At 72.5% G+C, this 57,671-nt stretch carries 47 protein-coding genes and 1 pseudogene (1 of these 48 running past the window's edge); 25 read left to right on the forward strand and 23 right to left on the reverse strand.

Annotated elements, in window-relative coordinates; all coding sequences use genetic code 11:
- On the forward strand, nt 1-2,126 hold a 2,126-nt coding region (locus tag AC067M_RS41765), incomplete at its 5' end, for an ATP-binding protein (protein WP_478702226.1).
- 27 nt (nt 2,127-2,153) lie between these two features.
- On the opposite strand, the gene AC067M_RS41770 is transcribed toward AC067M_RS41765, so the two are convergent.
- Together AC067M_RS41770 and AC067M_RS41775 are read right to left on the reverse strand one after the other, a co-directional pair.
- Entirely contained in the window at nt 2,154-3,707 is a 1,554-nt protein-coding gene (locus AC067M_RS41770) for an MFS transporter (RefSeq protein WP_478702227.1), read from the reverse strand.
- A gap of 111 nt (nt 3,708-3,818) precedes the next feature.
- Nucleotides 3,819-5,030, reverse strand: a complete 1,212-nt coding sequence (locus AC067M_RS41775; RefSeq protein ID WP_478702228.1) for an acyl-CoA dehydrogenase family protein — start codon at nt 5,028-5,030, stop codon at nt 3,819-3,821.
- 114 nt (nt 5,031-5,144) lie between these two features.
- On the opposite strand from AC067M_RS41775, the gene AC067M_RS41780 reads away from it, so the two are divergent.
- The 7 genes from AC067M_RS41780 (at nt 5,145) to AC067M_RS41810 (ending at nt 12,907) form a co-directional block, all read left to right on the forward strand.
- Entirely contained in the window at nt 5,145-5,981 is an 837-nt protein-coding gene (locus tag AC067M_RS41780; RefSeq protein WP_478702229.1) for an enoyl-CoA hydratase/isomerase family protein, read from the forward strand.
- A 73-nt stretch (nt 5,982-6,054) separates the two neighbouring features.
- Nucleotides 6,055-6,687 (forward strand): hypothetical protein, encoded by a 633-nt coding sequence (locus tag AC067M_RS41785; RefSeq protein ID WP_478702230.1) that lies wholly within the window; start codon nt 6,055-6,057, stop codon nt 6,685-6,687.
- A complete protein-coding gene (locus AC067M_RS41790; RefSeq protein ID WP_478702231.1) occupies nt 6,684-9,482 on the forward strand; it encodes a putative PEP-binding protein in 2,799 nt (932 codons plus the stop codon). The genes AC067M_RS41785 and AC067M_RS41790 overlap by 4 nt, the downstream gene beginning before the upstream one ends.
- A complete protein-coding gene (locus AC067M_RS41795) occupies nt 9,479-10,597 on the forward strand; it encodes an acyl-CoA dehydrogenase family protein (RefSeq protein ID WP_478702232.1) in 1,119 nt (372 codons plus the stop codon). The genes AC067M_RS41790 and AC067M_RS41795 overlap by 4 nt, the downstream gene beginning before the upstream one ends.
- 17 nt (nt 10,598-10,614) lie before the next feature.
- A complete protein-coding gene (locus tag AC067M_RS41800; RefSeq protein ID WP_478702233.1) occupies nt 10,615-11,037 on the forward strand; it encodes a Zn-ribbon domain-containing OB-fold protein in 423 nt (140 codons plus the stop codon).
- Nucleotides 11,034-12,188: a thiolase family protein gene (locus AC067M_RS41805; protein ID WP_478702234.1), complete on the forward strand. Its 1,155-nt coding sequence runs from the start codon at nt 11,034-11,036 to the stop codon at nt 12,186-12,188. The genes AC067M_RS41800 and AC067M_RS41805 overlap by 4 nt, the downstream gene beginning before the upstream one ends.
- Nucleotides 12,189-12,202: 14 nt before the next feature.
- Nucleotides 12,203-12,907 (forward strand): SDR family NAD(P)-dependent oxidoreductase, encoded by a 705-nt coding sequence (locus AC067M_RS41810; protein WP_478702235.1) that lies wholly within the window; start codon nt 12,203-12,205, stop codon nt 12,905-12,907.
- A 75-nt stretch (nt 12,908-12,982) separates the two neighbouring features.
- Here AC067M_RS41810 and AC067M_RS41815 read toward each other — a convergent pair whose 3' ends face one another.
- Complete coding sequence (locus AC067M_RS41815; RefSeq protein WP_478702236.1) at nt 12,983-13,639, reverse strand: TetR/AcrR family transcriptional regulator; 657 nt, start codon at nt 13,637-13,639, stop codon at nt 12,983-12,985.
- Nucleotides 13,640-13,779: 140 nt separating this feature from the next.
- Between AC067M_RS41815 and AC067M_RS41820 the strand changes: the two genes are divergently transcribed.
- Nucleotides 13,780-14,391 carry a TetR/AcrR family transcriptional regulator gene (locus AC067M_RS41820; RefSeq protein ID WP_478702237.1) on the forward strand — a complete coding sequence of 204 codons (612 nt, stop codon included), beginning with the start codon at nt 13,780-13,782 and terminating at the stop codon, nt 14,389-14,391.
- A 10-nt stretch (nt 14,392-14,401) separates the two neighbouring features.
- Here AC067M_RS41820 and AC067M_RS41825 read toward each other — a convergent pair whose 3' ends face one another.
- The 3 genes from AC067M_RS41825 to AC067M_RS41835 are packed head-to-tail and all read right to left on the reverse strand — an operon-like array spanning nt 14,402 to nt 17,930.
- A complete protein-coding gene (locus tag AC067M_RS41825) occupies nt 14,402-15,901 on the reverse strand; it encodes a 2-oxo acid dehydrogenase subunit E2 (RefSeq protein WP_478702238.1) in 1,500 nt (499 codons plus the stop codon).
- A gap of 5 nt (nt 15,902-15,906) precedes the next feature.
- On the reverse strand, nt 15,907-16,932 hold the full coding sequence (locus tag AC067M_RS41830; RefSeq protein ID WP_478702239.1) for an alpha-ketoacid dehydrogenase subunit beta: 1,026 nt from the start codon (nt 16,930-16,932) through the stop codon (nt 15,907-15,909).
- Between the two features lie 5 nt (nt 16,933-16,937).
- Nucleotides 16,938-17,930, reverse strand: coding sequence for a thiamine pyrophosphate-dependent dehydrogenase E1 component subunit alpha (locus tag AC067M_RS41835; protein ID WP_478702240.1), 993 nt, complete (start codon nt 17,928-17,930; stop codon nt 16,938-16,940).
- 325 nt (nt 17,931-18,255) lie between these two features.
- Between AC067M_RS41835 and AC067M_RS41840 the strand changes: the two genes are divergently transcribed.
- The 4 genes from AC067M_RS41840 (at nt 18,256) to AC067M_RS41855 (ending at nt 22,483) form a co-directional block, all read left to right on the forward strand.
- Entirely contained in the window at nt 18,256-19,500 is a 1,245-nt protein-coding gene (locus AC067M_RS41840) for an aromatic ring-hydroxylating oxygenase subunit alpha (RefSeq protein ID WP_478702241.1), read from the forward strand.
- A 29-nt stretch (nt 19,501-19,529) separates the two neighbouring features.
- Complete coding sequence (locus tag AC067M_RS41845; protein WP_478702242.1) at nt 19,530-20,321, forward strand: SDR family NAD(P)-dependent oxidoreductase; 792 nt, start codon at nt 19,530-19,532, stop codon at nt 20,319-20,321.
- Nucleotides 20,322-20,362: 41 nt separating this feature from the next.
- Nucleotides 20,363-22,099, forward strand: a complete 1,737-nt coding sequence (locus AC067M_RS41850) for a PEP-utilizing enzyme (protein ID WP_478702243.1) — start codon at nt 20,363-20,365, stop codon at nt 22,097-22,099.
- A gap of 69 nt (nt 22,100-22,168) precedes the next feature.
- Entirely contained in the window at nt 22,169-22,483 is a 315-nt protein-coding gene (locus AC067M_RS41855) for a putative quinol monooxygenase (RefSeq protein WP_478702244.1), read from the forward strand.
- A gap of 16 nt (nt 22,484-22,499) precedes the next feature.
- Here the strand turns inward: AC067M_RS41855 and AC067M_RS41860 are convergent, their stop codons facing one another.
- Genes AC067M_RS41860 through AC067M_RS41875 form a run of 4 tightly spaced genes read right to left on the reverse strand, consistent with a single transcriptional unit; the run spans nt 22,500 to nt 25,476 of the window.
- A complete protein-coding gene (locus tag AC067M_RS41860; protein ID WP_478702245.1) occupies nt 22,500-23,531 on the reverse strand; it encodes an NADP-dependent oxidoreductase in 1,032 nt (343 codons plus the stop codon).
- 4 nt (nt 23,532-23,535) lie between these two features.
- Nucleotides 23,536-23,751 carry a transposase gene (locus tag AC067M_RS41865; protein WP_478702246.1) on the reverse strand — a complete coding sequence of 72 codons (216 nt, stop codon included), beginning with the start codon at nt 23,749-23,751 and terminating at the stop codon, nt 23,536-23,538.
- A 7-nt stretch (nt 23,752-23,758) separates the two neighbouring features.
- Nucleotides 23,759-24,061 (reverse strand): 2Fe-2S iron-sulfur cluster-binding protein, encoded by a 303-nt coding sequence (locus AC067M_RS41870; protein ID WP_478702247.1) that lies wholly within the window; start codon nt 24,059-24,061, stop codon nt 23,759-23,761.
- 8 nt (nt 24,062-24,069) lie between these two features.
- A complete protein-coding gene (locus AC067M_RS41875) occupies nt 24,070-25,476 on the reverse strand; it encodes an aromatic ring-hydroxylating oxygenase subunit alpha (protein ID WP_478702248.1) in 1,407 nt (468 codons plus the stop codon).
- A 318-nt stretch (nt 25,477-25,794) separates the two neighbouring features.
- On the opposite strand from AC067M_RS41875, the gene AC067M_RS41880 reads away from it, so the two are divergent.
- The 5 genes and pseudogenes from AC067M_RS41880 to AC067M_RS41900 all read left to right on the forward strand — a co-directional run bounded on the left by AC067M_RS41880 (nt 25,795) and on the right by AC067M_RS41900 (nt 30,108).
- Entirely contained in the window at nt 25,795-26,937 is a 1,143-nt protein-coding gene (locus AC067M_RS41880; RefSeq protein WP_478702249.1) for a sugar ABC transporter substrate-binding protein, read from the forward strand.
- Nucleotides 26,922-28,454: a sugar ABC transporter ATP-binding protein gene (locus AC067M_RS41885; protein WP_478702250.1), complete on the forward strand. Its 1,533-nt coding sequence runs from the start codon at nt 26,922-26,924 to the stop codon at nt 28,452-28,454. Before AC067M_RS41880 ends, AC067M_RS41885 begins: the two co-directional genes overlap by 16 nt.
- Complete coding sequence (locus tag AC067M_RS41890) at nt 28,451-29,551, forward strand: ABC transporter permease (RefSeq protein WP_478702251.1); 1,101 nt, start codon at nt 28,451-28,453, stop codon at nt 29,549-29,551. Before AC067M_RS41885 ends, AC067M_RS41890 begins: the two co-directional genes overlap by 4 nt.
- Nucleotides 29,548-29,807: pseudogene (locus tag AC067M_RS41895) on the forward strand (alcohol dehydrogenase catalytic domain-containing protein); the annotation flags it as partial. The gene AC067M_RS41890 and the pseudogene AC067M_RS41895, both read left to right, overlap by 4 nt.
- A 19-nt stretch (nt 29,808-29,826) precedes the next feature.
- Nucleotides 29,827-30,108, forward strand: coding sequence for a hypothetical protein (locus tag AC067M_RS41900; protein ID WP_478702285.1), 282 nt, complete (start codon nt 29,827-29,829; stop codon nt 30,106-30,108).
- Between the two features lie 64 nt (nt 30,109-30,172).
- Here the strand turns inward: AC067M_RS41900 and AC067M_RS41905 are convergent, their stop codons facing one another.
- The 3 genes from AC067M_RS41905 to AC067M_RS41915 form a co-directional block, all read right to left on the reverse strand.
- A complete protein-coding gene (locus tag AC067M_RS41905) occupies nt 30,173-31,006 on the reverse strand; it encodes a ThuA domain-containing protein (protein WP_478702252.1) in 834 nt (277 codons plus the stop codon).
- 3 nt (nt 31,007-31,009) lie between these two features.
- Complete coding sequence (locus tag AC067M_RS41910; RefSeq protein WP_478702253.1) at nt 31,010-31,777, reverse strand: SDR family NAD(P)-dependent oxidoreductase; 768 nt, start codon at nt 31,775-31,777, stop codon at nt 31,010-31,012.
- A 66-nt stretch (nt 31,778-31,843) separates the two neighbouring features.
- Nucleotides 31,844-33,082, reverse strand: a complete 1,239-nt coding sequence (locus tag AC067M_RS41915) for an acyl-CoA dehydrogenase family protein (protein WP_478702254.1) — start codon at nt 33,080-33,082, stop codon at nt 31,844-31,846.
- 216 nt (nt 33,083-33,298) lie between these two features.
- Between AC067M_RS41915 and AC067M_RS41920 the strand changes: the two genes are divergently transcribed.
- The 4 genes from AC067M_RS41920 to AC067M_RS41935 are packed head-to-tail and all read left to right on the forward strand — an operon-like array spanning nt 33,299 to nt 37,702.
- On the forward strand, nt 33,299-34,837 hold the full coding sequence (locus AC067M_RS41920) for an AMP-binding protein (protein WP_478702255.1): 1,539 nt from the start codon (nt 33,299-33,301) through the stop codon (nt 34,835-34,837).
- 41 nt (nt 34,838-34,878) lie between these two features.
- Entirely contained in the window at nt 34,879-35,484 is a 606-nt protein-coding gene (locus AC067M_RS41925) for a histidine phosphatase family protein (RefSeq protein WP_478702256.1), read from the forward strand.
- Between the two features lie 30 nt (nt 35,485-35,514).
- Complete coding sequence (locus AC067M_RS41930) at nt 35,515-36,705, forward strand: acetyl-CoA C-acyltransferase (protein ID WP_478702257.1); 1,191 nt, start codon at nt 35,515-35,517, stop codon at nt 36,703-36,705.
- Between the two features lie 19 nt (nt 36,706-36,724).
- Nucleotides 36,725-37,702 carry a PDR/VanB family oxidoreductase gene (locus AC067M_RS41935; RefSeq protein WP_478702258.1) on the forward strand — a complete coding sequence of 326 codons (978 nt, stop codon included), beginning with the start codon at nt 36,725-36,727 and terminating at the stop codon, nt 37,700-37,702.
- Nucleotides 37,703-38,255: 553 nt separating this feature from the next.
- Here the strand turns inward: AC067M_RS41935 and AC067M_RS41940 are convergent.
- The 6 genes from AC067M_RS41940 to AC067M_RS41965 form a co-directional block, all read right to left on the reverse strand.
- A complete protein-coding gene (locus tag AC067M_RS41940) occupies nt 38,256-41,630 on the reverse strand; it encodes a pyruvate carboxylase (protein ID WP_478702259.1) in 3,375 nt (1,124 codons plus the stop codon).
- 74 nt (nt 41,631-41,704) lie between these two features.
- Nucleotides 41,705-42,757 (reverse strand): Gfo/Idh/MocA family protein, encoded by a 1,053-nt coding sequence (locus AC067M_RS41945; protein ID WP_478702260.1) that lies wholly within the window; start codon nt 42,755-42,757, stop codon nt 41,705-41,707.
- Entirely contained in the window at nt 42,754-43,770 is a 1,017-nt protein-coding gene (locus tag AC067M_RS41950; protein WP_478702261.1) for a Gfo/Idh/MocA family protein, read from the reverse strand. The genes AC067M_RS41945 and AC067M_RS41950 overlap by 4 nt, the downstream gene beginning before the upstream one ends.
- Before the next feature lie 14 nt (nt 43,771-43,784).
- On the reverse strand, nt 43,785-44,609 hold the full coding sequence (locus tag AC067M_RS41955; RefSeq protein WP_478702262.1) for a carbohydrate ABC transporter permease: 825 nt from the start codon (nt 44,607-44,609) through the stop codon (nt 43,785-43,787).
- On the reverse strand, nt 44,606-45,556 hold the full coding sequence (locus AC067M_RS41960) for a carbohydrate ABC transporter permease (RefSeq protein ID WP_478702263.1): 951 nt from the start codon (nt 45,554-45,556) through the stop codon (nt 44,606-44,608). The genes AC067M_RS41955 and AC067M_RS41960 overlap by 4 nt, the downstream gene beginning before the upstream one ends.
- A gap of 23 nt (nt 45,557-45,579) precedes the next feature.
- Nucleotides 45,580-46,917: an ABC transporter substrate-binding protein gene (locus AC067M_RS41965; RefSeq protein ID WP_478702264.1), complete on the reverse strand. Its 1,338-nt coding sequence runs from the start codon at nt 46,915-46,917 to the stop codon at nt 45,580-45,582.
- Between the two features lie 194 nt (nt 46,918-47,111).
- Between AC067M_RS41965 and AC067M_RS41970 the strand changes: the two genes are divergently transcribed.
- The 3 genes from AC067M_RS41970 (at nt 47,112) to AC067M_RS41980 (ending at nt 52,092) form a co-directional block, all read left to right on the forward strand.
- Complete coding sequence (locus AC067M_RS41970) at nt 47,112-48,374, forward strand: ROK family transcriptional regulator (RefSeq protein WP_478702265.1); 1,263 nt, start codon at nt 47,112-47,114, stop codon at nt 48,372-48,374.
- Between the two features lie 203 nt (nt 48,375-48,577).
- Entirely contained in the window at nt 48,578-49,477 is a 900-nt protein-coding gene (locus tag AC067M_RS41975) for an amidohydrolase family protein (protein ID WP_478702266.1), read from the forward strand.
- Between the two features lie 92 nt (nt 49,478-49,569).
- Nucleotides 49,570-52,092 (forward strand): SpoIIE family protein phosphatase, encoded by a 2,523-nt coding sequence (locus AC067M_RS41980; RefSeq protein WP_478702267.1) that lies wholly within the window; start codon nt 49,570-49,572, stop codon nt 52,090-52,092.
- Nucleotides 52,093-52,108: 16 nt separating this feature from the next.
- Here the strand turns inward: AC067M_RS41980 and AC067M_RS41985 are convergent, their stop codons facing one another.
- From AC067M_RS41985 to AC067M_RS42000, 4 genes are all read right to left on the reverse strand, one after another.
- Nucleotides 52,109-53,272 (reverse strand): substrate-binding domain-containing protein, encoded by a 1,164-nt coding sequence (locus tag AC067M_RS41985; protein ID WP_478702268.1) that lies wholly within the window; start codon nt 53,270-53,272, stop codon nt 52,109-52,111.
- Nucleotides 53,273-53,341: 69 nt separating this feature from the next.
- Entirely contained in the window at nt 53,342-54,463 is a 1,122-nt protein-coding gene (locus tag AC067M_RS41990) for an ABC transporter permease (RefSeq protein ID WP_478702269.1), read from the reverse strand.
- Nucleotides 54,460-55,977 (reverse strand): sugar ABC transporter ATP-binding protein, encoded by a 1,518-nt coding sequence (locus AC067M_RS41995; protein WP_478702270.1) that lies wholly within the window; start codon nt 55,975-55,977, stop codon nt 54,460-54,462. Before AC067M_RS41995 ends, AC067M_RS41990 begins: the two co-directional genes overlap by 4 nt.
- Before the next feature lie 57 nt (nt 55,978-56,034).
- Nucleotides 56,035-57,671, reverse strand: the 3' portion of a protein-coding gene (locus tag AC067M_RS42000; RefSeq protein ID WP_478702282.1) for a SpoIIE family protein phosphatase. Its footprint extends 1,309 nt past the window's final position; 1,637 of the gene's 2,946 nt are visible here — the last part of the coding sequence; the start codon falls outside the window, past its right edge — the gene reads right to left on this strand; its stop codon occupies nt 56,035-56,037.

The following is a 57,671-nucleotide window of genomic DNA, read 5'->3' on the forward strand; positions in this document are numbered from 1 at the left end:
TTGAGACGTCAGACATCTCGATCAACTGCCCGGGGGCCTCGCTCGTTGCGCTTCACGGACCGTCACCCGATCGGTGGCCCGCTCGAAGAAGCTCACTGATCGAGCGTCTGAAGCAACTCGGTGGCACCACCCTCCGCTTCGCTTGGGCCGCCGCTGTGCTGGGTGAGTCCATCTCACCGGACCTCGCGGCCAACCTCGCGGTGATCGGCACCGAGGACGCCGCCGAGGCGATCGAGAGCCTGCGGTCCGCGCGGATTCTCACCGACGACAATGGGCCTGCGGGCGGACTGGAGTTCACCCACCCCCTGATCGCCACAACGATCTACCGGAACATCCCCTCGAACCTGCGCGTCGGCATGCACAACGCGGCCGCCGAGGCCATCCGCGCCACAGGGGCCAGCTCCGCCGCCGCCCGGCATCTGCTGGAGGTTCCCTGCGACGGAAGGCCCGAGGCCGTCGCGTGTCTTCGGGCTGCCGCCCATGAGGACCTACGAGCCGGCGCACCGGAAGCCGCCCGACGTGTGCTGACCCGGGCGCTGCGGGAACCTCCCCTGCCGGAGGACCGTGCGGCCATCCTCCACGAACTCGCTTGCTCGACCTTCCTGATCGAACCCACGGCCACGGTCAGCTACCTCCGAGAGGCGCTGGCGGAGCCCGAAGTCGACCCCGACCTGCGCGCCTCCATGGTCTACCGGCTCACCCAGGCACTGGCCCACACCGACCGGTTGGCCGAGGCGGCGACCGTCGCCGCCGTCGAGGCCAAGAAGGCGACCAACCCCCGAACCAAACTGCGCATGCAGGCCGATCAGTTCGTGTGGAGTGCCTTCCGCACGGACGAGCCGGACTCCATCGCCCGCTCCCGCAAACTGGCGCGCCTGTCCGAGAAGCTGGCCGGTCGCAATCTGGAGGAGCGCTACATCCTCGGGTTGCGGGCGTGGGACGCCCTCGTGTGCGGTGAGCCGCGGCAGACCGTCCTCGCGCGTGCCGAGGACGCCCTGCGGGGCGGAATGAGCTGGACCGACGAGAACCGGGGCTTCGAGGTGCCCGTCTCCGTCGCGCTGACCTTCATGTACTGCGACCAGCCGCGGCGGGCCGAGGAACTGTTCACCAAGGGCATGGCCGAGTGTCAGGACAAGGGCTGGCGCGGCTCCCACCTGGCCCTGGGCCAGACGCTCTTCGGCTACATCCGCTACCGGCGGGGTCTGCTGGTGGAGGCGGAGCACTGGGTCAAGGAGGGCCTCGGCACGGCCGACCGCGTCGAGGGCGCCGTCCCCGCCCAGTGGTTCGCCATCGGCATCCTCATCCAGACGCTGCTCGCCCGCGGCCGGGTCGGTGCCGCGCGGCGGCTCGCCGACAAGTACCGGTACGGCGAGGTGGTGCCGAACGCCGTGATCTACCCGGATCCGCGCACGGTGTACGCCGAGCTGCTGCTGGCGGAGGGACGGCACGCGGACGCGGAGTGTCTGTTGTCCGCCGTGGGTGAGCGGCTCGAGGCACGGGCGTGGCGCAACCCCTCCTGGTGCGCCTGGCAGCTGGACCTGGCGTCCGCTCTCGCGCCCACGGACCCGGAGCGGGCGGTGAACCTCGCGCGGGACGCCGCCAAGCGGGCCCGGGACTTCGGGGCGGCCTCCGTGATCGGTCAGGCGCTGCACACCGAGGCCGAGGTGACGGGCGGGCCGGCGGCGCTCGAACTGCACGCGGAGGCCGTAGAACATCTCGAACGGTCGCCGGCGTCGTACGAGCTGGCCCGGGCGCTGGTCGGTCACGGGGCCGCGCTGTCGCGCAACGGCCGGATACAGGAGGCCGCCGACCGGCTTTATCAGGGTCTTGAGAGCGCCGTGCACTGCGGTGCCGAGACCCTGGCCTCGCGGGCCAGGGAGGAGCTCTCGGCGGCGGGGCTGCGGCCGCTGCCCCTGCGGTACGCCCAGACGGACACGCTCTCCGCGCACGAACGCCGTGCAGCCGAGATGACCGCCCAGGGCCAGTCGGTGGCGGTGGTCGCCAAAGGGCTGCGCCTCACCGAGCAGGGGGTACGGCAGCTGCTCTCCGCCGTCTATCGCAAGATCGGCACGGACGCGGCCGGTCTGGCCGACGCCCTGAAGACGTATCCCCGCCCGCTGCCGTGACGCGAGCCCGTCCGCGTCGGTCCGGTCTCAGACCGGGCCGACGCCGGTCCCGCCCTTGAGCCGTTCCAGGTCGGAGGGGCGGACCTGGATGACGACGACGGCCACCAGGGCGGCGAGGGCGGTGAAGATCGCGGCCATGATGAAGGCGGCCGACACCCCGGCCGTGAGGACCTCGTCGCCCCAGGGGGGCGGGAGTTGGCCGGTGCGCTGGAACTGCAGGCGTTCGAGGGGAGTGGCCTGCTCCAGGAAGAGGGGGATCTGTTTCTCCGCCTCGTTGGTGCTGGCCGTGCCGAACATGGTGACCAGGATGGACAGTCCGAGCGAGCCACCGACCTGCTGGGTGGCGTTGAGGAGGCCTGAAGCCGCGCCGGTCTCCTCTGTGGGGACGTTGGAGAGCGCCATCAGGGTGAGCGAGACGAACTCCATGCCCATGCCCAGGCTGAAGACGAGCATCGGGCCGAGGACGCTGCCCACGTACGTGGAGTGGACGTCGGTCAGGGTCAGCCAGGACAGTCCCGCCGCCGCGAGGAGCGCGCCGACCACCATGAAGGGCTTGGGGCCGTACGTCGGCAGGAACCGTGAGGCCAGCCCCGCGCCGACCGCGATGACCGCGCTCACCGGCAGGAACGCGAGCCCGGCCTGCAGCGGGCTGAAGTTCAGGACGTTCTGCACGAAGAGCGTGAGGAAGAAGAACATTCCGAAGATCGCCGCGGCGAGGCACAGCATGATGCCGTACGTGCCCGCTCGGTTGCGGTCGGCGAACATGTGCAGCGGGGTGATCGGCTGGCGGGAACGCCGCTCCACCAGGATGAACACTGCCAGGACCACCACGGCCGCGGCGAACGAGGCCAGTGTCAGGGCGTCCCGCCAACCCTCCTGGGCCGCTCTGATGAAGCCGTAGACCAGGAGCACCATGCCCACGGTGGAGGTCAGTGCGCCGGTGATGTCGAAGCGGCCCGGGTGGCGTTCGGACTCCTTGATGTAGCGGGGTGCGGCGAGGGCGATGAGCAGGCCGATGGGGACGTTGACGAAGAGCACCCACCGCCAGTTCAGCCACTCGACGAGGACGCCGCCCGCGAGCAGGCCGATCGCGCCGCCCCCCGCCGAGACGGCGGCGAAGACCCCGAACGCCCGGTTGCGGTCCGGGCCTTCGCGGAACGTCGTACTGATCAGGGACAGGGCCGTGGGGGACGCGATGGCGCCGCCGACTCCCTGGAGGGCACGGGCGGAGAGGAGTTGGGCCTCGTTCTGGGCGAGCCCGCCGAGGAGTGAGGCGAGCACGAACAGCAGGACGCCGAAGATGAAGACGCGCCGTCGGCCCAGGATGTCGCCGGTCCGGCCGCCGAGCAGCAGGAGACCGCCGAAGGTGAGGGTGTAGGCGTTGACCACCCAGGACAGGCTCGTCGTGGAGAAGTCGAGGGAACGCTGGATGTCCGGCAGTGCGATGTTCACGATGGTGATGTCGAGCACCACCATGAGCTGACACGACGCGATGACCAGCAGCGCCATGGCGTTTCCGCCACCTCCCGGTTCCCGGGTGGTGGTCTGGGGTGAGGAAGTCGGCTTTGGGCTGCTGGTCATCGCGCTCGCACTCTCGGGGGTCCAGCCCTCGCGAGGGGTCGGTGAACGAGTCCGTCCACCGCTGATTCCACCGTTCGACCGTACGCCCGGGTTCCGGTCGTCACCAGTCGATCAGGGCGCCGACGGCGCCGGCCGGCGGTAGGGCCGCACAGCGCGGCGGGCGATGGCGAAGCGGTGTGTCTCGGACGGGCCGTCATAGATACGGAAGGGCCGCACCTCCCTGAGCAGGCGGGCCAGCGGAGCGTCGGCAGCCGAGACGCCGAGCGCTCCGCAGATCTGCACCGCCCGGTCGACGACCCGGTTCACCGCCTCGGCCACGAACGTCTTGGAGACCGACGTGAGCTGGGAGGCGGCGGCGGAACCGGTGTCGAGTTCCCACGCGGTGCGCAGGATGAGGGCACGGCTCGCCTCGATGTCGATCTCGGAGTCGGCCAGCATCTGCTGCACCATGCCGAGGTCGCCGAGGACGGACCCGAACGCCGTCCTGCTTCCGGCCCGCTCGAGGGCGACGTCCTGGGCCCGGCGCGCGGCGCCCAGCCAGCGCATGCAGTGCGTCATCCGGGCGGGGCCGAGCCGGACCTGGGCACCGTCGAAGCCGTGATCCACCGTGCCGAGGACCTGGTCCTCCCCCACCACGCACTCCTCGAAGGCGATCTCGCTGTGCCCTGCGAAGAGCGACTCGTCGAGGGTTTCGATGTTGCGGACGATGCGCATGCCGGGGGTGCCTGCGTCGACCAGGAACATGGTGGCGCCGCCCGGGTCGCCGGGGCTGCCGGAGGTCCGGGCCATGACGATGGTGAAGCCGGCGCCGTCAGCCCCGGTGATGAACCACTTGTGCCCGTCGATGCGCCATCCGCCGGGGACCCGCACCGCGGTGGTCCGCAGGGAGCGAGGGTCGGCGCCGGCGCCCGGTGCCGGTTCCGTCATGGCGAAGCAGGACCTCACCTCACCGGCGGCGAGCGGGCGCAGATAGCGCTCCTTCTGCTCCTCGGTGGCCACCTTGTCGAGCAGGTGCATGTTGCCCTCGTCGGGCGCCGCGCAGTTCAGCGCCAGCGGGCCGAGCAGCGAGTAGCCGGCTGCCTCGAAGACCACCGCCTGCCCACGGAGGTCGAGCCCGTGCCCACCCCACCGCGGTGGCACGTGCGGTGCGAACACCCCGGCCTCACGGGCACCTTTCTGGAGGATCCGCCGCAGGTCCTCGGGGGCGTCGTGCACGGACCCGCCGCACTCGCGCTCGGCCGGTATCACCACGTCGCGTACGAACGCGGTGGTGGCCTCGGCGAGTCGGGCGACGGGCGGATCGACATCGAACTGGATGGGCACGGGTACCTCCCGCCGACGGGCGTACGGGCATCGGCGCCCGTCGCGTCCTAGAAACTGTACAGCGTCTTCAGTATCTTGCTGGGTGGCAATCGGCGGCGACGGGAGAGGAACCCCATGAGCACCCAGCCTGTCCTGGTCGTCCGGCACCCCGACCGGGTGGTCGAGTTGAGGCTCGACGACCCCGGGCGCGGCAACGCGCTCGACCTGCGGACCGCCGAGGCGCTCAGGGACGCGACCGCCCAGGTGGCGGCGGATCCCGGCGGCGCGGTGCTGCTGCGGTCGGCGGGCGCCACCTTCTGTGTGGGCGGTGACCTGCGCGCCTTCGCGGGCCGGGGCGAGGAGACCGGCGCTCATGTGCACGCCGTGGCGACCGCCGCCCATGCCGCGATACAGACCCTGTACGAGCTGCCGGTGCCGGTGGTGACCGCCGTGCGGGGTGCGACCGCGGGTGGCGGAATCGGTCTCGCCCTGGTCGGGGATGTCGTCCTGGCTGCCCGGTCGGCGCGGTTCCGGCTGGCGTACACCGCGATCGGGCTCACCCCGGACTGCGGAGCCTCGTGGCTCCTGCCCCGCCTGGTGGGCCCTCGCCTCGCGGCGGATCTGATCCTGACCAACCGGGTCCTGACCGGCGACGATGCCGAAAGCTGTGGTCTGGTGTCCCGGTCCGTCGACGAGGATGCGCTGGAGGAGGCCGCGCACCGGACCGCCGCCGAACTGGCCGCCGGGCCGGGTGACGCGCTGCGCGCGGCGAAGCGACTTCTGCGTGACGGGAGCGGGGACGCGTGCGGGGACGACCTGCGCCGCCACCTGGCGGAGGAGGCGCGGTCCATCGCCGCGCTGGCGGGGGGTCCGGAGGCGCAGGCGCGCATGGCGTCGTTCCTGTCGGGCCGGGGTCGCGCGGGAGCGGGCGGCGGGCGGGCCGGAGCGAGGGAATCGAAAAGTGTTTCTTGAATCCCTCTTCACTAACAACCCGGCCGAAGCGTAACCTCCGGGCAACACGGAACCGAGGAAAAGGTGTGTGGCGATGCAGTCTGCTGCCGTGGACCCGACGGGCGCCCTCGACGAGGACCTCACCGAAGCCGTTGTCGACCTCGTTCTGCGTGGCATGTGGCGCGGCCGGCCCGAGTCCGAACACCGCCCCCTGGTCGACGCCGGGCTGGCGATGGTGAAGGGCCCGATGGTGCTGCCGACCGAGCGCGCCAAGACGGCTGCCTCGCGGGTACTGCGGGTCACTCCCGGCTCCGTGCAGGAGCAGCGGATCACCGCGGCCTACCACGCCTTCCTGCCGGTCAACCGGCAGGTCCGTGAGGTCTGCACGGCCTGGCAGTGTCGCCCCGACGGCACCGCGAACGACCACTTGGACAGCGCCTACGACGCCGAGGTGCGCGAATCGCTGGAGGACGTGCACGAGGCCATCCAGCCGGTGCTGCGCAGGCTGGAGCCGGTGCTCGCGGGCAGCGGACGGTACGTCGCGGACCTGGAGGACGCCCTCGAGCGCTTCGACGAGGGGGCGGCGGAGTGGCTGGCCTCGCCACTGTGCGACTCGTACCACACGGTGTGGATGCGGTTGCACCAGGAGCTGCTGCTCGTGCTGGGGATCAGCCGGGCCGAGGACGAGGCCCTCGAAGAGGATCTGGTCGCGAGGAGCCGGGGTTGAGCGTCACCGACCGCGAGCCGGGCTCCCTGCCTCGTTCCGAGGCCTCCGCCCCCGGCACCGCCGCACAACCGGCAGCACCCACCCCCGCCCGCGGCGCGCGGGCGGATGCGCCCGCCACCGCGCTCGGCGCACAGCCCGAAGCATCCCGACCCGACCCCGCCCCAGGCGCACGGCCCGAAGCATCACCCCCCAGCCCCGGCGCCCGGCCCGAGGCGCACGTTCCCTCCGTACGCGTTGAGGCCCCCGCCCCCGGCGCGCACCCGGAGGCTCCCGGCCGTGCCCTCGTTCCCTATGGTCAGGGTCTCAGCCGGGGCCTCGACGCCGTCGAACTCGGGGCGCACGGCGCGGCGATGGACCGGCTCGTGGCGCTCGGGCTGCCGGTGGTGCCTGGGCTCACCGTGCCCGCGAGTGCCGCCGCCGCCCTGTGCGAACCCGGCACGGCCCGCACCGCCGTCGACCTGGTCGAACAGCTCTCGGGGCGGCGGATCGGCGACACGGGCCGCCCGCTGCTGCTGCGCCTGTCGGCGAGCGCGCCGACCGAGATCGCGGGACTGCCGCCCGACCTGGCCTGCCTCGGCGTCACCCCGGCCGACGCGAGCGCCCTGTGCGCAGTCATCGGTCGCGAGGAGGCGCTGTACGAGGTGTGGGCCGCCTCGGTGCGAATGATCGCCGAGCACGGACTCGACGTACCCGGTGCGGTGCTCGACGACGCCCTCCTCGATACGCCCGACCCGCGCGCCCGGGTGGAGGCGCTGCTGTCCCTGGCCGCCCGGCACGGCTCGCGGCCGTACCCCGACGACCCCGCGGAACAGCTGGCGCTGGCCGCCCGCGCCCTCCTCGTCCGATGGGACTCGCCGCGCGCGCGACGGTCCCGGCGGTCCCAGCGACTCCCGGCCGATCTGGCCGTCGCCCTGCATGTGCAGGCGCTGCGCATCGGCCCGGCGGACCACTCGGGCTACGGCACCGCGGTGAGCCGCCACCCCGAGACCGGCCGCTTCTCGCCCCACGGCTCCTTCTTCCGAGGCGTGCGCCGCAGTGCCCCGCCGCCGCACACGAGCGAACCGCTGGACCGGCTCGCGGGCGGAACCTCGCTGCTCGAGCACTCGCTGCTCACCCTGGAACGCCATCTGCACGCGCCGGTCTCGGTCGACTTCGAGGTCCGGGACGACGAGATCTCCCTGCTCGCCGCCTCGGCCCAGCCGCGCCCGCCGCTGCGCGCCTCGGTATGTCTCGCCGCCGACCTGGCCCGGGGCGGGACGCTCGGCCGGGAGGAGGCCGTCCGCCGGATCAGCCCCGCGCAGGTGCAGGAACTGCTGCATCCCCAGCTGCGGCTGACCGGCGGCGAGGAACTCCTCGTACGAGGGCTTCCGGCCTCGCCGGGGGCGGCGGCGGGTGTGATCGCCCTGTCCAGCGAACGGGCCCTCGAACTGGCCGCGGACGGCACGCAGGTCGTGCTCGTGGCCCGGGAGACGACTCCCGCCGACGTCCCCGGGATGCTGGCCTCCGCCGCGGTGCTGACCGGCACCGGAGGCATCGCCTCGCACGCCGCCGTGGTGGCGCGGGGTGCCGGGACGCCCGCGGTGTGCGGCGCCGACGGGCTGCGTGTGGACCTGGCCGCCGGGACGGTACGGATCGGCGAGCGGGTGCTGCACGAGGGCGACCCGGTGTCGCTGGACGGCCGTACCGGCGCCGTCTACGCGGGGACGCTGCGGGTCAGTGTCGCCGGACCGCCGCCCGAGCTGTCCACCGTCCTGGAGTGGGCGGACGGGATGCGCCGGCTCGGTGTGCGGGTCAACGCGGACACCGCCGCCGAGGTGGACACCGCCGTCACCCTGGGCGCGGAGGGCGTCGGGCTGTGCCGTACGGAGCACCAGTTCCTCGGCGCTCGCCTGCCGCTGATCCGCCGGGTGATCCTGGCCGCCGACCCCGCGGCCCGTGACGAGGCGCTGGTCGCGCTCGAGCAGGCCCAGCACGAGGACTTCCGGGCGCTGCTGGCCGCGGTCGGGAGCCGCCCGGTGACCGTGCGGCTACTCGACGCCCCGCTGCACGAGTTCCTGCCCGCCCCGGGAGAGGCAGCTCACGCCGCCGAGGAGCAGCGGGCCGCCGCTCTGCGCGAGGCGAACCCGATGCTCGGGCTGCGCGGGGTCCGCCTGGCCCTGCTGCACGAGCGGCTCTACCCGGCGCAGGCCGAGGCGCTCTTCGCCGCCTGGGCCGATGTGGCGGCCACCGGGGTGCGGCCCGAGCTGGAGGTCATGATCCCTCTGGTCAGCCTGCCGGAGGAACTGGCCGCGGCGGCGGCGTTCGTACGCGGAGCTGCCGACGCGGTCGCCGAACGCACCGGCGTCCGGGTTCCGTACCGTCTCGGCACGATGATCGAGACGCCTCGGGCCGCGCTGCTGGCCGGGGAGCTCGCCGAGCACGCCGAGTTCTTCTCGTTCGGCACCAACGACCTCACCCAGCTGACCTACGGCTTCTCCCGGGACGACGTGGAGCGGCAGGTGCTCGCCTCGTACCTGGAGCGCGGGTTCCTGACCGCCAGCCCGTTCGCGCGGCTCGACCCGCACGGCGTGGGCGCCCTCGTCGCCCTGGCGGCGGAGCGGGCCCGCAGCGTGCGTCCCGGGATCAAGCTGGGCGTGTGCGGGGAGCATGGTGGCGATCCGGAGTCGATCGCGTTCTGCGACGGCCTGGGGCTCGACTACGTCTCCTGTTCCGCGCACCGCGTGCCGGTGGCCCGGATGGCGGCCGCGCACAGCGCCCTGCGGGAGCGGCGTGAGGAGAGCGGGAGCGTGCGATGACGACCACCGTGACCGACGGCACGGCCCTGTCCGACGCCGAACTGGACGACCTGCGCGAGACCGTACGGTCGGTGTGCGCGGACGCCGGCGGCACCGCCTCGGTGCGTCGGCTGGACGAGCGCGCCCCCGGCATCGACGCCGGACTGTGGGACACCCTCGGCCGGCAGGTGGGCCTCGCCGCCCTGGGGCTGCCCGAGGCGTCCGGGGGTATCGGCGGCCTCGCCGAGATCGCCGCGGTCTGCGAGGAGTTGGGCAGGACGCTGGCGCCGGTGCCGCTGCTGTCGTCGACCGTGCTGGCCGGTCAGGTGCTGGCCGGCTGCGGCACGGCCGGCGAGGCGCTCGTGGAGCTGGCGGGGGGCACCGTGCATGCCCTGGCGGTGGCGTCGCAGGACGGGACCTGGCGGCCGGACGCCGTGCCGGTGGCCGTCTCCTGGCGGGACGGCGTGCCCTTCCTTGACGGCAGCGCGCCATTCGTCCTCGACGGCGCCGATGCCGAGTGGCTGGTGGTGGCCGCCGCCGGGGCCGACGGCGTCGACCTCTTCCTCGCCGACCCGCGCGACTCGGGGATCACCGTGCGCCGGGTACCCACCCTCGACCTCAGCCGGGGGCAGGCGGTGGTCTCCTTCTCCGGTGCCCGGGCCCGGGAGCTCACCGCCCAGGGCGCGGGGGCGGACGTCGTCGGCCGCGCCCTCGACGTGGGCCTGGTGGCCTTGGCCGCCGAGCAACTCGGGGGTGCGCAGGCCGCGTTGGACCTGACGGTGGCCCATGTGCGCGACCGTACCCAGTTCGGCCGGGCGATCGGCGGCTTCCAGGCGGTCAAGCACACCTGCGCCGACATGCTCCTCCAGGTCGAGGCTGCGCGATCGGCGGTGGTGCGCGCGGTCCTGGCGGCCGGTTCGCCCGAGGCGCTGGCCGAGGCGGCGGCGGTGGCGCAGGCCTGGTGCGGTGAGGCGTTCGTGTCGGTCGCCGCCGAGTGCGTGCACCTGCACGGCGGCATGGGCTTCACCTGGGAGCACGACGCCCACCTGTACTTCCGGCGCGCCCAGTCCGACGCGGCCCTGTTCGGCGGCGCCGCACACCACCGCGAACGACTCGCCGGGCTGCTGGGCTGGTGACAGGGAAGGCGGCACGCATGAAGACCACCCGACTCATCGACGACGGCCTGTTCGACAGCGTGGATCCACCACGTCTCGCGGGGGCGCGCTGCTCCGGCTGCGGCACCGTCGTCTTCCCCCGGCAGGACTCGTGTCCCAGGTGTTCGCGCGGGGCCATGTCCGCGCACGTGCTGCCGGTGGCCGGCCGGGTGTGGTCGTGGACGCTGCAGGCATTCCCGCCCAGGCCGCCGTACCGGCCGCCCGCCGGGGGGTACGAGCCGTACCACGTGGGCTACGTGGACCTCGGTGAAGTGCTGGTCGAGGCGCGGCTCGCGGTTCCGCGCGAGGAGATCTGGATCGGGCTGCCGGTCCGGTTGACCACGCTGGCCGCCTACCACGACGAGGACGGGACCGAGGTGCTGACCTTCGCGTTCCGCCCTGCCACGCGGGACGAGCGATGAGCCGGTCCGACGATGTCTACGTGGTCGGCTGCGGCATGCATCCCTTCGGCCGCGACGAGAGCGTCACCGGAATGGACATGGCCGTGCGGGCGGTCCGTGAGGCACTCGCCGACGCCGGTGTCGCCTGGGAGGACGTCGACTACGCGGCCGGCGGCTCCGATGTGTCCGGCAAACCCGACACGCTGGTGGGCCGGCTGGGTCTGACCGGTGTGCCGTTCGTGAACGTGCAGAACGGCTGCGCGACCGGTGCCTCGACCGTGCTGTCGGTGGCGCACGCGCTGCGGGCGGGCGAGGCGTCGCTGGGGCTTGCCGTCGGTTTCGACAAGCACGAACGGGGCGCGTTCCACGTCTCCGCGGCCCGCTACGGCCTGGGCGAGTGGTACGCCGAGAGCGGCATGATGCTCACCACGCAGTTCTTCGCGCTGAAGACGCAGCGGTATCTGCACGAGTACGGCATCTCGGAGCAGGCGCTGGCGACGGTCGCCGCGCGGGCCTTCCGCAACGGCTCGCACCATCCCCTGGCCTGGCGGCGCAAGCCGCTGACGGAGCGGGAGATCCTGGACTCCGCCGAGGTCAGCCCCCCGCTCACCCAGTACATGTTCTGCTCGCCGGGGCAGGGTGCGGTGGCGCTGGTCCTCGCGCTCGGCGACCGCGCCTTCGACCTGTGCGAACGGCCCGTCAAGCTGGCGTCGCTGGCCTTTCGGACGCGCCGGTTCGGCTCGTTCGAGGTGTTCGCGCCCTGGTTGCCGCCGGGCCCGCACCGCAGCCCCAGCGTCGACGCCGCGGAGGCCGCCTTCCGCACGGCCGGTGTGGGCCCCGGGGACGTGCAGGTCGCCCAGTTGCAGGACACCGACAGCGGCTCGGAGCTGATCCACCTGGCGGAGACCGGGCTGTGCGGCCACGGCGAGCAGGCGGAGTTGCTGGCGGGCAGGGAGACCGACCCCACGGGCCGGATACCGGTCAACACCGACGGCGGCTGCCTGGCCGGCGGCGAACCCGTCGGCGCCTCGGGGCTGCGCCAGTTCCACGAGGTCGTACGGCAGTTGCAGGGCCGGGCGCCGGGTGTGCAGGTGCCGGGTGCTCCGCGCGTCGGGTTCACCCATGTGTACGGGGCGCCGGGGATCAGCGCCTGCTCGGTACTGACCGTGTGAAAGGCGGCACGCGCATGCAGCAGGGCACCAGAACGGCGCTGGTCACCGGCGGGGCGCGCGGAATCGGCGTGGAGATCTGCCGTCAACTGGCCGAGAGGGGCCTGAGAGTGCTGGTCGCGGCCAGGAAGCGGGAGGCGGCCCAGGAGGTGTGCGGCGGCATCGGTCCGGCGGCGGTGCCGCTGGCCCTGGACGTGTCGTCCGCCGCGAGTGTCGCCGGGGCGGTGGACGAGGCTCTGGGACGCTTCGGCACGATCGACGTCCTCGTCAACAACGCCGGGGTCAGCCTGGACGGGACGCGCACAGCCCTGGGCCTCGACGAGGACGCCCTGCGCGCCACGCTGGAGACGAATCTGCTGGGCGCCTGGCGGCTGGCCGAGGCCGTCGTGCCCGGCATGGTGCGGGCCGGATACGGGCGGGTCGTCAACGTCACCAGCTCCTACGGCTCGCTGTCGCTGATGAACTCCGGTCGGCATCCGGCGTATCGCGTCTCCAAGACCGCGCTCAACGCGCTGACCCGGATGCTCGCCGCCGAAGTGGCCGGCACCGGTGTGCTGGTCAACTCGGCCGATCCCGGGTGGACGCGGAGCGGGATGGGCGGGGAGTCCGCACCGCGCGGTCCGCAGGAGGGCGCGGACACGCCGGTCTGGCTCGCGACGCTGCCCGAGGGCGACGGGACGACGGGTGGGCTCTTCGCGGACCGCAGGCCGCTGCCCTGGTGAACCGGGTGACTCGGTGAACCCGCTGACGTGGTGAACCCGCTGACGTGGTGAGCCTGGCGAGGCCGGGGAGCTGCCTCAGGCCTGCGACGCGGTCCCGTTCTGCTCGGCGGCGACGATGCGCAGCGCCAGCGACCTGACCGCCTCGAGGACCGACCGGGAGGGCAGCTCGGAGAGCGGCCCGCCTTCCGCGCGCAGGGCGGTGACGAGCATGGTCGTGCTGATCAGCGTGCGCACCGCGAGCGCCTGCGTCGCGTGACGGGCCTTGGCGGCCCGGGGACTGCGGGTGGTGCCCTCGGGCAGATAGTCGTATCCGCGTTGGATGTGGCGCTGCTCGAACTCGTCCCGAAGCGCCTTCACGTTGCCGTTGGCGGAGGCGATCTGCACCTGGTAGAGCCGGGCCTCGTCCGGGTTGCGCTCCACCCAGTCCCACACGGCGTCGATGACGCGCAGCAACCCCTCCGCGTCGCCGGGCTCGGACTCCGGGCGGGCCTCTTCCACGACCGCGTTCAGTTGGTCGAAGACCCGGCGCATGGTGAGTTCGAGCAGTTCGTCCTTGCCGTCGAAGTGGTAGTAGACGGCCGTGGGCACCACTTGGGCCTCGTCCGCGATGTCCTGGATGCTCGTCTCGGCGAAGCCGTTGCGGCCGAAGACCCGCACGGCGGCGGTGATGATGTGCTGCCGCCGGGAGGGCCGGTGGGCGGGCTGCTTGCCGTTCTTCGTGGTGGCCATCATGCTCCCTGGCGGCTGCCGGTGAACCCTCGTCCGCGGTCCCTGTGTCTGACCATGCTATCCAGTAACTACGCCGGGAAGACCCCTTGATTCCTGTTGCACCAGGGCCTCCCGATCAGCAAGGTCCCGGCATACTTGACACCATGACGACATCCGGAACCCGCGCCGCCCACCGCCCGTCCCGTCGGCAGTGGGTGATCGAGGCGGCCACGGAGCTGTTCGCCACCCAGCCGCCGGACGAGGTGACCGTGGCCGACATCGCCGCCCGGGCGGAAATGACCTCGGCGGCCGTCTACTACCACTTCTCCTCCAAGGACCAGGTGCTGGCGGAGGGGATGCGGGTGTTCGCCGCCGCACTGCACGAGCAGCTGCACGCGCTCACTGAGGCCCACACGTCCGGCTCGGACGTCGGATCGGCCGTCACCACGCTGCTGGCCTGGCTGGGCGAACACCGGTCCGCCGCCACCGTGTTCTTCGTGACCTCGGCCGGTATGAGCCAGGAGGCGGAGGCGCTGCGTCAGGAGAGCCGTACGGAACTCCTGGCGGAGCTGGTGCGGCTGATCCGCAAGGCCGACGCGTCGGTCTCCGACGCTGAGGCGGCGGTGATCGGCCTCGGCCTGCTGGCGCTGCTGGAGACCGCCGCGATCTCGCAGGTCCGGGGCGACGACGTCTACCGGTCCCTCGGGCACCGCTCCTTCGTGCGCGAGGTGGGCGGGCTCGCCGAGCGGATCGCCGGCCCGGCGGCGGCCGAGTAGCGTCCTGGGATCAGACCAGCAGCCGGAGGGGTTTGCGCAGCAACTCGGCGACCGTGCGCAGGTACTCGGCGGCGGGTGCCCCGTCCACCGCGCGGTGGTCGAAGGTGAGGCTCAGTGTGAGCACGCGCGTCCGCAGCGGGCGGTCGTCGGCCGACCACTCCACGCCGTCCCTGAGTCGGCCGACACCGAGGATCGCGACATTGCCCGGGTTGATCACGGGGGTGAAGAAGTCGACGCCGTATCCGCCGAGCGAGGTGACGGTGAAGGTGGCGCCTTCCAGCCGGGCCGGGGAGATCCGTCCCTCGCGCGCGGCCTGGGCCAGGCTCCTGGACTGACGGGCGATCTCGGGCAGCGGCAGCGCGGCCGCGTCCTCGATCACGGGGACCATCAGGCCGCCCGGAACGGCCACCGCGAACCCGAGGTGGATCGTGTCCAGCAGATGGATGCCGTCCTCCCGCACCGTCGCGTTGAGCAGGGGGTGTGCGCGCAGGGCCAGGGCGGCGGCCTTCAGCAGGAAGTCGTTGAGGCTCGGCACGGGCAGATCGCCGTCGCTCCACTCCTCCTTAAGCCGGTCCCGCAGTGACACCACAGCGTCCATGCGCACCTCGTAGCCGTGCGTCAGCTGCGCCATCTCCTGCAGGCTGGCGTGCATACGGCGGGCGATGGTGCCGCGCATTCCGGTGAGGGGGAGGACGTCGCCGGGCTGGGGTGCGGCACCCCGGCGGGCCGGCGGGGGCGCGGGCACGGGCGCCGGAGTGACAGCGTCGAGGTCGGACCGGCGGATCCGGCCGCCGGGCCCGGTGCCGTTCACCGCGGAGAGATCGATGCCACGCTCCTTGGCCAGTTTGCGGACCAGCGGCGAGGAGGGAGCGCCGCCCGGCGGGACGACGTCACCGGGGAGCGACGCCAGGAACTCCTCCACGTCCTCGGAGACGATCCGCCCCCCTGGCCCTGTGCCGCGTACGGCGGTGAGGTCGACGCCGGCTGAGGCGGCGACCCTCCGGGCGTTCGGCGAGGACAGGATCCGGTCGCCGTGGCCGAGGAGAGCGGGGCGGCCCTGGGCGAGGGATGCGGCGGCCGCAACCGCACGGGACCCGGCCCCAAGGGCAGCGACACGGCCAGGGGCCGAAGGCGCGGCGGCCGTACCCGCACCGGACCCGGACCCGAGGGCAGTGACACTGACACTGCCGTTGGCCAGAGGCGCGGCGGGCGCGTCCGTGCTGGACCCGGACCCGGCGGGCATCGGCGTACCCCCCGGGTCCGGTGGCTGCTCGCCCTCGGCCAGCAGCCAGCCGATGAGGGCCCCGGCGGGGACGGTGGTCCCGGCCGGGACCACCGGGTGGAACACTCCCCCCGCCTCCGCCTCGACGTCCACGTCGACCTTGTCGGTGGCCAGCCGCAGCAGCGCGTCGCCCTCCGCGACGGCCGCGCCGACGGGCACCAGCCATTCGTCGATCGTGCCTTCCTGCATGGTCAGGCCGATCTTCGGCAGCAGAACCTCGACCGCCACGTCGGTCACGACCTTTCGAGCAGACGTCGGCATCCCTGGGCGATGCGGGCGCGATCGGGGACGTAGGCCTTCTCGAGGACCGGCGAGAACGGCACCGGGGAGAAGGGGGCGCCGATGCGCAGGACCGGCGCGTCGAGGTGGTCGAAGGCCTCGTCCTGGATCTGGGCGGCGATCTCCGCACCGAGGCCGCCGAAGGTGACGGCCTCGTGGACGACGAGCACGCGGTTGGTTCGCCGGACGGAGGCGATCATCGTCTCGGTGTCCAGGGGCTGCACGGTGCGGGGGTCGATCACCTCGACGTCCACGCCCTGCGCCGCCAGTTCATCGGCCGCCGCGAGGGCCTCCCCCACCATGCGGCCCAGGGCGATGACGGTGACGTCGGTGCCGTGCCGCACGGTGTGGGCCCGGCCGAGCGGGATGCCGTAGATCTCCTCGGGGACCTCGCTGGTGCTGCCGAGGAGGACCTTGTTGAGCATGACGACGACCGGGTTGTCGTCCCGGATGGCCGAGACCGTCAGGCCCTTGGCCGTGTAGGCGTCGCACGGCATGACCACCTTGAGCCCGGGCACGTGGGCGAGCCAGGCCTCCAGGCTCTGGCTGTGCTGGGCCGCGGCGCCGAGGCCCGCGCCGGAGGCGGTGGTGATGGTGAGCGGCACGGACACGGCGCCGCCGAACATGTACTTCATCTTGGCGGCCTGGTTGACGATCTGGTCGAGGCAGACGCCGATGAAGTCCATGAACATCAGGTCGACGACGGGACGCAGGCCGCGGGCGGCGGCGCCCACGCCGAGTCCGACGAGCGCCGCCTCGGAGATGGGGGTGTCGATCATGCGGCGCGGGCCGAACTCGTCGAGCAGGTTGTCGAACATGCGGAAGACGCCGCCGTAGCCGGCCACGTCCTCGCCGGCGACGAAGACGTTCTCGTCCTCGCGCATGGCCTGGGCGAGGCCCTCGTTGAAGGCCTTGACGTAGGACAGTTTGCGGGCCGCGGCTTTCGGGACGACGGCCGGTGCTTCGGTGATGGTGGTCATGGCGGTCATCCCGAGTAGACGTTGAGCAGCAGGTCGGCGGGGTCGGGCAGTGGGCTCGCCTCGGCGTGGGCGACGGCGTCGGCGATCTCGTCACGGGTGCGCTGCCACACCTCGTCCAGCTCGGCGCGGGTCACGGTGCCGTCGGCGAGGGCGTGGGCCTCGATGAGGTCGATGGGGTCGCGGGCCTTCCACTCGGCGACCTCCTCGTCGGAGCGGTAGGGGTGACGCAGTCCCTTGACGCCCTGGTGGTCGTAGTAGCGGTAGGTCTTGGCCTCGATGAACCTGGGGCCCTCGCCGGCCCGGGCGCGTGCGACGGCCTCGGCGGCGGCGCGGTGGACGGCGACCGCGTCCATGCCGTCGACGATCACGCTGGGCATGCCGTAGGCGGCCGCCCGGTCGGCGACGTCGGTGAGGAGCATGTGCCCGGACTGGGGCGTGAACTCGGCGTAGCCGTTGTTCTCGCAGACGAAGACCACGGGCAGGCCGAGTACGGCGGCCATGTTGGCGGCCTCGTGGAAGGAGCCGATGTTGGTGGCGCCGTCGCCGAAGAAGGTCACGGCGACGCTGTCCTCGCCCTTGTACCGGGCGGCGAAGGCGGCGCCGACGGCGATCGGGATGCCCGCGCCGACGATGCCGTTGGCGCCGAGCATGCCGAGGGTGACGTCGTTGATGTGCATGCTGCCGCCGCGGCCGAGGCAGGCGCCGGTGACCCGGCCGTACAGCTCCGCGTACATCTCGCGGAAGCCGACGCCCTTGGCCACGGCGTGCCCGTGACCGCGATGCGTCGAGGTGATCTGGTCGTCGTCGCGCAGGGCCGCCATCACGCCGGCGGCGACGGCTTCCTGGCCGACATAGAGGTGCAGGAAGCCGGGCAGTTTGCCGGCCTCCATCAGCTTGCCCGCCTCGGTCTCGAACAGCCGGATCCGCACCATGCGCTCGTGCAGGTCCTTGATGACCTGCGCGGATTCCTGCGACGCCGTTGACGCTCGTTGAGCCATCGTCCGCCCCTTCGCCCGAGGGCAGTTGCCACGCGATCGGACTTTCTAGTGCCGGTCTACAGTAACCAGCAGAGGGCACCTTACTGAAGAGCGTCTCTAATTACTACGCCTCCGAACCGGCTCGTCAGGCGAAAACGACGCAACCCCCGAGGTCGCGCACCAGCAAGGGAACACCGAGCGGCCACTTCTCCACTTTCTATTGACAGAGCACACTAAGTGCTGTTGTCGTTTCGGTCACAGCCCAGTCGTCGCGTTCCGAAGCCCTTCACCGGCTCGCGGCTGGGAGGATTGTGAGGACACCGTGGTCCAGTCCCGTTCGGTCCCCTTGGCGCCTTCGACCCCCGATTACTCCTCGTGGATCAGCCAGGACCGCTCCACCGACGCCGCGTCCGTCGCCATGCGGCGGGAGGCCGCCGAACTCGTCGAACGCGTGGTGGCGCACTACCTCGGCACCACCACGCACGAGGCGGACGGCCAGTGGAGGGAACCCGTCGCGCACTATCTCGACGGCGACCGCTGGCAACGGGAGATGAGCGCCGTCCACCGGAGCGTCCCGCTGCCGCTCGCCATGTCCTGCGAACTTCCCGGGCCGAACACCTACAAGGCCATCGACGTGCTCGGCGTCCCGGTCCTGATCACGCGGGACCGGCAGGGCGCCGTGCACGCGATGATCAACGCCTGCCGGCACCGCGGGGCCAAGCTCCTCGAACCCGGCTGCGGGGTGTCGAAGCGGCTCACGTGCCCGTACCACTCCTGGTCGTACGACCTGGCCGGGGAGCTGCGGGGCGTGTACGCGGAGAAGACCTTCGGCGAGGTGCCGCGGGAGGGCCGCGGCCTGATCCGGCTTCCGGCCGGTGAACGCGCGGGGATCGTCTTCGTGTCACTCGACCCGGCGGCCGAGCCCGACCTGGACGACTGGCTCGGGGATCTGCAGCCGCTCCTGGAGGGGCTGCGGCTCGCGGAGTGCCACCACTACGCCACCAGCGAGCTGACCAGCCCCAACTGGAAGGTCACGCTCGACGGATACCTGGAGACGTACCACTTCGCCTCGCTGCACCCGAAGACGGTGTTCGAGACGAACCTGTCCAACATGATGGCCCACGACACCTGGGGCCCCCACCAGCGCATCGCACCGGCCCTGCGCCCCATCGCGCAGGCGGTCGACCTGCCCCCGGACCAGCGTGATCCCGGGGACTGCGTGGGCCCGATCTACTGGCTCTTCCCCGGCCTCGCGATCGCCGGCGGCTGGCGTCAGAAGATCGCCGTGTCCCTGGTGCTCCCCCGGACGGCCACCGAGTCGGTGACCCAGCAGATCATCCTGCTGCGGGAACCGGCGGTCACCGAGGAGGAGCGGCAGGCCGCCGACCGGTTCGGCGAGTGGTTCCACGAGGTGGTCCGCGACGAGGACTACGCGACCACCTACGGAGTCCAGCAGGGCCTCGTGGCCCTGAACGGGACCGACTTCGTCTTCGGACGCAACGAGCCCGGACTCCAGCACTTCCACCGCACCATCCACCAGCACCTGGACAAGGGAGCCGACAGCGCCGGACGCGCCAGAGCCACCAGGTGACAGACCAACAACACTCGCGGGAGACCAGCATGGTGGCTACGGGCAGCCTCGACGGACGTGTCGCGGTGATCACGGGCAGCACGCGCAGCATCGGCCGCGCCATCGCCGAAGCATTCCTGGCCGACGGCGCCACGGTCGTCGTCAGCGGCCGTTCCGAGCTCAAGGGCAAGCAGGCCCTGGCGGAGATGGACGCCGGGGACCGGGCCGTCTTCCAGGCGTGCGACGCCAACAGCCAGGAGGACATCGAGGCCCTGGCGGACTTCGCCGCGGAGCGCTTCGGCCGGCTCGACATCTGGGTCAACAACGTCGGCGGCACCTCGGGCTTCGCCCCGATCCACGAGCTCAGCGACGACGCCTGGCACGACGCGCTCAAGCTGAACCTCAACGCCTACTTCTACGGCACGCGCCGCGCGCTGCCGAAGATGCTGGCGGGCGGCTGGGGCCGCGTCATCAACATCTCGTCGGTCGAGGGCAAGCAGGCCAACAAGCCCGCCATCAGCCACTACATCACCAACAAGCACGCCATCCACGGCCTGACCAAGGCGACCGCGTTCGAGTACGGCACCCAGGGCATCACCTGCAACGCCATCTGCCCCGGCGCCGTCGACACCGACCTGATGCGGGCCGCCGGCCCCGCCGCGGCGGAGGCCGAGGGCATCTCGTACGAGGAGTGGCTGGGCCGCTTCGCCGAGCACGCCGCCACCAAGAAGATCACCACCGTGGAACAGGTCGCGGCCGTCGCCTCGCTGCTGGCGAGCGACGCCGGCGCGGGCATCACGGGCACGCTCATCAGCGTCGACGGCGGAACGGCGCAGTGGTAGGCCCCGGAAACACCGGGACGGACGGCGGGAGAGCTTCGGCGATGAAGAGCTGGATCACGGACTGGCAGCGCAGCGAGCGGCTGCCGCACTACACCCGGGCCAACGCGGGCGAGACCCTGCCGGACCCCGCCAGCCCGTTGGGCTGGACGCTGGTCTGGGGGCGCGGCCTGCACGGCTGGCGCAAGGGGTTCGTCGGGTTCGGCATCTACCGCGAGGAGGAGGTGGCCGGTCCGAGACCGCCGTTCGTCGGAATGTTCGGCGGCCACTTCTACCTCAACCTGTCCCACATGCGCCTGTTCGGCATCCGCATGGGCCAGACGGCCGACCAGATCGACGCGGCCTTCGTCGGCCGGCGCTCCGACACCCCGGTGTACGTGGCACACCCGGACGACCAGGACGAGGAACTGACGGCCAAGGCGGGCGCGACGCTCCAGCGGATGCTCGGCCAGAGCACGTTCCCGGAGGCCGACGCCGACCGGGAGCGGCTGCGCGCGCTGCGCCGCGCACGGCCGGACCTCACTGCGCTCTCCGACGCCGAACTGGTGGCGCACGCCCGCTCGTTGCTGGACGACGTGGAGACCACCTTCCAGCGGCATGTGGAGTCGTCGCTGCCCGCGTCCGTCGGACCGGCGATCCTCGGTCCGCTGTGCGCGAGCGTGGACCGTCCCGACGCCATGCTCGACCTCATCGGCGGTCTGGGCGACGTCGACTCGGCCTCCCCCTCGACCGGGCTGTGGGCCCTGTCCCGGCAGGTCGCCGAATCGGCCGAGCTGACCGCGCTGTTCGACCAGGGGCCGGCCGCCGTGGAGCGGGCGCTGGACGGGGCGACCGGAGACGTGAAGGCCTTCCTGGACTCCTTCGAGGAGTTCCTGGCGGAGTCCGGCGACCGCGGCCCCAACGAGTGGGACATCCACGCCCGGTCCTGGGAGGCGGTGCCGGTTCAGGCACTGGCCCTGGTCGACCGCATCCGGCACAGCTCCGACGACGGCTCCCCGGCCGCCCGCCGACAGCGGCTGACGGAGCGGCGCGAGCGGACGGCCCAGGAGATCCGGGACGCGCTGCCCGAGGAGACGCGCCCGATGTTCGACGCCGGGCTGCACGCCTCCCGGGTGTGGATCCCGGCCCGTGAGCGCACCAAGGCGAACTGTGTGACCGTGGTCAACGAGATCCGGATGGCGCTACGGGAGCTCGGCCGCCGCGGGGTCGAGGCAGGGCTCTTCGGCCGGCCCGAGGACGTGATGATGCTGCTGGACACCGAACTCGACGACTACGTCGCCGACGCGGAGTCCTTCGCCGCCGTCATCGCCCAGCGACTCGACGAGTACGCCGCTCTGCACGAGCTGGAACCGCCGTTCTTCGTCGCGGACGACGCGCGCACCGAGATCGACAGCTGGCCGCGCCGCGCGCAGGAGCGGACCGAGGCGGCCGTCGAGGGCGATGTGCTCGGCGGTGTCGGCGGCAGCCACGGCACCTACACCGGCAGGGTGCGGGTGGTCACCGACCCGGCCTCGTGCGAGGCGCTGGAGCCGGGCGAGGTGCTGGTCGCGCCCATCACGGACGCGGCCTGGACCCCGCTCTTCCTGGTCGCCGGAGCGGCCGTGGTGGACGTGGGCGCCCTCAACAGCCACGCCGTCGTCGTCTGCCGGGAGCTCGGCATCCCCGCCGTCATCTCCGTCGAGGGCGGTACGCAACTGCTGCGGGACGGGATGCTCATCACGGTCGACGGTGACAAGGGCACCGTCACCGTGGACGGGGTCCCGGCGGCAGTCGCCATCTGAAACACCGCGGGCCCGTCGCACGCCCCTGCAACGCGACGGGCCCGCGGGCATGACCACGAAAGGACCACCATGGCAGAGCAGGTCATCGTCGCCGGCTGGATGGACTACGAGCCCGGCGACCGCGACACGATGCTGGGGCACCTCGTCGAACTGGGCCACCGTACGCGCGCGCAGGAGCCGGGCTGCCTGGACTACGCGATGACCGCGGATCCCGGCGACGAGCGACGGATCCGCGTGTACGAGCGCTGGGCCTCCCGGCAGGCCCTCGACGAGCACTTCGCCACCCCGCACATCAAGGACTTCCGGGCGGCCGCGGCCGGCCTGACGCGCGTCGGGGTCTCGCTGGAGGCCCACACGGTCGCCGCGTCCCGCGCCATGCGCTGACGGCGCGCGGTCCGGCTCAGTCGGGGTCGCCCAGGCGGACCAGCATCTTGCCGACGTTTCCGCCGCCCAGCAGGGACAGCAGCGCCCCGGCGGCGTTGTCCAGGCCGTCCACGACCGTCTCGCGTGCGGTGATCCGGCCTTCCCGCAGCCAGAGCGCGACCCGCTGCTCGAACTCCGGCCTCAGGTCGTCGTGGTCGCGGACGATGAAGCCCCGCAGGGACAGTCGCTTGAGGACCGCCTGGATCAGCTGGTTGATGTCGGCGGACCGCCGCTCCCCGCCGAACTGGGACATCATGCCGCACAGGGCGACCCGGCCGCCGGTCCGCATCGCGTGCAGGGCGGCGGCCAGTTGTTCCCCGCCGACGTTGTCGAAGTACACGTCGACGCCCTCGGGCGCCAGCCGGGCCAGCGCCTCGCGCACCGGCTCGGCGCGGTAGTCGGCGGCGGCGTGGTAGCCGAACTCCTTCACCAGCAGGGCGCACTTGTCCGGCCCGCCGGCGGTTCCGACGACGCGCCCGGCGCCGAGCATGCGGGCGAACTGGCCCGCGGCGGTTCCCACGGCACCGGCCGCCGCCGACACGAGGACCGTGTCGCCGGTGCGCAGCTCGGCGATCCGGGTGAGGCCGACGTAGGCGGTGAACCCTGTCTGGCCGAGCAGCCCCAACCAGGTGGGCAGCGGGGCGACTTCGGGGTCGATGCGCCCCGCGCCGTCGGTGTCCGCCGCGTCGAGCACGGCCCAGTCCCGCCAGCCGAGCTGATGGCGTACGTACGTTCCCGGCGCCACGGTGGCACAGCGGCTCTCCGTCACGACGCCGAGGGCGCGGCCGTCGAGGGGAGAGCCCGGGGTGAAGTTGTGGGTGTAGTGCTTCTCGGTGCTCTCCAGTCGGCCGCGCATGGACGGGTCGACGCTCATGTAGAGGTTGCGGACGAGCAGTCGCCCCTCGGTGAGGGGCGGCAAGGGGCGCTCCTCGACGGCGAAGTCACCGGGGACGGGTTCCCCGTCGGGCCGGCGCACCAGACAGACCACCCGGGTGGTACGGACCGTCACCGGGTCACTCCTCCGGCTGCCGGGCGGCGCGGCGCCGGGCGAGGCGGCCCACCCAGCCGGCCATCTGGAGGTCGGCGTGGCGCAGTTCGCCCGACTGCCAGCGGGCCTGGAAGTCGAAGATCCCCTGCACCCCGGTCCTGGGGTCGGTCACCTCGACCAGGCCGTCCTCGGTGAGCCGGTACACGTGCCCGGTCAGGGGGTGGATCACTTGCTTGGACATGGGGCACTCACTCCTGCACTCGGCGGCGCACACCGCGCTTGGTCACGGTCACCGGGCCCTCGACCCGGAGCCGGCAGGCGAGCCGGGTCAGGCCGTCCACCGGCCTGCGCAGGGCCTCGATGCCCTCGCGCTCCAGCGGGCCCACGGGGGAACAGTTCTCGGAGCCCTCCTCGACCTGGACGAAGCAGGTACGGCAGGTGCCCTTGCCGCCGCAGACGGTGGGCCAGCGGTAGCCGAGCCGCTGGGCGGCGCTGAGCAGGTCCTCGCCGTCGCGCACCTCGATCTCGACACCGGAGGGTCTGACCGCCACGCGGTGAGTCACTTGTTCATCCACGCGTCGAGCGTGTGGTTGAAGTGGCGGATGCGGCTCTCCTGGTAGTTGGCCAGGGTGATGCCCGGCTTGCGCATCGCCTTCAGTCCCTGCTGGACATAGGGCAGGTTCTCGCAGTCCTGGTCGAAGACGGGCCCGAGGACGCCGAGTTCGGGGATGTCCGCGAAGAGCATGTCCTCCGGGACCCAGCGGATCTTCGCCGGGGGCGGCATCTCTCCGGGCTTCTTCGGCGCCGACATGAAGATGATCTCGGCGGTGCAGGAGTCGGGGTCGAGGCCGTGGGGCCGGAACCGGTAGACGATGTTGGACTTGGCGCCGCCCCAGGGGTTGAAGTTGGGGAACAGCAGGTAGTTGATGGCGTCCAGCAGTTCGGTGTCGGGGGTCTGCGAGAAGTCCTGGTGCGAGGTGGCCGCCAGTTGCTCGCGCATCCGCTGGGCGAGGACCTGGCGGGCGGTGCCGCCGGGCGGGATGGCGGGCAGCTCGTCCCCGTCCCCCCTCACCAGGTCACGGCCCTGGGCCGCCGCATAGAAGGACCGCGAGTCGTAGAACGTCTCCAGGACGTCCTCCTCCGTCACCCAGTCGGCGACGTGCGGGCTGGGCGCGCCCTGGATGTTGATCATCCGGTTCCAGTTCGGCTGGTCGGCCATGACGTCGTACTGGGAGTTGGCGTCGGCGAGCCACGGCAGCATCTGCGGGTGGGTGGCGATGACGTGGAAGGACTCGATGAACGCGTCCTGCGCGATCTTCCAGTTGCAGGGCAGCACCTTGGCGATGTGCAGCGACTTGTAGCGCTCCTGCAGTGGCCAGATGTAGTAGTCGTCGAAGGTGCCGCGGTAGCTGTCGAAGGACTCCGCGTACGGGTCCATGTTGACGAAGACGAAACCGCGCCAGGTGGCGACCTGAGCCTCGGGGAGGGAGAACTTCTCCGGGGTGACGTGCGGGAAGTCCCAGGCGCACGGCGGAGTCTGCATGGTGCCGTCGAGGTTCCAGGCGAAGCCGTGGAACGGGCAGCGGAACTCGCCGACGTTGCCGCCGCTGGTGCGCAGTTTGCGGCCGCGGTGCAGGCACACGTTGACGAAGGCGCGGATCTGGTCGGGGGCCGTGCGCACGACGATGAGGGAGTCCTCACCGATCTCGTAGATCTCGTGGTCGCCGACCGCGGGGATCTCGCTCTCCAGGCAGGCGAACTGCCACACACGGCGCCACATCTGTCGCATCTCGCGTTCGGCCCAGGCGCGGGAGGTGAAACGGGTGATGTCGATGTCCTCGCTGCCGAGGTGGTCGTTCCGCTCGTACCTCAGGGAGGGGGGAACGGGGCGGCTGTCCCGGTCGAGGTAGTCCTGGACGCTGGGCCCGGGGCACCGTGCCGCGCCCGCCTCCGACGTTTCGTCCATGTTCGCTCCTCCGGCAGAAACTTTAGAGTGAGTGTAGTTACCAGCGGCGCACGGTAGCAACACTCGCGACCGCAGTCGGGTCCGCATCACCTGAGGAAGCCGGTATTCCACGCCCACGGCCTTGAATTTTCTGGCACCGCCCCCTCCCCAAGCCTGCGGGAGCGTGTCACACTCCGACGCACTTGAGGCTGTAGTGCCTCATAAGTTTCTGGGTGCCGTACCCCACGACGGCGTTGGATGCATCCCTCTCGATTCCCCTGTGTGCCGTCCCCACCCGGGCGGCACAGGATCCGTCTGAACGCACGGGAGTACTCGACGATGAGTTCCACACCCGGTCGCGCGGTTCGCCGCGCCGTCACCGCTATCGCCTCCGTCTCCGCCCTGCTCGCGCTCGCGGCGTGCGGCAACGACACACCGCAGGCCGCCGACGCCTCGCCGGCGGCGGCGAACGACTCCTCCGGCCTGGCGGCGGCACGTGCCGCCGCGCTGAAGTACGCGGAGCGCCCGACCGGCATCCCCGTCACCGAGCCGGTGGGCACGGACATCCCGAAGGGCAAGAAGATCGACTTCATTCTCTGCGGCGTCCAGTCCTGCAAGGACCTCGCCGACTTCTTCACCGCCGGCGCGAAGGAACTCGGCTGGAAGGTCAAGTTGATCGCCACGCAGGGCACGCCGGAGTCCGTCCAGGCCGCCTACGAACAGGCCGTGCGCGACAAGCCGGACGCCGTGATCGGCTCCGGCTTCCCCCGCGCCGTGTACGCCAAGCAGCTGGCGCAGCTGAAGGCGGCCGGCGTCCCCGTCCTGCAGTCGAACGCCGACGACGTGGTGGGGGACGGCATCTCCCTGTTGAAGAACGGCCCCAAGGACGTCGGCGTCCAGGGCGAGATGCTCGCCTCGTGGGTGGTGTCGCACAGCAACGCCAAGGCCGACACGGTCTACTTCGACCTGCCGGCCTACACGATCCTCAAGCCGGTCAAGGATTCCTTCGCGGCCAAGTACGCGCAGTGGTGCCCGACGTGTGAGCTGGACGGCGTCGACGTGCCGATCACCGCGGTCGGCAAGGACATGCCGGACCGGGTGGTGTCGTACCTCAGATCGCACCCGAAGGTGACTCACGTCGTCTTCTCCCTGGGCCTGCTCAACGTGGGCGTCCCGGCCGCGCTGAAGACCGCCGGCATCACCGGCAAGCACATCGTCGTCAACGTCGGCGACGCGCAGAACTACCAGTACATCCAGGGCGGCCTCACCGACGGGGCGATGGCACTGAACTCCCATGAGCTGGCCTGGCTCCAGGTCGACGCGCTGGCCCGCCACTTCACCGGTCAGTCGATGGAGGTGGACCAGAAGGCGGTGCTGCCCAACGTGCTGGTGACCAAGGACAACCTGCCCTCCGCCGACGGTGACTTCCCGCTCGTCGAGGCCTACGAGGCGCAGTTCGAGGCGCTGTGGGGTTTGAGTTGATACGGCCGGTGCTGCGGATCGCCGGGTTGTCGAAGAGGTTCGGCGGAACCCAGGCGCTGCAGGACGTCGACCTGGAGGTCGCCCCCGGCGAGATCCACGCGTTGATCGGGCCCAACGGTTCCGGCAAATCCACCCTCATCAAGATCCTCGCGGGGTACCACCACGCCGAGCCCGGGGCGGTCGCCGAACTGGACGGGGAGCCGTTCGACCTGGGCCAGGTCGCAGCGTCCCGGCACGACCGGCTCCGGTTCGTCCACCAGGAGCTGGGACTGGTGGGCGAGTTGAGTGCCACGGACAACCTGGCGCTCAGCCACGGCTTCGCCCGTACCGCCTTCGGCAACATCCGCTGGCCGGAGATGGAGCGGCGGACCACCGCCCTGGTGGAGCGGTTCGGCCTCGGCATCGATGTGCGCCGACCGCTGTCGCAGGCCTCACCCGTCCAGCGTGCGGTGGTGGCCATCGCCGCGGCGCTGCAGGGCTGGGAGGGCCGCCGCGGGGTCCTGGTCCTCGACGAACCCACCGCCGTGCTGCCGCCCGGCGAGGTGTCCCGCCTCTTCGACATCGTGCGGGAGGTGCGTGACGCCGGGGCGGGAGTTCTGTACGTCTCGCACCGCATGGACGAGATCTTCGCGCTCGCGGACCGGGTGACGGTGCTGCGTGGGGGGCGCAGGATCGCCACGCGGCCGGTCGCCGACCTCACGCCGCGTTCGCTGGCGGAGTTGATGGCGGGTGAGGAGGTGGAGAGCGACCACCGGCCGCAGGCACCCGGGTCGGGCTCCGACGGTGCCGTCCTGGAGGTGCGTGACCTGTGGGCGGGCCCTCTGCGCGGGGTCGGCTTCGATCTCGCCCGCGGGGAACGACTTGGCATCACCGGCCTGGTCGGTTCGGGCCACGAGATCGTGCCGTACCTGATGTGCGGGGCGCACCCCGGGCCGGTGCGGGGCAGGTTGCGGCTGCCGGAGCGCTCCGGGCGGTGGGTCGACGTGCGCCAGGCCGGCGGGCTGGGCCTTCCGCTGGTGCCGGCGGACCGGGCGGGTGAGGGGGTGATCGGTGACTTCACGGTCGGCGAGAACCTCACCCTCCCCCTCCTGGAGCGGTTCCGTACCCGCGCCGGACGGCTGCGCCGACGCCGTGAGTCCGCACTCGCCCAGGAGTGGATCGAGCGGGTCGGGGTGCGCACGGCCGGGCGCGGGGCCCGCATCACCACACTCAGCGGAGGCAACCAGCAGAAGGTCGTCATGGCCCGCTGCCTGGCCCAGGGCCCGCCGGTGCTGGCGCTGTGCGAACCCACGGCGGGCGTCGACATCGCGACCCGGCTCCAGCTGTACGACCTGATCGGGCGCCAGGCCGACGAGGGCATGGGCGTCATCGTCTCCTCGTCCGACACACAGGACCTGCTCTCGCTGTGCACCCGCGTCCTGGTGGTCCGGGACGGCCGGATCGTGCGGGAGATCAGCGGCCCGGACCTCACCGAATCCGCGCTCGTCCATGCGATGGAAGGGACTTCAGCGACATGACATCCACCCCGACCCGGGCCGCGGCGCTCCAGCCGGCCGCACCGGACGGACGCGCCCCGTCCGCGCTGAGCACGCGGGGCCGACGCACGGCGGCCGCCCTGTCGTTCCGCAACGTCGGCGCCGCCTACGTGTGGCTGGTCATCGTCGTGATCTTCTCTGTCTGGGCGCCGGAGACGTTCCCGACCACCATCACGGTCAGGCAGGTGCTGAACGGAAACGCCGTGGCGGGCCTGGTGGCCCTCAGCGTCGTCCCTCCGCTGGCGGCGCGCGTCTTCGACCTCTCGGTCGCCTACACCATGTCGCTCACCAGCGTGCTGACGGCTCGTTTCCTTGTCTCCGCGGGCCTCGGCCCCGCTGCCGCGATCGCCCTGGCGATGACCGCCGCGCTGCTGATCGGGGTGGTCAACGGAGTCGTGGTCGTGGTGCTGCGGGTCGATTCGTTCATCGCCACCCTGGCCACCGGTGCGCTGATCCAGTCCCTGATCACCATGGTCACCAACGACAGCTCGATCACCGGCGTGCAGCTGCTGGCCAAGCCGTTCGCGGACATCGCCCAGCTCGACGCGGGCGGCATCACGCTGCCGGTGCTGTACCTGCTGCTCGCCGCGGTGGCCATCTGGTACCTGCTCGAACACACCGCGACCGGGCGCCGGTTGTACGCGACCGGCTTCAACGCCGACGCCGCACGTCTGCAGGGAGTGCGCACCGACCGGCTGCGCTTTCTGACCCTGGTGGCCTCCGCGCTGCTCTCCGGCTTCGCGGGGATCGTCTTCTCGTCCTCCGTGGGGTCCGGATCGCCGACCGCCGGCACACCGTACCTGCTGTCGGCCTACGCGGCGGCCTTCGTCGGGGCGACGCAGCTGCGCGCGGGCCGTTTCAACGCCTGGGGGACGGTGCTCGCGGTGCTGCTGCTCGGCACCGGCGTCACCGGCCTCGGTCTCGCCACCAGCGCGCAGTGGGCGGCGAGCCTGTTCACCGGCTCCGTCCTCATCGTCGCGCTGGTCCTCACGGGCGGCCGGATCGCGCTGCCGGCCGTCCTGCGCCGCCGAAAGGTGAGCGCACCGAGTCCCACCACCGCTGAGGAGGTCCGTGCATGAAAGCTGTTCGGTACCGACGGGTGGGACACGCCCCCGAGGTCGTCGAGGTGCCCGTGCCCGAACCGGGCCCGTCCAGGTCCTCTTGAAGGTGACGACGGCGGGGTGCCGCTCCGACCTCGCGGTCATGGGCCGACCCGAGGAGCAGTTTCCGTACGCGCTGCCGATGACGCTCGGCCACGAGGGCGTCGGCACCGTCGCGGCCGTGGGCAGCGGCGTCACCGGTGTCGCGGAGGGCGACGCGGCCGCGGTGTACGGGAGCCGCAGCGACTCTCGCGGTGGCCGCCGGCTCGGTGGCCACGGCAGGGGACGTGACGATGGTCGGCCTCGGCGGGGGCACGCCGGCCGTCGGCTTCGGCGGGGGGGCTTCCGTTCGAGGTGTCCGCGTCGTTCCCCGCTGGGGCAGCCGCACGGAACTGATGGACGTCGTCGAGCTCGCCCGGCAGGGTCTCGTCTCGTCCCACGTCGAGACGTTCATCCTGGAGCAGGCTCCGGAGGCGTACGACCGCCTCCACGCGAGGGAGATCACCGGCCGGGCGGTGGTACTGCCGCACGGGTGACCCGTCCCGTCCCTGGGAGCTCCGCCCACTTCCAGCCTGTCCGGAGTGTGAGGACGAGGCCCGTTCACGGCCGAGGCGGGGGTCCGGAGGCGGCAGCCCCTGGGGACGGGACGGGCAGGGGCGGCGGGGGCGAGACTCCCACCGCCCGCTCCACGCACCGCCGCAACACCGTCACGAACTCCGGCGTCTCCCAGGGCCCACGATCGACCCTCCCCGTGTCCTGCACACCAAGGTCCTGCACATCATGACGCCCCCGGCAGTGCCCCAGGGTGAAGTAACACACCTCCCCGGCACCGTGCCGTTTGAGATACAGCACAGGTCGAGGCGCCGCATCGCGCTCCGCGACATCGCCCTCGGCGAAGCCCCTGCACGGCCCCGTGTACTCCGCGTGCAGCAGCACCTCCAACTCCCCGTACAGCTCACAGACGTACAGCTCATCGGTGACCGTGAACGCCTGGACCCCGGCGACCAGTGGATGTTCCGGCCGCGTGACCCGCACCTCGTACGGCTCGATGGGCGGATGGGCCAGGAACTGGCTGCCGAGCACCTCCGCCACCTCCCCGAGGAGCCGTGGGGTGCTGAACACCCGTGGCCCGCCCTTGGCCGGCGGCTCGATCACCGCGTTGGTGCCGTGCAGCGCGAGCCACCGCCCGCCGCGCCGGACGAAGCGGACCAGCGCCTCCCGCTGGGCCGGGCGGGGCCGGACGTCGCAGGTGTAGGTGATGAGCAGGTCGGCCGACTCCAGCTCGCGAAGACAGTCGTAGTCCTGATGGACCGTGGTGCGCACGCGCGGATGCCCGGCGAGCAGCTCCAGCAGCCGCAGCCGCGCGAAGTCGACGTCGTGCCACCTGCCGCCGCAGACCAGAACGGCGTCCAGGCGGCCGGCCGGGCCCGCCACGGCTCAGTACTGGACGCGGGTCAGCAGCCCGCCGTCCACCACGAGGTTGACCCCGACGCAGAACGAACCGGTCCGGGGCCCGAGCAGGAACGCCACCGCCGCGGCGACGTCCTCGGCGGTGCCGTAGCGGCCGATCGGCAGCTTGGCGAGGACCTCCTCGTAGACCTCGGGGCGGCTGGTGCGGATGGTCTCCCACGCGCCGCCGGGGAAGTCGATGGGCCCGGGCGAGACGGTGTTGACGCGGATGCCCATCGGGGCGAGCGCGTGCGCGAGGGCGGAGGCGTGCTGCACGACGGCGGCCTTCACGGCGGAGTACGAATTCGCGCCCGCCGGCCGGGCGGTGTCGGAGGCGTTGGTCGTTCCGATGGCCACGACGGCCGCCCGCTCGGAGGCCTCCAGATACGGCAGGGCCGCCTCGACCAGGCCCGCGAACGGGATCAGGTCGCCGCGCAGGCTGGCCTCCCAGGACTCGGGGCCCTTCACGTTGCCCGCGGAGACGTTGGACACCAGCAGGTCCAGGCCGCCGAGTTCACCGGCCGCCCCCTGCACGAAGCCCGCGAGTGCGGCCGGGTCGGTGACGTCGACGGGCTCGGCGAACACCGTCGCTCCCTCACCGCGCAGTTCGGCGGCGGTCTTCGCGAGCCCCTCCTCACCCCGGGCACACAGCGCGAGGGCGCAGCCCTCGGCGGCCAGCGTGGCCGCGATCGCCCGGCCGATGCCCCGGCTCGCTCCCGTCACCAGCGCCTTCGCGCCCGTCAGTCCCAGATCCATCGATGTCACTCCTTGGTGTGTGCGGGAACCGCCCTGGCCGATCGGTTCGAAAACGGCCCCGGCCCCTCAGTTGCCGGGAAGCTGCGAGAACGGCAGCCGGTCCACCCGTGGCTCCGGCGGAAGCCTCAGCACGCGCTCGCCGATCAGGTTGCGCTGTATCTGGTCCGTGCCTCCGGCCAGTCGGTAACCCGGGGCACCGAGCAGGTGCTGCGTCCAGGCGAAGGTGTCCGGTTCCCCGGTCTCGGCGGTGATCCGGGCGCCCATCAGATCGGCGGCGACCTGTCCGGTGCGGGTGAGCAGGTCGGAGGCCATGAGTTTGGTCAGCGACGCCTCGGGGCCCGGCCGGCCCCCGGCGGCGCTCGTCCGGGCGACGCGAGCCACGGTGGCCGCGCGCAGTGCGGTGCGTACGTACAGGTCGGCGAGGCGCTGACGGACCAGCGGGTCGTCGGAGCGGCCGAGGGAGCGGGCGAGGGCGAGGACGTCCGCGAAGGTGCCGCCCTTGCGGCGGTTGCCGCTGCCGGACGCGGTCCGCTCGAAGGCGAGGGTGGTGGTGGCGACCTCCCAGCCCTGGCCCGGGCGCCCGACGCGGAGCCGGTCCGGTACCCGTACGCCGGTGAGGAACACCTCGTTGAAGGAGGCGCCGCCGCTCATCTGGCGGATGGGACGGACCTCCATGCCCGGGGCGTCCATGGGGACCAGGAAAGCGGTGATGCCGGCCTGTTTGACGACGTCCGGGTCGGTGCGGGCGAGCAGCAGGCCGTAGTCGGCGAACCGGGCTCCCGAGGTCCACACCTTCTGCCCGTCGATCACCCACGTGTCGCCCTCCCGTCGGGCGCGGGTGCGCAGGGCGGCGAGGTCGGACCCGGCGCCGGGTTCGCTGAAGAGCTGGCAGGCCAGCAGGTCGGTACGCAGGAAGGCCCGTGCGTGGTCGGCGCGTTGCTCGGGCGTGCCGAAGAGGGAGACGGACAGGGCCACCAGTCGGACCGTGACGCTGATCAGCTCGGTGGACGGCGGTACGCCGAAGGCCGACTCCTCGTCCGCGAAGACCGCCGCGTGGGCTGCGGTCAGGCCCGCGCCGCCCTTGTCCTCGGGGAGGGTCAGGGCCTGGTAGCCGGCATCGAAGCGGGCCCGCTGGTAGGCGCGGCAGCGCTCCAGGAGCAGGCGTTCCACGTCCTCGGGGAGGTCGTGGAACACGGCCAGGTCGGCTGCCCCCGCGGTGGACTCCGGCGCGCGGGCCGGTTCGAGCACGGTGGTCAGCCACTGCCGCACCTGCGTGCGCCACGTGTCCAGATCGGGCTCGAACACGGTTCCTCCTCGGGGCACTTACCAGGCGACAGTTTCAGTAAGGGAAAGCGGACAGCGCATGCCCCAACCCTGTTTCGTGCGGAGATGCTGGCGGATCGGATCCGAGTGTTCCGTACTTTCTTGATAAACGCTACAGTCTCGGCATCGACTCTCCCTCCCATCGGGGGAGGCCCTCTCCCCCGCGTCGGGAGAGACCGAGGAGCCGCCGGAGGAGCCATGTCGCTGCTGCCACTCGACCGTCGCGCCCAGGAGACCCCCCACGAGCCCGCGCTGATGGACGAATACGACGTGCTGACCTGGTCCGAGCTCGCCGAACGGGTGAGACGAGCGGCGGCCCGGCTGCTGGAGTTGGCGCCCGGTCCCGACGACCGGGTCGCCGTCCTCGGCGACAACGCGATCCCCACCCTGGTGGCCCATCTGGCCGGACTGCGCGCAGGAGTGGGGACCGTGGCCTCGTCCCGGCATCTGACGGCGGGCGAACTCGTCGACCAGATCATCGACGCGGGCGTGACCGGGATCATCGCCGGGCCCGTCGGCGCCGGGGTGGCCCTCGACGCGGCCCGGGAGCTGGGCCTGCCGGTCGTGATGCACGGAACCCCGGCGATCGGACACGCCTTCGACTGGGAGCCGTGGCTGGCGTCCGCGCCGGCGGCCCGGCCCCTCCCCACGGACCGGCCCGCGCGGCCGCCCCTCGTCTACACCTCGGGCACGACGGGCCGGGCACGCGGCACGGAGGTGCGCTGGGTGAACGGTCCGGTCGCCGACAGCTCCGCCTACCTCGCCGCGATAGCCGCCCGGTCCGGCTTCCCCCCGGGGCCGCACCTGGTGTGCGGGCCGCTCCAGCACAACGCGCCGCTGACGTCGCTGCGGCATCTGGCGGCCGGTCAGCCCGTGGTCGTCCTCGGCAGGTACGGGGCGGAGGTCTTCCTGAGCCGGGTGGCGCGGTGGGCAGTGACCTCCGCGGTGATGGTGCCCACCCACTTCCAGCGGCTGCTCGCCCTCCCCGAAGAGATCCGCGCCCGCTACGACGTCTCCAGCCTCCTCCAGGTCTCCCACACCGGGTCCGCCTGCCCGCCGGAGGTCAAGCGGGCCATGATCGAGTGGTTCGGTCCGGTGCTGACCGAGTCGTACGGCGCCAGCGAGGCCGGCACCGTGGCCCGCATCAGCAGCGCCGAGTGGCTGGCCCACCCCGGCTCGGTGGGGCGCGTCCAGCCCCCGTTCGAGGTCCTCGTCACCGACGACGACGGCCGCCCCCTGCCGCCCGGCGAACGCGGACTGCTGGCGTTCCGGGCGCCCGAGGGCAGGGGCGTGCGCTACCACGCGGACCCGGACAAGACGAAGTCCGCCTATCTCTCCCCGGGCGTCTTCACCCTCGGCGACATCGGCTACGTCGACGCGGGCGGCTACATCTACATCACCGACCGGGCCGCGGACGTCGTCGTCTCCGGCGGGGTCAACCTGTACCCGGCCGAGAGCGAGGCGGTGCTGCGCCAACATCCCCAGGTCGCCGAGGTCGCCGTCATCGGCGTACCCGACCCGGACTTCGGCGAGTCCTTGCGGGCGCTGGTCGTGGCCGCCGCGGACGAGCCGCCCGCCGAGGAGCTGGACCGGTTCTGCCGCGACAGGCTGGCCGCCTACAAGTGCCCGAAGTCGTACGAGTTCGTCCCGGAGCTCTTGCGCAACGCCATGGACAAGCTCGACAAACGCGCGATGCGCCGCCCCTACTGGCGCTCCGAGCGGACCATCGCCGGCTGAGGGGGCCTTGAGCCGGCCCACGCGACCCACGAAGGACCACCATGACCGAACTCCTCCTCATCCGGCACGGACTCCCGCTGGCGGGCGTGTACGACCCCGGGCTGTCGCCGGAGGGCGTCGCCCAGGCCGAGCGCCTGGCCTCCTGGCTCGTGCACGAGGACGTCGACGCGCTGTACACCAGCCCGTTCCAGCGCGCCCGCGAGACGGTGGCGCCCCTGGAACGGCTCACCGGCATGACCGCCACCACGCTGGACGACCTGCGCGAGTGGGACACCGACGTGTCCCATCCCTACACGCCGCCCGAGCAGATCGGCGCGGACGATCCCCGGGCGGCGGCGCTCGCCGAGGGGCGGTACGAGGACTTCGTCCCCGATCTGGACTGGGACGCGTTCCGCGCGCGTGCCGTGCGGGCCATGGGCACCATCCTCGACGCCCATCGCGGCGGGCGGGTCGCGGCGGTGTGCCACGGTGGCATCACCAACACCTATCTGGCGACGGTGCTCGGTCTGTCCACGATGTTCTGGTTCCACCCCGGCTACACCTCGGTCAGCCGGGTGCGACGGCTGCCGGGCGGGCGGATCGTCCTGCACTCGGTCAACGAGACGGCCCACATGATCGCCGACCGCGCGGTCGACGCGGCGGCCTGAACCACCCACGTCCTACAGGAGGTTCCGGCCATGCCCGGATCCGTCATCGTCGCCGGGGCGAGAACGCCCATCGGAAAGCTCATGGGCGCCTTGAGCACCGTGTCCGCCGTCGACCTCGGCGCGCACGCCGTCGGCGCGGCGCTGGCCGCCGTAAGCCTGGACCCGGCCTGCGTGGAAGCCGTCGTCCTCGGCCATGTCGTCCAGGCCGGGGCCGGCCCCAACTCCGCGCGGCAGGCGGCGATCCGCGCCGGCGTGCCGTTCTCCGTCCCGGCGAGCGCCGTCAACAAGCTCTGTCTGTCCGGTCTGCACGCCATCGCCCTCGCCGACCTCATGGTCAGCTCCGGCCGGCACGAGGTGGTCGTCGCGGGCGGCATGGAGTCGATGTCGGGCGCCCCGCACCTTCTGCGCGGGTCACGCGGCGGCTGGACGTACGGTACGGCCGCCGTCGAGGACGCCCTCGACCGCGACGCCCTCGTCTGTGCCTTCGACGGAGTCTCCATGGGTGCGGCCACCGAGCGGTACCAGCAGCCGTACGCGCTGACCCGCGAGGAGCAGGACGAGTACAGCGCGCTCTCGCACGAACGGGCCGCTCACGCCAGGGAGTCGGGCGCGCTGGCCGAGGAGATCGCCCCGCTCACGGTGGCGGGGCGGCGGGGCGAGACGGTCCTGGACGCCGACGAGGGCGTACGGCCGGGAAGCACCGCCGAGAGCCTCGGCCGACTGCGCCCGGCCTTCTTTGACGGGGGCACCATCACCGCGGGGAACTCCTCCCAGCTCTCGGACGGCGCCGCTGCCGTCGTCGTGATGAGCGCGGAGCGCGCCCGCTGGGAGGGCCTGACTCCGCTGGCGGAGATCGGCGCCTACGGCACGGTCGCGGGCCCCGACCCGTCCCTGCTCATCCAGCCGGCCGGCGCGGTCCGTGACGCGCTGTCCCGGGACGGGCGGCTGAAGACCGCCGACCTGGACCTGTTCGAGATCAACGAGGCGTTCGCCGGGGTGGCCCTGGCCTCCGCCCGCGATCTGGACGTTCCCCTGGAGAAGGTGAACGTCAACGGCGGAGCGATCGCGCTGGGCCACCCGGTCGGCATGACGGGCGCCCGGCTGGTACTGACCCTCGCGCTGGAACTGCGGCGGCGCGGCGGCGGTACCGGAGCGGCGGCCCTGTGCGGGGGCGGCGGCCAGGGCGACGCACTGCTGCTGCATGTACCGCCGCGTACCTGAACCCGGGAGCCGAACCACCATGACCGATCAGCAGAACCCGGGCGCGACCACCCTCGTCGTGGCGGCCCGCACCCGCGCAGCCGACGGCGTCGTCTCCCTCACGCTGCGCCGCCCCGACGGCGGGACACTCCCCTCCTGGGCTCCGGGGGCCCACATAGACGTACTCCTGGACGGCGGCGACGGCGAGGCCGGCGATCTGATCCGTTCGTACTCGCTGTGCGGGAACCCCGCCGAACGGGACGTCTGGCAGATCGCTGTGCTGCGCGAGCCACGAGGCCGCGGCGGCTCCGCCTACGTCCACGACCACGTGCCGGAGGGTGCCGCCCTACGGGTCCGCGGGCCCCGGAACAACTTCCCGCTGCGGCCCGCCGCACGTCACCTGTTCATCGCGGGCGGAGTGGGCATCACGCCGATCCTGCCCATGATCGAGGCCGCCGAGGCGACCGGGGCCGACTGGCGGCTGCTGTACGGCGGCCGCACCCGCACGTCCATGGCGTTCCTGGACCGACTCGCCCCCCACGGGGACCGCGTCCTCGTCCGCCCGCAGGACGAGTACGGCCTGTTGGACCTGGCCGCCTTCCTCGGCGCACCCGAGGAGGGCACCCTGGTGCACGCCTGCGGTCCCGAGCCCCTCCTGCTCGCCGTGCAGGAGAGGTGCGCGGGCTGGCCCGCCGGCACGCTGGGCGTCGAGCGGTTCGCCCCGGCGCGGACGGCGGACGCGAGCCCGGCCGGGGCGTTCGAGCTGGAGCTCGCCCGTTCCGGACTCGTCCTCGCGGTGCCACCGGACCGCTCGGTGCTCGAGGCCGTGGAGGAGGCGGGCATCGAAGTGGACTTCTCCTGCCGCGAAGGCACCTGCGGCACGTGCGAGACCGATGTCCTCGACGGCACGCCCGACCACCGTGACTCCCTGCTGACCGAGGAGGAACGGGCCTGCGGCGAGACGATGCTGATCTGCGTCTCACGCTCCCGCGGGCCCCGCCTGGTCCTCGACCTCTGAGAGGTCCTCTCGGTGTCAGGGACCGCTTGGTCGGCGCCGCGCATACGGCCGTCCGTGGTCAGCGGTGGCTGTCGAGGTAGGACAGGTAGTAGCGCAAGGCCCTCACGAAGGCCGCACCGGTGACGGACGACGAGACGGGCGGGGGCCAGACGGCGAGATGACCGGGAGCGGGGCCGCGCGGGAGGCACCGGGTACGGGGCCGCGGGTGGCACCGCGTACGGGAGCGCGGGGGAGGTCGGGTACCGGGGCCTGGAGAGCGGCTGGGACGGGGCGCGCGAGACAACCCGGCACGGACACCTGGGGCAGCCGGCGCCGGCGCTGGCTGCCCGGCACGGGGACCCGAGGGGCAGTCGGCGTCGGCGCCGGCCTCGGCTGGCGGGAGCGGAGGCTGGTGTTCACCAGCCTCCAACCCGTGATCACCGCCTACGGCCTGGCGAGCCGGTGCCCGCGGCGGCCTCCGGCACGTTCTCGTGAGGGACGCAGCGGGCTGCACGCCGTCGATGTCCGACTGCCCGACGCGCACCGCGGCTGAGAACCACCCGACGATCTCGCCTCACACGATCTCGACGAGGAGGTCACCGCCCTCCACCTGCTGGATCCGGTTGATCGCCAGCCGGGAGACACGGCCCGCCTTCGGGGCGGTGATCGCGGCCTCCATCTTCATCGCCTCGATCGTCGCCACCGTGGCGCCGGCGTCCACCTCGTCGCCCTCGGCGGCCGCGAGCGTCACCACTCCGGCGAACGGGGCGGCGACATGGCCGGGGTTGGAGCGGTCGGCCTTCTCGGTCACCGGGATGTCGGAGGACGCGGCGACATCGCGGACCTGGATGGGCCGCAGCTGGCCGTTCAGTGTGGACATCACGGTGCGCATGCCGCGTTCGTCGGCCTCACCGACGGCTTCCAGACCCATGAGGAGCCGCACGCCGGGCTCCAGGTCGACGGCGTACTCCTTTCCGGGCCTGAGGCCGTAGAAGAAGTCCTTGCTGTCCAGGACGCTGGTGTCGCCGTAGGTCTGGCGGTGGGTCTCGAACTCCCTCGTCGGGCCGGGGAACAGCAGCCGGTTGAGGGTCGCGCGCCGGTCCTTCTCCAGGCCCGCACGGTCCTCGGCGGCCAGGTCCTGGACGGGCTTGGCGTCGGCGCGGCCCTGGAGTGCCTTGCTGCGGAACGGCTCGGGCCAGCCGCCGGGCGGGGTTCCGAGCTCGCCGCGCAGGAAGCCGATGACCGAGTCGGGGATGTCGAACCTGTCCGGCGTGGCCTCGAACTCCTCCGGTGCCACCCCGGCGCCGACGAGGTGCAGGGCGAGGTCGCCGACCACCTTGGAGGAGGGGGTGACCTTCACCAGGTGGCCGAGGATCCGGTCGGCGGCCGCGTACATGGCCTCGATGTCCTCGAAGCGGTCGCCGAGGCCGAGTGCCACGGCCTGGGTGCGCAGGTTGGAGAGCTGGCCGCCGGGGATCTCGTGGTCGTAGACGCGGCCGGTCGGTGAGGCGAGGCCCGCCTCGAACGGGGCGTAGATCCTGCGGACGCTCTCCCAGTACGGCTCCAGGTCGCCGACGGCGCGCAGGTCGAGGCCGGTGGGCCGCTCGGAGTGGTCGGTCGCGGCGACGATCGCGGACAGGGAGGGCTGTGAGGTGGTACCGGCCATGGAGGCCACCGCGCCGTCGACGGCGTCCGCGCCGGCCTGGATCGCGGCGAGGTAGGTGGCGAGCTGGCCGCCCGCCGTGTCGTGGGTATGGAGGTGGACGGGCAGGTCGAACTCGCGGCGCAGGGCGGAGACGAGCTTCGCGGCGGCGGGGGCGCGCAGCAGCCCGGCCATGTCCTTGACGGCGAGGACGTGGGCGCCCGCCTCGACGATCTGCTCGGCCAGGCGCAGGTAGTAGTCCAGGGTGTACAGCTGCTCCGACGGGTCGGACAGGTCGGAGGTGTAGCAGAGGGCGACCTCGGCGATGGCGGTGCCGGTGGCGCGTACGGCGTCGATGGCGGGGCGCATCTGGCCCACGTCGTTGAGGGCGTCGAAGATGCGGAAGATGTCGATGCCGGTGTCCGCGGCCTCCTGGACGAAGGCGTCGGTCACCTCGGTCGGGTACGGCGTGTAGCCGACGGTGTTGCGGCCGCGCAGCAGCATCTGGAGGCAGATGTTCGGGACGGCGGCGCGCAGGGCTGCCAGGCGTTCCCAGGGGTCCTCGGCGAGGAAGCGCAGGGCGACATCGTAGGTGGCGCCGCCCCAGCACTCCAGGGAGAGCAGCTCGGGCAGCGTGCGCGCGACGACGGGGGCCACGGCGAGCATGTCCCTGGTGCGCACGCGCGTGGCGAGCAGCGACTGGTGGGCGTCGCGGAACGTGGTGTCGGTGACGCCGATGGTGGGTGCCTCGCGCAGCCAGCGGGCGAAGCCCTCCGGGCCGAGTTCGGTGAGCTTCTGCTTCGAACCGGCGGGCGGCTCGGTGGCTGTGAGCCGCGGCAGCTTGCTGGTGGGGTCGATCAGCTCCGGCCGCTCGCCGTGCGGCTTGTTGACCGTCACGTCGGCGAGGTAGGTGAGCAGCTTCGTGCCGCGGTCGGCGGAGTGGCGTGCGGTGAGCAGGTGCGGGCGCTGCTCGATGAACGACGTGGTGACGTTCCCCGCCTGGAAGTCCGGGTCGTCGAGGACGGCCTGCAGGAACGGGATGTTGGTGGCCACACCGCGGATGCGGAACTCGGCCACGGCACGCCGGGCGCGACGGACCGCGGTGGGGAAGTCCCGGCCCCGGCAGCTGAGCTTGACCAGCATCGAGTCGAAGTGCGCGCTGATCTCCGTACCGGCGTGGGTGGTGCCGCCGTCGAGGCGGATCCCGGAACCGCCGGGCGAGCGGTAGGCGCTGATGCGGCCGGTGTCCGGGCGGAAGCCGTTGGCGGGGTCCTCGGTGGTGATACGGCACTGGAGCGCGGCGCCGCGCAGGGTGACCGTCTCCTGGGAGAGGCCGAGGTCGGCGAGGGACTCGCCGGCGGCGATGCGCAGCTGCGACTGGACGAGGTCGACGTCGGTGACCTCCTCGGTGACCGTGTGCTCGACCTGGATGCGCGGGTTCATCTCGATGAAGACGTGGTTGCCGTCGCGGTCGAGCAGGAACTCCACGGTGCCCGCGTTGCGGTAGCCGATCTCCCGGGCGAACCGCACGGCGTCGGCGCAGATCCGCTCGCGCAGGGCCGGGTCGAGGTTGGGGGCGGGCGCCAGCTCGATGACCTTCTGGTGGCGGCGCTGCACCGAACAGTCACGCTCGAACAGGTGAATGACGTTGCCGTGGCCGTCGGCGAGGATCTGCACCTCGATGTGGCGGGGCTCGACGACGGCCTTCTCCAGGAAGACCGTCGCGTCGCCGAACGCGGAGGCCGCCTCACGAGCGGCCGCCTCGATTGACTCGCGCAGGGCGGCGGGGTCCTCGACACGGCGCATACCGCGACCGCCGCCGCCCGCGACCGCCTTGACGAACACGGGGAAGCCGATGTCGTCGGCGGCCCGCACCAGCTCGTCGACGTCGGTGGAGGGCTGCGACGAGCCCAGCACGGGGACACCCGCGGCGCGGGCGGCGGCCACCGCGCGCGCCTTGTTCCCCGTCAGTTCGAGGATCTGGGCGCTGGGGCCGACGAACGTTATGCCGGCCTCCTCGCAGGCCCGGGCCAGCTCGGGGTTCTCGGACAGGAACCCGTAGCCCGGGTAGACCGCGTCCGCGCCGGCCAGCCGGGCCGCGCGGATGATCTCCTCGACGGAGAGATACGCCCGCACCGGGTGCCCGGGCTCGCCGATCTCGTAGGCCTCGTCGGCCTTGAGCCGGTGCAGCGAGTTGCGGTCCTCGTGGGGGAAGACCGCGACGGTCCTCGCGCCCAGTTCGTATCCGGCACGGAAGGCGCGAATCGCGATCTCGCCGCGATTGGCGACCAGTACCTTGCGGAGCATCCTCGGTCCCTTCGGGCTGCTGGTGAGGGTCTCCATGGTCGCGGCTATGTCCCCACCTTGCCATGAGAGCCAAGTCACTCGGCGGGGTGAATCGGTACGGGATTGTCCGCGCTTGTGCCGGGCAGAGGCACGGGTTGCCCGGTTCGCAGTGACGCGTAGGCCGCCAGGACGATCCTCAGGCTCCGCAGTCCGGCCTCGCCGTCCGGGCGCGGACGCCGGCCGGTGCGGACGGTGTCGAGGAACTCCTCCAGCATAGCCGCGTCGAGATCGTCGCCGCCGGGTTCCCAGCGCGGGCGGGCGGTGGTGGAGTCGAAGCCGCCGAGCAGCCGGGGGAAGGCATCGAACTCGACGATCCCCCGTTCGGCCACGCAGGTCATGGCCAGGCCGCCCCAGGTCGGGTGGTCCTCCGGCTGGCTCCAGCTGCAGTCGATCGCGGCGACGACGCCGCCCGGGTAGCGGACGGTGACCAGTCCGGCCGTCTCTACGGCGGTTCCCGCGTCCGGGCCCAGGATGTCGTTGGCCTGGGCGTACACCTGCTCGGCCTGCGCTCCGTCGAGCAGTACGTCCATCAGGTCGGCGATGTGCACGGTGTGGTCCATCACCGCTCCCCCGCCGGCCAGTTCCCGGTCACCGAACCAGGGCCGGGAGCCTGCGGGATGCCAGCCGTTGTTGGAGCCGTGGACGCTGACCAGCGAGCCGAGCGAGCCGTCCGCGACGGCGCGGTGGAGCGCGGCGAAGGCCGCGCCGAAGCGGACCGGGTAGGCGGTCATCAGGCCGACTCCGGCGCGGGCGCACGCGTCGATCATGGCCCGGGCGTCCGTCTCCGTCGTGGCGAGCGGCTTCTCGCACAGGACGTGCGCGCCGGCCGTCGCGGCCCGCTCGACCAGGTGCCGGTGCCGGGAGTTCTCGCTGGTCACGACTACCGCGTCGGGCCTCAGCGCGAACACCTGGTCCCAGTCGGCGACGTACGGCACGCCCAGCCGCTCGGCGAGCGCCGCTCCCCGGTCCGGGTCGTCCGGCGGGCCGTCGGGGTCGGAGGTGAGCAGTTCCACGTCGTCGCGGTCGCGCAGCAGCTCGACGTACGTCGGGGCGTGGACATGGGCGAAGGACAGGACGGCGATCCTCATGCGGACGCTCCCTGGGATGCGTGCGACGGGGCGAGCTCGACCGCCCGTCCGGTGCGGGCCGACTCGGCGGCGGCCGCGGCGATCCGGACGGCGGCCACGCCGTCGGCCGGGCCCACGCGGGGCTCGGGCCCGCCCGCGAAGGCGTCGGCGAGTTCCCGTATCTGGGTGGCGTACGGCGACTCGCCGAAGTCGCCCACCGGGATGCCCGCCGCCGTGCCCGCGTCGGTCGTGCCGACGATCCTGAGGCCGGGCGAGGCGAGCGAGTCGTGTCGTACCGTTCCGCCGGTGCCGGCGAGGTGGAAGGTCGTACGGAACGGTGTGGCCGGTGGCGCCCACACGCCCACGATCTGGGTGATGACGCCCGTGGCGTGGGTGAGCACCGCGGTCCCGGTGGCGACCGCGCCGTCCGGCGCCGGGGTGCTGAGGTGGCCGCTGTGGTGGGCGTGGACCCGTACCACCTCGCCCAAGAGCCAGCGGGCGATGTCCATGTCGTGGATCATCTGGTCGACGAGGATGCCTCCGGAGCGCGCCGGGTCGGCGAACCAGGCGCTCCACGTCGGGTACCGGCCGGTGCGGGTGAACCGGGCCACCGCGACCCTGCCGAGTCCGCCGCCGGTGACCAGGGCGTGCAGCCTGGCGTAGGCGGGGAAGAAGCGCACCACATGTCCCGGGTAGAGCCGGACCCCGGCGGCGGTGGCCGCGGCGGCCATCTCGGCGGCGTCGGTGGCGCGCAGCGCCAGCGGCTTCTCGCACAGGACGTGTGCCCCCGCGGCCACGGCGGCCAGGGTGATCTCGTGGTGGGTGTCGGTGGGGGTGCAGACGTCCACGACGTCCGCTCCGTCCATGGCCTCCTCGCGAGAGGCGACCGCTGTGTGGCCGAACTCGCTTGCGAGGGTGGGGGCCTGGCCGTCGGGGGCGTAGACGCGGACGCGGGCGCCGAGTGCGGTCCATGCGGGCAGATGGGCCCGCGCGATGCCGCCCGCGCCGATCAGCGCGACGTCGAGTTGTGCCATCGGGTGGGGGTCTCCTAGCCCTTGAGGGCGCCGCTGAGCACGCCGTTGATGAAGTGCCGCTGGAAGAAGAGGTAGACGACGACGACCGGGGCGATCACGATCAGCGTGGCCGCGGCGAGCAGGGGGACATCGACGTTGTACTGCCCGGTGAAGAAGCCCAGTCCGGCGGGGGCGGTGCGTTTCTCCGGGTCCTGGATCAGGATCAGCGGGAGCAGGAACTGGTTCCAGCTCCATACGAAGTACAGGACGCCGAGGGTGGTCACGGCCGGGCGGGAGCTGGGCATGAGCACGCGCCACAACGTCGTCCAGGAGGAGGCGCCGTCCAGCCGGGCGGCCTCGATGAGGCTGCGCGGCACGGTGGCGAAGTGGGCCCGCATCCAGAACACCCCGAACGGCATGAAGGCGGCGATCTCGGCGAGGGCCAGTCCCGGCACCGTGTTGGTGAGGCCGAGGGCACGCAGGTCGTAGTAGAGCGGGATGACGGTGACCTCGGCCGGAATGGACAGCCCGAGCAGGAGGTAGCCGTAGAGCTTGCCGCCGCCGGGGACGTCCATGGTGGCCAGCGCGTATCCGGCCAGGGTGGCGCACACCACGGCCGCGGGGACGACGGCGAGCGCGATCACGGTGCTGGAGCGCAGCAGTGGGCCGAACCCCGCGGCGGACCAGGCGTGGACGAAGTTCTCCAGGTGGATGCCGTCCGGCCACGCGAGCCCGGTCAGTGGTGTCCCCGCGGGCTGGAGCGAGGCGAGGAGCAGGGACAGGAACGGTACGAGTACGGCGGCCACGAAGACCGTCAGGACGACGGGTGCGGCGGGGGCACGGTGCTGACGCGCCGTCATGGCGACTCCCGGGCAAGGCGGTTGATGACGAGGACGGCCACGGAGATGACGGCCGTCAGCACCACCGCCAGCGCGCTCGCCAGACCCACGGCGCCGCCGCCGAAGGCCAGCCGGTAGATGAGGATTCCGGGCACGACGGTGCTGTTGCCGGGGCCGCCGCCGGTGGTGATGTAGATCAGGTCGAAGCTGGACAGGGCGGCGATCACGGTGATCGACAGGGCGACCGCCGTCTCCGGCCGCAGCAGCGGGACGGTGATGGACCAGAACTCGCGTACGGGGCCCGCGCCGTCCATCCGGGCGGCCTCGTAGATCTCCTGGTCGATGCGCTGTGTCCCGGACAGGAACAGCACCATGCACAGCCCGGACACCACCCAGGTCCCGATGAGCCCCACGGCCGGCAGCGCCCAGGTGAAGCTGCCCAGCCACGCGTCGGTCAGCCGCCCGAGGCCGACCGCCCGCAAAGCCTGGTTGAGGGTGCCGTCCTCGGCGTACACCCAGCGCCAGATGACGGCGACGGCGACCAGCGGGACGACCTGCGGCAGGAAGAGCAGCGTACGGATCAGGGAGGTGCCGCGTCGGCCGGATCGGCGGGCGACCAGGGCCGCCGACACCAGACCGAGGGTGATGGGCAGGACGGAGAAGAAGACGATGAGCGCTCCGGCGTGCCAGGCAGCCGCGCGCAGTTGCGGATCGGTTGCCACCCGGCGGTAGTTGTCGAGTCCGGTGAAGGACGGCAGGGTCACCCCGTCCCAGTCGAACAGCGAGAGGTAGGCGGTGTGCAGGGCCGGGAGGACGGCGAACAGGGTGTAGGGCAGCAGCGCCGGCAGCACGTACAGCAGCGCCACGGCGCGGCGGCGCCTGCGGGTCGTGTGCGGCGAGCGCACCGGCTGACCGGTGTCCTTGTGGACGGGACGCGCTGCCCGTCGGGGTGTGGTGGTCGTCGTCATGTCGCGGGGGCGGGCCGGGCCGGTCAGGAGTGGAACTGGTCGTAGTCGGCCTGGAGGGCCGCGAGGAACTTCTCGGCGGTGACCTTGCCGCCGGCGAGCAGCTGGAGTTGCGTGGTGAGGGTGTCGGGCATCGTCGGGGTGGAGGCGTTCTGGATGAACGGCTGGAGCCCGGAGTCCTTCACGATCTCCTGCCAGCCGGTCCGTACGTCCCCCAGGAGGCCGCTCTGCTGGGGCATCGCGGCGGCGTCGGGTGCCATGAAGCCCGCCCTGGCGGTGACGGCGGAGGCCTGCCGGGTGGCGCAGTAGTCGAGGAAGGCGGCCGCGGCGGCGGCGTTCTTCGACCTGCTGGAGACGCAGTAGTAGACGCCGGCTCCGGTGGTGCGCAGGGGGCCGCCCTCGGTGCTCGGCGGCATGGTGAACAGGCCTGCGTCCGCACCGAGTCCCTTGTCGACCGCGGCGGCGGCCCAGTTGCCGCTGATCCGGAAGACGCCCTGGCCCTTGGCGAAGGCGGCGGTGGCGTCGTTGTCGCTGGTGCCGTTGACCTTGGGGGTGACGTAGCCCTGGTCGACCCAGCGCTTGAGGGTCGTCGCGGCCGTCACCGCCTCCGGGCCGGTGATCTTGGCGCCCTTGCGGCCGAACGCCCAGGCCTCGCGGTCCTCCGGCTTGAGGTGGACCGACAGCAGGACGTTGAACGGGTGGTTGAGACCGCCGTCGAGGTTGCCCGCCACCAGCGCGGTCTCCCCTGCGGCCCTGGCCTTGGCGAACAGGGCCTCCAACTCGGCCACCGTGGTGGGCGGCACGGTCAGGCCCAGCTTCCTCACCTTGGCCTTGTTGTAGTAGACGCCCTCGAACGACAGCCCGCCGGGTACGCCGTACAGGGCGCCGGTGCCGGCCGTCTTCCCGTCGGCGCTGAAGGTGATCTGGTCCAGGCCGGGGAACTCGCGGGCCCAGCCGTACGCCTTGCCGTAGCCGCCGACGTCGAGCAGCAGGCGGCCCTTGACCAGGTTGTTCATGCCGGAGACGAACTGGGCTATGTCGGGGGCGGTGTCGGCCGACATCGTGGTGTTGATGCTCTTCAGGTAGTCGTCCCAGCCGGTGTACTGGCGCTTGAAGGTGACGTTGGGGTACTTCTCGCGGAACGCGGCGATCAGGCCGGGGGTCATGGTGGTGTCGTCCGCGTCGGCGACCACCAGGGTGATCTTCCGGTCGGTCGGGACGGCCGTGGTGACGGGCGACGCGCTGTCCGCGCCGGAGGCCTTGGCGCCCGGTGTGAGGGAGCTGCCGCAGGCGACGAGCAGGGAGGAGCCGGCAGCGGCGGCGAGGAACGCGCGTCTGGACGGCGGAGCGGGAACGTGACTCATGGCGGACTCCTGGAACGGCGGGAGAGGAGGTGCTGCGCGGACGAGTGCCATGGATGTGCGGGGGGCGGGGGCAGATGCCGGTGCCGAGTGTTTTAATAAAGCAGTTGCGTTTCATAATCGAGTTCCGGCCATGGTTCGTCAAGAGACGGGCGCGGCCAGCGTGGGTGACGAGTCGCGGTACAGGAGGTCGACCCTTGACCACATCGGAGCCGGAGGCCCTGTGGCCGCTCAGCGGTGCCACGGAGCCGGGCCCGCCGTCGGCGGTCCCCTCGGTCGTGGGCGTGGCCGACCTGCGCACCACCAACGCGGCGGCCGTGCTCGCCGTCGTCCGCTCCGCCGACCCGCACCCCCGGCTGTCCGAGTTGGTCAAGGCGACCAGCCTGTCCCGGCCGACCGTCGAGGCGATCGCGGAGGAACTCGTCGACCGCGGGCTCATCGAGGTCGCCCCCGCGCCGTCCGCCCGAGGCCAGCGCTCCCCCGGCCGCCCGGCCCGCCGTTTCCGCTTCCAGCCGCACGCGGGGTTCGTCGTCGGTGTCGACGTGCGTCCCCGGTCCGTCACCGCCTGCCTGGCCGACCTCGACGGCGAACCGGTCGCCGTCGAGCGCCTCGGCGTCCGCGCCGACCTCACGGGCCCGGCCCGCGCACGAGCGGTGACCTCGGCGATCCGGGCCACCCTGGACCGGGCGGACGTGGACGTGTCACGGGTCTGGGCCGCCACGCTCGGCACCCCGGGACTGGTGGACCGGGGCAATACCCGCGTCCGTCAGGCCGACAACCTCGGCACCTGGAGCGAGGTGGACGTCGCCGGCGTCCTGCGCGACCTCCTCGACTGTCCGGTGGCCGTCGAGAACGACGCCAACCTGGCCGCGCTCGGCGAACAGTGGCGCGGAGTCGGGGGGACTGCGGGCGGGGCGGCATCCGACCCCGCGACCGGCGAGATGGTCTTCGTCCTGCTCGGCGAACGCCTCGGCTCCGGCGTCATCACCGGTGGCCGCCTGTTGCGCGGCCACCACGGCGCGGCCGGTGAGATCGGCTTCATCCGCTTCTCCGGTGGCGGCCCGACCGACCGCCCCGGCCTGGAGCCGCTTCCCGCCGACACCGTCCGTGACGCGGCCGCGGCCGCCCCGGGAGCCGTCGCCGCTGTGGAGGCGTACGGGCGACGGCTCGCCGAGGGGCTCGCCCCGGTCCTTCTCGCCCTCGACCCGGCCCTGGTCGTCCTCGGCACCGGGCTCTTCCCGGAACCGGCCCTGCTCCCCGCCGCGAGGACCCTGCTGACCGCCGCCCAGCACCACGCCGACGGCCTCCTCGTCGACCCCCCGCGCTGGCACCTGTCCGCCCTGGGCGACGACGCGGTCCTCACCGGCGCGGTGCGCTTCGCGCTGTCGTCGGTCGAGGTCGTGCTCCGCACCCGCCCGACCAGCCTCGACACCCCTCGGTCGGCGCCGGCGAAGCGTTGACGGAGGCAGTCGCCCCCTCGCCCGGCAACTTGCGGCCTGGACGACCGGCCCGGCGGGGTGGACGTGGAGGTGGTGAGTCGCGAGATCCTGGGTTGCGACGGCGTCCGGAACACACTGCGCGCCTCGACAGGAGGGGCGACAACCGTGGCACGAGGAGCGTCAGCCTTGGCACGAGGAGCGTCAGCCTCGGTGGGAGGAGCGTCATGACCAACGTCGACGTGCACCAGCATCTGTGGACCCCCTCGCTGGTGGCGGCCCTGCGCTCACGCCGCGAACCCCCGTTCCTGGACGGCTGGACCCTGTTCCTCGACGGTGAGCCGCCCTACGAGGTCCCTCCCGCGCACCACGACGTCACCCGGCGTACGGAGCTAGCCGCCGTCGACGGGCTCGGCCGGGCGCTCGTGTCGCTGTCCGCCCCGATCGGTGTGGAGTGGCTGCCCTCCGCCGAGGCGCGGCCCCTGCTCGACGCCTACCACGAGGGCGCGGCCGCGCTCCCCGAGCCGTTCGGCGCCTGGGCCGCCGCCTGCGTACGGGACGTCGATGCCGGGGCTACGGCCGCCGTACTCGACCAGGGCTTCGCCGGCCTCCAGCTCCCGGCGAACGCCCTGGCCGACGCGACCGGTTACGCACGCTGCGCTCCCCTGCTCGACCTGCTCGAAGAGCGCGACCTGCCGCTGTTCGTCCACCCGGGCCCCGCGGCCGCCGAGCCCGCGGGGCCGGGCTGGTGGCCCGCGATGGTCCCCTACGTGCAGCAGATGCACGCCGCCTGGTTCGCCTTCCGCGCCTTCGGCCGGCCGCGCCATCCACGGCTGCGGGTGTGCTTCGCGCTGCTGGCCGGGCTCGCCCCACTGCACGGGGAGCGGTTCGCCGCGCGCGGCGACGGGAGCGGCTCCGGGGACCCGGACGTGTTCGTGGAGACGTCCTCGTACGGTCCGACCGCCGTCGACGCCGTCGTACGCGCCCTCGGTGTGGACGCCGTCGTACAGGGCTCGGACCGGCCCTACGCGCAGCCACCCCAGCACCCCGGCTTCGGACTGGGCGGGGCCGCGGCCTACGCCTTCCGCATAGCCAATCCGCGGCGGCTGCTCACCGGAAAGGACTGAGCGGCGGACCGGAGAACGCCGGACGAGAGAACACCGGACACGAGGGCTCCAGAGAGCAGCCGGTCCCCTAAAATGGGACAAACTCCTCCGGGGTGATCGAGGGCAACGTGTCGGCCAACGCTGTGGCATCGCACTCGTACCCGTTCGGCGCCGCGCCGGTCAGCGAAGCGCCCGAGCGCGACGACGCACTGGTCAGCGCCGTGATCCGGGCCGTGGAGGCGACCGGAGCGCATGCCGGAAGCGCCTTTCTGATCTCCGGCGACCGTCGTTCGCTCGTCCTGGTCGCGGCGTGCGGGACACCGCCCTCCCTGCTCGGCGGGTGGCGGCGGATCCCGGTGCACAGTCGCGTCCCGGTGGCGGACGCGTACCGCTCGGGCCGCATGGTCCACCTGGCCGGCGCGGAGGAGACGATGCGGCGCTTCCCCCAGCTGTCGCTCGCCGTGCCCTACGCGTTCGGCTCCGCGTCCGTCCCCGTGCGATCGGGCGGGCGGACCTTCGGGACGCTGGCCGTGGTGTGGACGTCCAGGCCGGGCGGTACGGGTCTGTCGAGAAGGCAGCGCCGACACCTGCACGCCGTCGCCGACCGCCTGGGCACCACCCTGGCCGGTCTGAGAGCGCGCCGGGAACTCGGCGAGTTGGACGAGGAGACCGCCCCGATGGTGGTCCCGGTGCCGTCCGCACCGGTGATCCGGGTGGGCCTCTTCGACTGGGACCTGGACACGGGAGACCTCACGGCCGACGACGAGCTGTGCGCGATCTTCGCGATCCCGCCCCGGGAGTTCGACGGACGGGCGGACACCCTGGCGGCCAGGATCGAACCGGCGGATCTGCCCGGCTTCCGCTCCGCCGCCCGTGCCGCGGTCACGCAGGGCCGGGTGCTCGCGCACTGTCTGCGGATCCTGGACAGCGGTGGCGGGCATCGCCTCGTGGAGCTGTGGGGACGCGTGCCCGGCGGCCCGGACGCCCCTGAGGAGTCGTCCCATCTGGTCGGCGCCGTGCTCGACTCGGGGAGCGGCATGGCCGCAGTCGCGGCGATCGAGCGGCTCTCGGACGGCTTCTTCGCGCTCACTCCGGACGGCCGGGTCGCCTATGCCAACCACAGCCTGGAGAGTCTGCTGGGAGTCCGGCAGGACGAACTGCTCGGCCACCGCCCGTGGGACGTCCTGCCGTGGCTGGCGGACCCGGTGTACGAGGACCGCTACCGGGCGGCGGTGGTCTCCCAGCAGCCGGTCTCCTTCCTGGTGCGCCGCCCGCCCGACGCGTGGCTGGTCTTCTCCCTGCACCCGGGCGCGCAGGGCATGACGGGGTGGGCGGCACCCGTGAAGCAGCCGGTGCCGGCCGACACCGGACCCGGCACACCCGTCTCGGAGGAGGCGCCGCCGGTCTCCTCGTCGCCTCCGCCCGCGGCCCCGCGCCTCGGTTCCCTCTACCGCGTGCTCCAGCTGGGCAGCACCCTCACCGAGGCCGTCACCGCGCGGGAGGTGTGCGATGCCGTCGCCGAACAGCTGCTGCCCGCCTTCGGGGGCCAGAAGCTCGCGATCGCCGTGGTGGAGGAGGGGCGCCTGCGCCAGATCGCGCAGCGCGGCTATTCGAGGCGCTTTCTCGCCCGGTTCGAAGGCACCCCGCTGCACGCGCGGCTGCCGGTGACGGACGCGCTGACCTCCGGGACGCCCTTGTTCGTCGAGTCCCGGGAGGAGCTCCTCGAGACGTACCCCGGGATCCTGGCCGCCCACTCCCACTCCTGGGCGTTCCTGCCGTTGATCGCCTCCAACCGTCCCGTCGGCGCCTGCATGCTCGGCTTCGACGACGTCCACCGGTTCCCCGAGGAGGAGCGCGGCGTCCTCACCGCCCTGGGCGGTCTGATCGCCCAGGCCCTCGAACGCGCCCGGCTCTACGACGCCGAGTTCGCCCTCGCCCGCGGACTCCAGGACGGGCTGCTGCCCCACCGGCTGCCCACGCTGCCGGGCCTGCGTGTCACCGGCCGCTACCTTCCCAGCACCAGGGGGATGGACATCGGCGGCGACTGGTACGACGTCATCCCGACCGGGGACGAGGTCGCGCTGATCGTCGGGGACGTCGAGGGCCACAACGTCGCCGCCGCGGCCGTCATGGGACAACTGCGCAGCGCGGTACGGGCCTTCGTCACCGCCGGACACCGGCCCGCCGAGGTCGTCGCCGGCACCAACCGGCTCCATCTGGACCTCGACCCCGTCCTGCTCGCCAGCTGTTGCTACGCCCGCCTCCATCCCCCCTCGGGCGTCGTGCGCATCGTCCGCGCCGGCCACTGCCCGCCCCTGCTGCGCCTGCCCGACGGAAACACCGAGATCCTGGACGTACCGGGCGGCCCGCTGCTCGGCGTCGAGACGACGGCCACTTATCCGGAGTCCGAGCTGCGTCTCGAGCCCGGATCGGTACTGGCCCTGTACACGGACGGGCTGATCGAGAGGCGCCACTCGGACATCGGTTCCGGCCTCGACCGGCTGCGGGCCTCACTGTCCCGCATGGGCGCGACCCGTCTGGACGAGGTGGCCGACGCCCTGCTGCGGGAGGCCCGCCGGTCGCCCGACCGCGCGGATGACATCGCGCTGCTGCTCACCGAGTACGCCCCGGGGTGAATCCCCGCGTGAGTTCCTACTTGCCCCAGATCTTCCGGTACGCCTCCCGGTAGCCTGTCGGGTCCCACGCCGTGGCACCCGCGCTGTTGGCGGCCGTGGTGACGTGCACGGGGGCCACGTATCCGCTGGCGGGACGGCCGGAGAAGGCGCGGTTGAACTCGTCGACGATCTGCCAGCCCTGCAGGGACAGCGGCTCGGGCACGGTCGCCGCCTGGTACTGCCTGTTCTCGACGCGCTGGAAGGCGGAGGGGTCGCCGTCACCGGCGCCGATGTTGAAGGGGGGCCCCGAGCCCTGCTGACCGGCCGCGCGGAAGGCGGGGGCCGCGTCGGCGAAGTACAGGTCGTTGATGGCGACCGAGTAGGTCCATCTGCTCCCGAAGCGGGACAGCAGGGAGGAGACCTCCCGGGGGGTGCGGCTGCTCGCGTCCGGGATCGGGATGTTCTCGTACGACAGGAGCTTCACCCCGGAGCAGGTGCCCAGTCGCTTCCTGATCAGCTCCGCCTTGTTCCTGGCGAAGGGGATCGAGGCGTCGCTGAAGAGGACGACTCCGGCATTGCCGTTGGACTGCGCGATCACCCACTGCGCGCTGATCGCGGCCACGTCCTCGACCTTGGTGGTGACGTTGGAGAAGAGCGGGGGCCGCCGGCTCGGGCCGGGGGCGGCGACCGCGTGCCAGCCGACGAGTGGGATGCCCGCCGCGTTGGCCCGCGCGACCTGCCGCGAGGTCGAGTCGGGGTCGAAGCCGCCGATGACGATGCCCGAGGGCCTGAGGGTCAGGGCCTCGCTCATCGCCGCCTGGATACCGGCCGGGGTCCCTCCGCCGTCGATCACCCGGACGTTCCAGCCGATCACCCGGGCGGCGTCCTTCACACCGTTCGCCGCGCCCGCGACTCCGGGGTTGGTCATGGTCTGGGCGACGAAGACGAGGGTCTTGCCGGACACCGCCGTCGGGCCGCTGGTCGGCCCGTTCCAGGGGATCTCGGACTTCTCCGCCTGCCGCACGGCGGTCTGGGCCCGGGCAAGGGCCGCGGGACAGCCGCTGGGTCCGGTCGTGGAGTCCCCCGGGCCGTCCGACGAGCCGCGCTCGCAGCCGACGAGTACGGTCGCCGTGCACAGCAGGACGCAGGAAGCGAGCCGGACCGTGAGGGCGCGGGGGGTGACGTTGCGGTTGCCTTGCACGGGAACTCCTCGCGGAGAGATGAGCAGCTGGAGGGCAACGGAGGCGGTGCCCGCGGGAGTGGGGCGGCGTCAGGGAGCGGTGCCCGCCGGGCCGCCGCCCCCGGAAGGGGAGGGTGGTGGGCCTGGCGGTGCGGCAGGTGAGTCGCGGGCCGCGACGGCCCCGGTGCGCAGTCTGCGGCGGGCGGCGTATCCGGCCAGGCCGACGGCGACGAGCAGGGTGCCGCCGTAGAACAGCGGGACGGTCCAGAAGTCGGCGCCCATCTGGCCGATGCCGGTGAGGCCGACGGCGAGGACGGCGACGGCGACCAGGGTGCCCAGGGCGTTGGGCCGGCCGGGTCTGATCGCGGTGGAGCCGAGCAGGGCGCCGACGAAGGCGGGCAGCAGGTAGTCGAGGCCGACGCTGGGGTTGCCGATCTGCTGCTGGGCCGCGAGCAGCACACCGGCGAAGCCGACGATCAGCCCCGAGGCGGTGAAGGCGTAGAGGGTGTAGGTGCGAGTGGGGATGCCGACGAGGTCGGCGGCGCGCGGGTTGGAGCCGATGACGTAGAGGTACCGGCCGAGCGGCAGCCGTTCCAGCACCAGCCAGAGGGCGGCCGCGAGGGCGAGGACGTAGAAGGCGGGGACCGGGAGGCCGAGGAACGTGGAGTCGTAGAGGTCGGTGAAGGCGGCCGGGAGGCCCCGCGGGCCGGGGACGATCCGGCCGCCCTCGGTGACCCAGCCGGTGACGGCGTACAGCATGCTGCCGGTGCCGAGGGTGGCGATGAAGGAGTCGATGCGGCCGAACTCGACGATGACGCCGTTGAGGACGCCGACGACCGCTCCCCCGACGACGACGGTGAGGCAGGCGAGCGGCCAGGGCCAGCCGTCGTTCACGACAAGCTGCATCACCATGACGTGGGCCAGGCCGAGGGCGTAGCCGATGGAGAGGTCGAACGAGCCGGTCACGATGGGGACCATGGCGGCGAGCGCGAGGACGGCCGGGATCGACTGGTTGGACAGGATCGCGTCGACGGTGTCCAGCGTGGGGAAGGTGCGCGGCAGGGTGAGGGAGAAGATCAGGCAGAGCAGGACGGTGAGGGCGAGGAGGCCGTACGCGCCGACGAGCTGACCGCCGAGACGGTCGAGTCCGCTCGGCACGCTCTGTCGCCGCCGTCGCGTACGGCGCGGGGGTGGGGAGGACGGGGCGGTCATGGGTGCGTCGCGGTCCCGGCCGGGGGCATGGCCGAAGCCGCCCGGGTGAGCCCGGCGACGGTGAGGGCGGCACCGCTCAGCTCGGTCGTCACGGCCCCGCGGACGAAGACCAGGGCGCGGCGGCACACGCTCACGACCTCCTCGAAGTCGCTGGAGACGAGCAGGACCGCCAGCCCTTCGGCCAGCGCCTCGTCGAGCAGGCGATGGAGCGCGGCCTTGGCACCGATGTCCACGCTGGCCGTCGGTTCCTCGAGGATGAGCACCCGCAGGCCTCCCTGGAGCCAGCGGCCGATCACGACCTTCTGCTGGTTCCCGCCGGAGAGGGTGGCGATGGGCGCCTCGGTGTCGCGGGGGCGCACCGCGAGGCGTTCGGTCAGCGCGGCGGCCGTGGCGCGTTCGCGGCGGGGGCTGATCCAGCGCGACGCCGGCAGCAGCCCTTCCGCGCGCGGGTTGGCCAGCAGGTTCTCCCGTACGGTCAGTTCGGCCAGGCAGCCCTCGCGCTGTCTGTCGCCGGGAACCAGGGCGACACCGTGGCCGACGGCGCCGGCGACCGTGCCGGGGCGGTAGTCCCCGCCCCCGAGGAGGACCCGTCCCGCCACGAGGGGCAGGGCGCCGGCGAGGGCCCGGCCCAGGTCCGTGTGTCCCGCGCCCGAGAGGCCGACCAGTGCCAGGGCCTCGCCCGCCCTGAGGCGCAGGCTGACCGGTCCCACGCCGGCGGTCGTCACGCGGTCGAGGGTCAGGACGGCCGGCCCGCCCGCCGGGACCGTGGTGGGGCGGTAGTCGGTCGCTTCGTCGCCGACGATGTCGCGCACCAGGTGGGCAGGGCTGTGGTCGGCCAGCGAGCCGTGGCTGACGAGGCGGCCGTCGCGAAGGACGGCGAAGGAGTCGGCGACCTCGTACACCTCGTCCAGGCGGTGACTGACGTAGAGGATGCCGTGGCCTCGGTCGCGCAGGGCGTGCAGGACGCGGAAGAGCCGGGCGCTGTCCGCCGCGGGGAGGCGGGCGGTGGGCTCGTCGAGGACGATGAGCCTCGCCTGTGCCGCCAGGGCACGGGCGATGGCGACCAGAGAGCGCTCGGCCGGGGCGAGCCGCGCGATCGGTACGTCGGGGTCGAGGTGTCCGGCGACGGTGCGCAGGGCGTCGGAGCAGTGCTCGCGGGTGCGCCGCCAGGAGATCAGTCCGGCGCGGCGCCGGTATCCGGTGCTCAGGGCGATGTTCTCGGCGACGGTCATCCACTCCACGAGACCGAGATCCTGGTGGATGAAGGACATGTTGCGGGTGGCGGCGTGGCTCCCGAGCGGGTCCCCGGCCACCGTGACCTGTCCCGCGTCGGCCTGGTGAACGCCCGCGAGCACCTTGATGAGCGTGGATTTTCCGGCACCGTTGGGGCCGAGGAGGGCGAGGACGCCGCCGGCGTGGACGTCGAGGTCGACGTCGTCCAGCGCGAGGGTGCCGCCGAACCGCTTGCGGAGCCCTCGGACGCGGACCAGAGGTTCCATCTTCCCGACGTTCATCACGAGGGATACTAACGGGTCAAATCGCACCTATTCCGACATTCGACTCCCCGTGCGTCACACGCCGTCGAGCCCACATTCGGCCCAGATGACCTTGCCCTCCGGGATGTAGCGCGTCCCCCAGCTCTGTGCCAGCTGCGCGACGAGGAACAGACCGCGGCCGCCCTCGTCGGTGGTGGCCGCCCGCCGCAGGTGCGGGGCGGTGTTACTGCTGTCGGAGACCTCGCAGATCAGGGTGCGGTCGTGCAGCAGCCGTACCCGGATGGGCCCGGCACCGTGCCGGATGGCGTTGGTGACCAGCTCGCTGAGCATCAGCTCCGCCGCGAACGCCGCCTCGTCGAGTCCCCAGTCCGCCAGCTGCCGCATCGCGGCGGCACGGACCTCGCTGACCAGGGCCGGGTCGGCCGCCAGGTCCCAGGTGGCGATCCGGCGGGGGTCCAGGGCATGGGTGCGGGCGACGAGCAGGGCGATGTCGTCGCAGGGGTGCGCGGGCGCCACGACGTCCAGGACCGTCTCGCACACCTCCTCGGGTGCGAGCTGCGGACGGGCCAGCGCTCCGCGCAGCTGGTCGAGGGCCGCGTCGACGTCGCGGTGCCGGTCCTCGATGAGTCCGTCCGTGTAGAGGACCAGCTCACTGCCCTCGGGGAGGTGGACCTCGGTGGATTCGAAGGGCAGACCTCCGAGGCCGAGCGGGGGTCCGGCCGGCAGGTCGGGGAAGAACACGGTTCCGTCGGGGCGGACCACCGCGGGCGGGGGGTGGCCGGCGCGGGCCATGGTGCACTGCTGCGAGGTCGGGTCGTAGACGGCGTACAGACAGGTCGCGCCGATGATGCCGGGACCGGCGGCGGGGTCCTCCCGGTCCAGGCGCCCCACGACGTTGTCGAGGTGGGTGAGGACCTCGTCGGGCGGGAAGTCGAGTTCGGCGAAGCTGCGGGCGGCGGTGCGCAGCCGGCCCATGGTGGCCGCGGAGAGCATGCCGTGGCCGACGACGTCGCCGACGAAGAGGCCGACGCGGGTCCCCGAGAGGGGGATGACGTCGTACCAGTCCCCGCCCACGTCGGATTCGGCGGGCAGATAGCGGTGGGCTACCTCGACGGCGTCCTGGTCGGGCAGACCGTGCGGGAGCAGGCTGCGCTGGAGGGCCAGGACCATGGCGCGTTCGTGTGTGTAACGGCGGGCGTTGTCGACGGACAGGGCGGCGCGGGCGGCGAGCTCCCGGGCCAGCGAGCGGTCGTCGTCGTCGAAGGGGGTGGGGTCCTGTCCGCGGTAGAAGCTGACGACTCCAAGGACGACACCGCGGGCGACCAGCGGGACCGCGATGAGCGAGTGGACGTGGGGCAGCAGCTGTTCGGTGTCCTCGGGGTCCTGGGCGAGCCAGCCCGCTGCGGCCTTCAGGTCGGGTTCCAGCACCGCCTCCCCGCTGCCAAGACATCGCAGTTGGGGTGTCCTCGGGCCGAAGCCGACCAGTGTGCCGACGGGGCTGAAGGGAAGGTCGTCGCGGATGCCGTGGACCACCGTGCGGAGCAGGTCGTCGATCGGGGCGGCGGACTCCTCGCCGCGCAGCACGGCCTCGGAGAGGTCGACGGTGACGAAGTCGGCCAGTCGGGGGACGGCCGTCTCGGCGAGCTCCTCAGCGGTGCGGGGCACGTCCAGGGTGGTGCCGATGCGGGCGCCGGCCTCCGACAGCAGCTCAA

The organism is Streptomyces sp. NPDC043427 (assembly GCF_056436655.1).

Bases quoted from the DNA above. Each gene is read 5' to 3' on its own strand.
- AC067M_RS41770 (WP_478702227.1), bottom strand. From the start codon at position 3,707: ATGACCAGCAGCCCAAAGCCGACTTCCTCACCCCAGACCACCACCCGG.
- AC067M_RS41780 (WP_478702229.1), top strand. From the start codon at position 5,145: ATGAGCACCCAGCCTGTCCTGGTCGTCCGGCACCCCGACCGGGTGGTC.
- AC067M_RS41785 (WP_478702230.1), top strand. From the start codon at position 6,055: ATGCAGTCTGCTGCCGTGGACCCGACGGGCGCCCTCGACGAGGACCTC.
- AC067M_RS41795 (WP_478702232.1), top strand. From the start codon at position 9,479: ATGACGACCACCGTGACCGACGGCACGGCCCTGTCCGACGCCGAACTG.
- AC067M_RS41800 (WP_478702233.1), top strand. From the start codon at position 10,615: ATGAAGACCACCCGACTCATCGACGACGGCCTGTTCGACAGCGTGGAT.
- AC067M_RS41805 (WP_478702234.1), top strand. From the start codon at position 11,034: ATGAGCCGGTCCGACGATGTCTACGTGGTCGGCTGCGGCATGCATCCC.
- AC067M_RS41810 (WP_478702235.1), top strand. From the start codon at position 12,203: ATGCAGCAGGGCACCAGAACGGCGCTGGTCACCGGCGGGGCGCGCGGA.
- AC067M_RS41815 (WP_478702236.1), bottom strand. From the start codon at position 13,639: ATGATGGCCACCACGAAGAACGGCAAGCAGCCCGCCCACCGGCCCTCC.
- AC067M_RS41820 (WP_478702237.1), top strand. From the start codon at position 13,780: ATGACGACATCCGGAACCCGCGCCGCCCACCGCCCGTCCCGTCGGCAG.
- AC067M_RS41830 (WP_478702239.1), bottom strand. From the start codon at position 16,932: ATGACCACCATCACCGAAGCACCGGCCGTCGTCCCGAAAGCCGCGGCC.
- AC067M_RS41835 (WP_478702240.1), bottom strand. From the start codon at position 17,930: ATGGCTCAACGAGCGTCAACGGCGTCGCAGGAATCCGCGCAGGTCATC.
- AC067M_RS41845 (WP_478702242.1), top strand. From the start codon at position 19,530: ATGGTGGCTACGGGCAGCCTCGACGGACGTGTCGCGGTGATCACGGGC.
- AC067M_RS41850 (WP_478702243.1), top strand. From the start codon at position 20,363: ATGAAGAGCTGGATCACGGACTGGCAGCGCAGCGAGCGGCTGCCGCAC.
- AC067M_RS41855 (WP_478702244.1), top strand. From the start codon at position 22,169: ATGGCAGAGCAGGTCATCGTCGCCGGCTGGATGGACTACGAGCCCGGC.
- AC067M_RS41865 (WP_478702246.1), bottom strand. From the start codon at position 23,751: ATGTCCAAGCAAGTGATCCACCCCCTGACCGGGCACGTGTACCGGCTC.
- AC067M_RS41875 (WP_478702248.1), bottom strand. From the start codon at position 25,476: ATGGACGAAACGTCGGAGGCGGGCGCGGCACGGTGCCCCGGGCCCAGC.
- AC067M_RS41880 (WP_478702249.1), top strand. From the start codon at position 25,795: ATGAGTTCCACACCCGGTCGCGCGGTTCGCCGCGCCGTCACCGCTATC.
- AC067M_RS41890 (WP_478702251.1), top strand. From the start codon at position 28,451: ATGACATCCACCCCGACCCGGGCCGCGGCGCTCCAGCCGGCCGCACCG.
- AC067M_RS41910 (WP_478702253.1), bottom strand. From the start codon at position 31,777: ATGGATCTGGGACTGACGGGCGCGAAGGCGCTGGTGACGGGAGCGAGC.
- AC067M_RS41920 (WP_478702255.1), top strand. From the start codon at position 33,299: ATGTCGCTGCTGCCACTCGACCGTCGCGCCCAGGAGACCCCCCACGAG.
- AC067M_RS41925 (WP_478702256.1), top strand. From the start codon at position 34,879: ATGACCGAACTCCTCCTCATCCGGCACGGACTCCCGCTGGCGGGCGTG.
- AC067M_RS41930 (WP_478702257.1), top strand. From the start codon at position 35,515: ATGCCCGGATCCGTCATCGTCGCCGGGGCGAGAACGCCCATCGGAAAG.
- AC067M_RS41935 (WP_478702258.1), top strand. From the start codon at position 36,725: ATGACCGATCAGCAGAACCCGGGCGCGACCACCCTCGTCGTGGCGGCC.
- AC067M_RS41940 (WP_478702259.1), bottom strand. From the start codon at position 41,630: ATGCTCCGCAAGGTACTGGTCGCCAATCGCGGCGAGATCGCGATTCGC.
- AC067M_RS41945 (WP_478702260.1), bottom strand. From the start codon at position 42,757: ATGAGGATCGCCGTCCTGTCCTTCGCCCATGTCCACGCCCCGACGTAC.
- AC067M_RS41950 (WP_478702261.1), bottom strand. From the start codon at position 43,770: ATGGCACAACTCGACGTCGCGCTGATCGGCGCGGGCGGCATCGCGCGG.
- AC067M_RS41955 (WP_478702262.1), bottom strand. From the start codon at position 44,609: ATGACGGCGCGTCAGCACCGTGCCCCCGCCGCACCCGTCGTCCTGACG.
- AC067M_RS41960 (WP_478702263.1), bottom strand. From the start codon at position 45,556: ATGACGACGACCACCACACCCCGACGGGCAGCGCGTCCCGTCCACAAG.
- AC067M_RS41965 (WP_478702264.1), bottom strand. From the start codon at position 46,917: ATGAGTCACGTTCCCGCTCCGCCGTCCAGACGCGCGTTCCTCGCCGCC.
- AC067M_RS41975 (WP_478702266.1), top strand. From the start codon at position 48,578: ATGACCAACGTCGACGTGCACCAGCATCTGTGGACCCCCTCGCTGGTG.
- AC067M_RS41990 (WP_478702269.1), bottom strand. From the start codon at position 54,463: ATGACCGCCCCGTCCTCCCCACCCCCGCGCCGTACGCGACGGCGGCGA.
- AC067M_RS41995 (WP_478702270.1), bottom strand. From the start codon at position 55,977: ATGAACGTCGGGAAGATGGAACCTCTGGTCCGCGTCCGAGGGCTCCGC.